We start from the raw sequence: 57,671 nt of genomic DNA, 5'->3' as shown, positions 1-57,671 counted from the left end.
ATCAGCGCCAGGCCCTCCTTGTAGCTGAGCTCCATCGGCTCGATGCCGACCCGTCGCAGCGCCTCGGCGCCCGGGAGGACCTCGCCGTCCAGCCTCGCCTTCCACTGGCCTATGCAGACCAGGGCGATCGCGGCCAGGGGTCCGAGGTCGCCGCTGGTGCCCAGCGACCCCTTCTCCGGCACGCACGGCACGACACCCGAGTTGCGGATCGCGATCAGCTTCTCCAGGTTGGTCAGGGAGATGGCCGAGTTGCCGCGGGACAGCGACACGATGCGGGAGGTCATGATCGCGCGGACCGTGGTGTCGTCGAGGCGGTCGCCCACGTTGGTCGCCACCGCGTTGAGCAGGTTCTGCTGGAGCTGCCGTGCCTTGGAGACCGGCACCAGCCAGTTGACGAACCCGCCCATGCTGGTGTTGACGCCGTAGATGACCCGCTCCTCGGCGACGAACTTCTCCAGCATCTGGCGGGATGCCGTAACGCGTCCGCGAACAGCGTCGTCGATGGCCACGGGGTCGGCGGAGACTGCGGTCGACTCGATCTCGGTCAGCCGAACGCGCTGGCCCAGGGACAGGGTGTACGTCACGTGTCTCTCCTAAGCGTTGGTGGCGTGCTGTGCATTCGGTGCGCGCCGCGGAGCGGCCAGTGATCGGGTGAGCACCGCGCGGTCGACCTTCCCGTTCTCGGTCAGGGGGAGCTCGGGCAAGGCGTGGATCGATCGGGGCACCATGTAGGCGGGCAACTCCCGCGCGCAGAAGTCGAGTGCCGCGCGCACGTCGAGTTCCGCTTCCGGGCGGTCGAGGACGACGGCCGCCATCAGGACGTGGTCTCCGGCGCGCGGCACCAAGGTGGCCGCGGCTGCCGTCACCGTGGGAAGGCGCGTCAGAGCGGCCTCGATCTCGCCCAACTCCACCCGGTTTCCACGGATCTGCACCTGGTAGTCGGACCGGCCCAGGAAGTAGAGCTCGCCCTCGTCGCCCAGGCGGGCCAGGTCGCCCGTGCGGAGCACCACCTGACCGTGTCGCGGCTCGGCCGGGTCGGGCACCAGCACCGCGGCCGTGGCCTCGGGGTCGTTCCAGTAGCCGGTGAAGAGCGACGGGCTGCGCAGATAGATCTCCCCCGTCAGGCCGGGCTCGCTGACCACCTCTCCCTGGCGGCCCACGAGGGTCATCTCGGCCCCGGAGTGGGCGTGTCCGATCGGCAGCCGGTCCTGATCGGCCGGCAGCGGATTCGGGACGTCGGTGAACGAGGCGGCCATCGACTCCGTCGCTCCGTAGCCGTTGACGAGTCGTACGCCGGGAAGCGTCTCCTGCAGCCGCCGGAGCTCGGGGATCGGGAACTCCTCCCCCGCGAAGACGACCGAGCGCAGCTGCCCGAGCTCTTTCAGGAGGTCCGGATCGACGCGCAGGACCGGACGCCAGAGTGACGGAACGCCGTGAACCTGGGTGACCTCGGCGTCCTGCAGAAATCCGACCATGCGCCGCGGCGAGTCGAGGTTCGCGCGCGGTACCGGGACGAGCGTGCCACCTGCGGCGAGGGCGACGCCGATCCCGAACAGCGCGAAGTCGAACTGGAGCGGTGAGGTGCCGGCCACCCGGTCGTCGGGTGCGACCAGCCCGTCCGACAGCATCGCGCGGAGGAACGTGACGATCGACCGGTGGCTCATCACCACGCCCTTGGGGGTGCCGGTCGACCCGGAGGTGAAGATGATGTACGCGGTGTCGGTGGCCAGCACGTTCCGCCGCCGGCGCACCCTGCGCGTCGGCGGGCGCTCGACCACCAGCCCGCCCGGGCCGAAGTGCGCGCTGCCGACCCCGGCTGTCGGCTCCCGGTGCTCCAGGCCCTCCGCCCGTGCGTGGAGCGCGGGTTCGACCGACCCCAGGATCGAGCGCAGGCGGGCGTCCGGCGACTGCGGGCTCACCGGCACGAACGGCAGACCCAGCTTCGCGCAGGCGAGCAGCAGGGCCACCGACACGGCCGAGGTGTCCGCCTCGACCACGACGCGGTCACCGACATCAAGGCCGAGGCCGTCCAGGACCGCTGCGTACTCCTGCACCTGACGGTCGAGACGGCGGTAGGAGATCTCCTGCAGAGCGCCGTTCTCGTCCGCCTCGACGATTGCCGGCTTCTCCGGAGTGGTCGCTCCAGGCCCCATGAGCAGCCGATAGAGGTTGTCCGCGGAAGGATGCGTGCGTTCCATGGCTTCTCCCGTCTCAGTCGAGTGGTTGTGGCCAGCAGAGCCGCTGGTCCTGCCGTGTCGCTTCGGGGCCTTGGGAGGAACTGTCGGGCACAGCGTGCGAGCCGGACTGGAGCCGGTCTGGAATGCCCGGTCTAGGCGAGTGCCTGAAGGCACTCCTCGAAGAAGGCGAGGGCGCGCAGGTGGTAACTGCGCGCCGCCCAGCCGAGACTGATGTTGTGGCCTGCACTGGACTGGCGCTCCACCCGGACGACCGGGGCCTTGCTGAGCCGGGAGGTCAGCTCGGCGAGGTCCGGCTCGTCGTGCAGCCACCAGGCCTCGTGCTCGGCGAAGGTCAGCCGCAACGGGACGTCGATCCGCGGCGCCAGTTCCTCGAACATCTCCGGCCACAGGTCCACCTCGGCGGACTCGCGGACGGGTATCGGGGCGACCAGGGCCTCGGCCGCGCGGAAGGTACCCGCGGGGTAGAGGCCCAACGGCCCCCAGTTGCGCTCCCATTCCAGGTGGCGGCGGAGCCGCTTCCGGTCGGCCGACGGAGCGCTGTAACGGTGACCGACACCGGAGGCGTCCACGGCGAGCAGGCCGGGGGTGCGCGCGGCGGTCACCAGGGCGAGCTTGCCGCCGTAGGAATGGGCCAGCAGCACGAACCCCCGTCCGACAGCGTGCCGTTCGGCGAACGCGTCGAGCGCCCCGGACAGCACGGCGGCCTGCTCGTCCAGGGTCAGGCCGTCCGGCACCTGCTCCGCGGACCGCCCGTACCCGGGCCGGTCCAGGGCCAGCACCGTGAAGCCGAGCTGGGCGCCCAGCGTGAGCAGGGACAGGTCCGGCTGGGCCTGCCCGTCGAAGTAGCCCGCGCGCATGCCGCCGCCGTGCACGGCGACGACGGTCGCCCGCGGCGGCCCGGCAGGCGGCTCGGCCAGCAAGCCGGAGAGAGTGAGGCCCGCGGTCCCGGTCCCGTTGTCGAAGGTGTCGAGAAGGATCGGCCGCACCCCGGCCGAGTGTGTCGGCAACGGCTTCTTCCGGTCCGTCCTGGACTGGCTCACGGCTGGTTCGGGGTGAGTCGTGGCGGCGCCGTCCAGGTGAGACCTGCCGACTCTGCGGCTGTCGCGGGGCCGGCCCAGGGATCCTCCTCGTGGATGTCGAGGACCTGCTCACGCAGCCACAGGTCGAAGGGGTGCTGCGACTCCGTCCAGCGCTTCCTGGTCCGCTCCGGGTCCGCGGTCTCGAACTGCACGATCACGTGGTCCCGATCGGGGCGCGGGTCGATGCGGAGCACCTCGTGGGTGATGCCCAACCTCCGCCGCGAGGCCTCGTACTCGCGTCGGCGCGGCCCCTGCAGCTCGGCGGTGAGCCGGTGCCAGTCCGTGGACCTGCCGCTGTTCAACGGCACGGTGCGCACCACGGACCGGACGCCCGGAGCGGTGTGACGGCCGCCCTTGCGGGGCGCCAGCATCCGCATGCCGAGCGCGGCGAACATGTTGGACGCCACGCCGTGCTCCCAGCGCTCGGCGATCCGGCCCTCCTCGTCGAACCGCCAGAGGACGATGCCGACGGAAAGGAACGAACGGCCCGTGGGAGCCATGCCGAGCAGTTCGCCCTGGTGGGTGCCGCGCCAGGTGTTGTGGATGACGACCATGTCGTCGTGTGCGCTGATGTCCTCGATGGTGACGTGGAAGTCGGGGAACGCCTCACGCAGGCCCGCGATGGTGTACTTCACGCCCTCCGTGCCCTCGGGCGCGCCGGGCAGGCCCGCGTGGTCGACGATGTCCGGCCGGTACACCTCGTCCACGAGGGAGAAGTCACCCTGGTTGACGAACTCGGCGAAGACGCGCCGGATCGTCGCCTTGTTGCGTTCCCCGGTGCTTTCCTCGGAGCTTTGCTTGGTGCTTTCCTCGGTGTTTTCCGACGCCGCCGGGTTCGTGGCCGCAGTGGTCACAACAGCAGTCCTCTCAGCGTGAGTTGAGTGCGAACGCGCTCACGTCGCGTCGGCGACCGGGCGCGGGGCCCACCGCGTGGCGTAGGCGACGTGCTCGTTTTCCGCCTGCTGGAAGGTCTTCTTCCAGCCGAGTTTCATCACCCGGTCGCGCAGCCAGATGGCGGCCGGGTTCTGCAGCGAGCCGACCACGCCGATGCGATGCGCCAACTCCTGCATCGGCGCGGTGCGTTGCTGCCGCTCGGCCTCGTAGGCGCGCAGCGCCTGGGTGACGGTGGCACCGGGTGCGGCGAGCTGGTCGGCCAGTTCGAGGGCGTCCTCGATGGCCAGGCAGGCGCCCTGCCCGATGTTGAAGCTCATGGCGTGGGCGGCGTCGCCGAGCAGGGTGACCCGGCCCCGGCCCCAGACCGCGTCGGGTTTGCGGTCCACGACATCGCCGCGAATGATGCTCTCCGGAACGGTCGCGTCGAGGATGCGCTCGACCGGGGCGGTCCAACCGGCGTGCCGGGCGCGCAGCATGTCCAGGGTCTGCTCGGGCGTGCCCTCGTCGCGCCCGCCGGCCGGGCCGTTGGCGACACTCATCCAGTGCACGACGCCGGGGGCGATGTCGTAGTACGTGAACCGGACCCCGGGGCCGAACAGGGCTCGGAAGCTACCGGGCTGGAACTCCTCGGCGGACATCTTCGCGTGGCCGCGCCAGGCGATGTAGCCGGTGTAGTCGGGCGGCTGGGGGCCGAGCAGTTGGGAACGGACGGCGGAGCGGACGCCGTCGGCTCCGATCAGCAGGTCGCCGTCCTCGGAGGTGCCGTCGGCGAAACGGACGGTCACCCCGTCGGCGTGCTCGGTGTACCCGGAGACCTCGGCGCCGGTGACGATGCGAGCGGTCACGGCCTCGCGCAGGATGCCGTGCAGGTCGGAGCGACTGATGGCGACAGTGGGCTGCCCGTAGCGCTCGACGAACTGGCCCACCGGGTACTCGCCGATGACGCGACCGGTCGAGGTCGCGAAGTGGCACACGTCCTGCGCGGGAGCGATCTTGGCGACCTGGTCCGCGACCCCGAGGTGGGCCAGCGCCAGCATGCCGTTGGTGAAGATGTGCAGACCGGCGCCGCCGTCGCGCAGTTGGGGCGCGCGTTCGAAGACGACGGAGTCGATGCCCTGTTGCTGGAGTGCCAGTGCGGTCGCGATGCCGCCGAGCCCACCACCGGCGATGAGAACCTTGCGTGACATGGGTCCCTCCTGGAGGTCAGTGCGTCTGGTTCGGGCGGATGGTTCGAGCGGATAGTTCGGGTTCTGCGTCGGACAACTGACGGATGATCAGCTCGGGAGCGGTGCGCGCCAGGTCACCGAAAGCCCGGTGTACACGTACCGGCTGGCCTCGATGCCGAGCAGCACGATCCGGTCGCCGGGCCGGATGCGCCCCGAGGTCCAGCCCGCGTCCAGCGACAGCGGCACCGCGGCCGAGCCGGTGGCCCCCACCTCGGCCAGGTTCTCCACGATCCGCCCGCTGAGTGCCCGGATGTCCTCGGCTGACAGTCCGGCGCTCTCGTACTCGACGGCGAAGTAGTCGGCGTTGCCTTCCGGCAGCACGATCGCGTCGAACTCGCCGAGCGTCCGGCCGTCCTTCCTGGCCATCTCCTGGATGGCACGGACGAACACGTGCGGGCTGAACGCGGTGGTCCCGGGTACGTCGAGCTTCATCTGGATCAGCTGGCGGCGGCGCAGCTGCTCCGCCTGCGGCACGTCCGTACCGCCGCCGATGATCTCCATGCCGGGCTTGCGCAGGCCACCCACGCAGGCATTGACGAAGGCGAACTCGTCGGCTGCGTCAGCCGGTTCAGCGACCGGTTCGGCCCGCAGGACCACGGCTCCCGCACCGTCACCGAACGTGTACAACGTGAGCCGGTCCCGCATCCGCACGCGCGCCGGGTCCTTGTCCAGGAAGAGCGGCGCCAGGATCGGCGAGCCGGCCTCGCTGCCCACCACGAGGGCGGTGCGCGCCGTCCCGTCGGCCAACTGCCGCCGCGCCAGGTCCAGCGCCTGGACCCAGCCGGCGCAGGCCCCGCGGATCTCGATCGCGGCAACGCTCTCCAGGCCCAGGTAGTGCTGCAGGGTGGTGGCGACGCCGGGCAGTGTGTACTCCGGCGTCGCCGTGCACACCACGATCAGGTCGAGCTCGTCGGGCTCGACCCCGGCCCGTTCCAGGGCCTGCCGGGAGGCACGCTCGGCCATCCGGCTGTTGTTGATCCGGTGCTCGCCCGTGGCCGGGTCGATCATCCAGTACCGGGTCTTGACCTGGATGCCTTCGAGGACGTCGTCCGGCAGCGGCCCGACGAGCTTCTCCAGCGCGGCGTTGTCGATCGGATCGCCGGGCACGTACCCGCCGGTGGAGAGAATCTTCACGTCGTACGCGGTGGTCATCGGGCAGACTCCGTTCCGGGCAGGTGAGCGGGGCAGACGGGGCAGACGGGCGACAGGACCAGCGAGGTGTGGGTGCCGCCGAGGGACGAGCTGTTGATCAGGACCGGCCCGTGGTCCCCGCCCTCGCGCCAGGCGCCGACGGCGAGGACCGCCGACAGGTGGGCTCCAGCGCCGACCGGCTCGCCGAGCACCCGCTTCGGGGCCTCGAACCGCACCTGGTCCACGCCGAACACCCGGTCCACAGCGGCCTGTTCGGCACGGTCGGCGGCGGCCAGTCCGGCCGCGTTCGCCCAGACCGCCGACACCTGGTCAGGCCCGACCCCGGCGCTGCGCAGTGCCCCGCGCATCGCCCGCTCCACACCGTCGCCGGACGGGTCCCAGCGGCCGATGCCGCAGGCGTCCGACGCGGTCGCGTGTCCCCGGACCACGGCGAGGATCGGGGCGCCGCGCCGCTCGGCACTCGCCCGGCGCTCCAGCACCAGCGCGATGCCGGCCTCGGCGAGCGTGTACCGCCGCCCGGCCGCCGAACCGAACAGCGGGATGCTGCGGTACGCGTCCAACGTGGCCGGCGAGAACGCCTCCACCGCCGGCACCAGCAGGCACTCGGCGCGTCCGGCGCGCAGCATGTCGTACGCCACGCCCAGCGCTGCGGCGCCCGCCGCGTGACCCGACGTCAGCGTCGACGTCGGCCCCTTGGTACCCAGGCCCATGGCGACATGGCCGGCAGCGCCGTTGAACACGGTGTTCGTGAAGACGGCCGGGTTCGCTTCCTGCGCGCCCTCGGCCAGCACCGGGACGGTGAACCGTTCGCCGCTCTCCATCGGCCCGATCCCGGTGCCGAGCACCACACCGGTCGCGGCGACGGCAGCCGCGTCGCCGTCCACCGCCGCGGCGCCCAGGGCTGCCCGGCTCGCGGCGACCGCCAGCTGGGAGACCTTGTCCATGCGCCGGCGCTCCCTGGCGGTGCCGGCGGCCGAGCGGTCGAACTCGACCCGGGCCACCCGCAGTCCGTCCTCGAAGGCACCCTGCCGACGCCCGGACGCGTAGGCCTCCCAGAGCGCCTCGCCCCCCTCACCGGCCGAGGTGATCACACCGAACCCGGTCACCACGACCTCGTCCGGACCGACGGCCGGAGCCGGCGCGGAGGGGCCGCCGGGGCGGGCGAAGGCGATGGTCGCGTTGGCGCCGGCGAACCCGAAGTTGTTGGACAGCGCGGTGTCCAGCACCATCGGGCGGCCCGTCCCCGGCACCGGGTCGAGACCGCACTGCGGATCCACTCCGCCGAAGTTCGCGGTGGGCGGCGCCACCTGGTCGCGCAGGGCCAGCACGGTGACGATGCCCTCCACCGCACCCGCCGCGCCCAGCAGATGGCCGATCATCGACTTGGTGCTGGACAGCGAGGTCTTCACGGCGGCGGCCTCGCCGAGCGCGGCACGCACCGCGTTGCTCTCCGCCGAGTCGTTCTTCTCCGTGCCGGTTCCGTGCCCGTTGACGTACCGGACGTCGTCAGGGGTCAGGCCCGAGGTCGCCAAGGCCGCGCGGATCGCCCGGGCCGCGCCCTCGCCCTCGGGGTGCGGCGCCGTCGGGTGGTGGCCGTCGGCGGTCAGGCCGTAGCCCAACACCTCGGCGACCACCGGGGCACCGGTGCGCTCGGCCGCCTGCCGCGACAGCAGAAGGAGCATCCCGCTGCCCTCGCCCAGGGTCAGGCCCGACCGGTCCTTGGAGTAGGGGGCTGCGGGCTGCGGGGAGAGCGACCACAGACTGCTGAACCCGGCGAACGCCGACTCGGTGAAGGCGTCACTGCCGCCGACGAGCATCGCGTCGGCCGCGCCGGCCCGGATCACCTCCAGGGCGTGGGCGATCGCGTGCGCGCTGGAGGCGCAGGCGGTGTTGACACTCAGTACCGGACCCTTGAGGCCGAAGGCGGCCGACAGCGCCTCGGCGGCGGCCTGAGGCGGTACGAAGGTGTAGCGGCGCCAGTCGGGCGTGCCGCCCAACTGCACCTCGCGCAGGGCGAGTTCCGCGCTGCGCCAGCCGGCGTGACAGGTCCCGTACGCGACACCCCAGCGCTCGGCCGGGATGTCCGCACCGACCCGCAGGCCCGAGGAGGCCATGGCCTCCTCGGCAGCGGTCAGCGCGTAGTCGACGGACAGATCACGGGAGTCGACGCCCGGGGCGTAGTCGTAACCGGGCGAAGAGGGTTCGGTGACCTCACCGCCCAGGGTGGTCTGATAGCCGTCCATCGGCAGGCGGCGCACCGGAGAGATCGCGACCTTCCCCGCGCGCACCCCGTCCCACAGGGCCTCGGCCGAACCGCCGTGCGGGGTGATCGCCCCCACGGCGACGATCACTACGCCGACGGCCCGGTCAGGAACGTCAGCGACAGGAACGTCAGCCACAGAAGCGTCAGTTGCAGGAACGTCAGTTTCAGGAACGTCAGTCATGCGTCTGCTTCCTTCTCCGACAGGGCTGCACGGCTGCACGGCTGCACGGCCGCTCACGCCAGCCTGGACAGGGTCAGCGCCACGGCCTGCCCCTCGATCCCCCGGGCCAGCGCCATCGCATGGGACGGCCTGGACTCCCGGGCGCTGCCACGGACGTGGTCCAGATCGCACGCCGGGTCGGGGTTGTCGAGGTTGAGCGTCGCGGGCAGGACTCCGTGGTGCAGGGCCAGTGCGGCCACGGCAGCGTTCAACGCACCGCCGCCGCCGACGAGGTGGCCGGTCTGCGGCTTGGGCGTGCTGACCGGCACCGACCCGGCGGCCTGGCCCAGCGCGGTGCGCAGCGCGATGGCCTCGCCCGTGTCACCGAGCCTGGTCGCGGCGCCGTCCGAGGCGATGTAGCCGAGGTCGTCGGCGGCCAGCCGGGCGTCCTCCAGCGAGCGCCGCACCGCCCGAGCCAGGCCGCGGCCCTCGGGGTCCGCCGCAGGAGGCGTACGGGCGTCGTGGCCGGCGCCGTAGCCGGTCAGCTCGGCGTAGATACGGGCGCCGCGCCGCAGCGCCGCCTGCTTCTCCTCCAGCACCAGCAGTGCGGCGCCTTCGCCGGGGAGCCCGCCGCTGCGGTCCCGGTCGTAGGGCCGGTATGCCTGCTGCCCCCGGTCGTTGCGGGTGGTCAGGATGCCGAGCCGGTCGAGCAGCGTCATCGACCACCAGCTGGTGGCGTCGTCGTAGCCGCCCGCGAGCGCCACGTCCGCATCCCCGCGGCGCACCGCACGCATGGCCCGCCCGATCGCGGTGGCACCCGCGTCCGCATAGCCCGCGAAGAAGGTGCTGGAGCCCCGGATGCCGTACGTCTGCGAGATGTTGAACACCGCACCGGCCGGCAGCCCTTCGACGAAGAACAGCGGTGGCATGATGACGTCGCCGTGCCGGCCGAGGTGTGCCATGTCGGCCGTGCCGTCCGGCCGGCGGATCACCTTCAGCTCGTCGATCAGCTGCTCCATGCGGCCGAGCGACTTGTTGCCGCCGAGGTACAGGCCGGCCCGGTGGCCGAGCTCGTCGCCGCCGGCCTGCTTGTGCGGCAACCCCGCATCGTCCAGGGCGAGCCGCGCGGCGGCCAGCGCGAGGCGGTCACCGCGGTTGACGGTGCGCAGCTGGCGCTTGGTGGCGAACCGGGTGGGGTCGAAATCGACGATCTCGCCGCCCAACCGGGTCTGCAGCGGCGACGGGTCGTAGGCCCGGATCGGGCCGATCCCGGATTCGCCGGCCACCAGCGCCTTCCAGTTGGCCTCGGGACCCTCGCCCAGCGCGGTCAGCAGGCCGATGCCGCTGATGACGACCTGGCGTCCGGTGCCGTTCATCGGCTTCATCAGCGTTCCTCCGTCGAGCTGTGGGGCCGTCCCGAGCTGTGGCGTCGTCATCTCTCCTCCTCGTAACGCCCCACGACCAGCCCGACGTTGGTGCCGCCGAAGGCGAACGCGTTGACGAGGGCGTGCCGCACGTCGCGCCGGCGGGCCGTGTTCGGGACGAAGTCGAGGCCGAGCCGGCGGTCGGGCGTCTCCTGGTTGATGGTCGGCGGCACCACCCCGTGGTTGATCGCCCCGATCGCGGTGAACAGGCTCAACGCCGCGGACGCCGCGGTGAGATGACCGGCCATCGACTTCGGCGAGCTGATCAGCAGCCGCTCGGCGTCGTCGCCGAACACCCTCTTGATCGCCGTGGTCTCCGACAGGTCGTTGCCCGAGGTGCTGGTGCCGTGCGCCACGACGTAGTCGATGTCGGCCGGTTCGAGACCGGCGTCCGCGATCGCCGCCTGGATGGACTCGATGGCCCCGCTGCCGTCCGGCGGCGAGTCGGTCATCCGCCAGGCGTTCAGGCTGGTGCCGTAACCGAGGATCTCGGCGAGGATCCGTGCCCCGCGGGCGCGGGCCGCTTCGAGTTCCTCCAGTACCAGGACGACGCTGCCCTCCCCGAGGACGAACCCGGACCGCTCGGCGTCGAAGGGGCGGCTGGCCCGCTGCGGATCGTCGTTGTACTCGTGGGTCAGAGCCCCGAGCAGGCCGAAGCACAACACGTCGAGCCAGGTCGTCAGCGAGTCGTAGCCGCCCGCGAGCATGAGCGTCGCATCGCCCTCCTGGAGGGAGCGGAAGGCCTCTCCGACGGCGTGCCCGGAGGCCGAGCAGGCGGTGGACACACCCAGCATCGGGCCGGTCGCGTCCAGCATCCGGGCCATCGCCGCGGAGGCGATGTTCTGGCTGTAGGCCAGCGCGTCCGAGGGCGCGTACGTGGTGAACGCGTCCTCCCTGCCGGTCCGGTCGCGCAGCGCCCCGACATCCACCAGCCACTGCAGGTCCGGCCGGTCCACGCACGCACCCATGGCCACGCCCATGTCCGCGCCGTCGTACGTCTCCTTGTCGACGCCGGCGTCGCGCAACGCCTCCCACGCCGCGCCCACACCGAAGGTGCCCGGACGCAGCAGATGGCGCAGGCCGACCGAATCGGGCACCGCGTCGGCGAGGCTGTAGTCCTTGACCTCACCGGCGATGGTGACCTGGAAGCCGGTGGTGTCGATCGTCGTCAACTGACCGACCCCGCTGCGTCCTTCGGTCAGCCCTTGCCATGTGCTCGGAGCGTCGTTGCCCAGCGGTGTGACGGCGCCCACGCCCGTGACGACCACCCTGCGGTTCGTCATCATCGCCCTTCCTCAAGCGTCATGTCGGTCGTCTCCTTCTGCCGTGTCCGTGGTGCGAGCTGGTGCTGGAGCCGGCTCCGGGTCAGGAGGGCCGGGCAGGCACACCATGACGGCGTGTGCCACGGCGACACCTCCGGTGTGGCTCAGGGAGATCTCGATGTGGTGCATCCCGAGGGACCGGGCGACGGACTCCACCTCGCCGTACAGCCGCACACTGGGGCGTCCGCCGCGGTCGTTGACGACCTCGATGTCCGTCCACTCCATGCCCCGGGCCATACCGGTCCCGAGGCACTTGAGTACGGCTTCCTTGGTGGCCCAGCGGCCCGCGAGGTGCTCGCCGGCCCGTCTGCGCCGAAGGCAGTAGGCCAGCTCGCGGTGCGTGAACACCCGTTCCTGCAACTCGGGTTGCGAGGCCATCAACTGCTCGACCCGGGCCACCTCGACCAGGTCTATGCCGGTCCGCACCCACAGCGGCGGGGCGGGGCGGTCCGGCGACCGCCCCGCATCCGGTTCAGCCAGCGGGCGTGGCGAGCGCCGCACGCTCGGTCACCAGATCCGTCAGGTTCTGCACGGTGAACAGGGTCAGCACCTCATCCGCCGTGAGCTTGCCGGCCAGCTCCTGCACGTCGATCTGCGGCAGCGACTTCTTGAGCTGGGCCAGCCCGACCTCGTTGATGACGTCGTCCTCGTCGGCGAACTCCTCGTCGGGTATCCCGCCCTGGAGCAGTTCGGCGATGTCCGAGACCTTGATCTTCACGTCCGACGCCTTCTCGACGCGGAACAGGATGTCGAGCAGGTCGATCGACTCGGCGCCCAGGTCGCCCAGCAGGGTGGCCTCGGGTACGGCCTCATCGACATCGATGCCCAGCGCGTCGGCGACGGCCTCTTGGACGATGGTGGCGAAGTCTTTCCCCTCGTACGACATATGTCCTATACCCCTTCGTGGAATCGCTGGTAGTGGACGGACCAGGCTGCTGCGGGCGATTGTTGACCAGCCGTCAAGTCCTTGGGACGTCAGGACGTCAGGACGTCAGGACGTCAGGACAGCGTCGGTTCCTGCGAGTTGTCCGATGTCAGTTCACCGAGCAGCTTCGTCAGGCGACGCTCGTCTCCGGTGGAGCGGGTACGGGCCTCATCGATCGTCCGGCGGGTGAGTCCGCTGAGCACCCGGCCGGGGCCGATCTCGGTGTACGCACCCACTGGGTGCCGTGCTGCGGTGCGCAGAACCTCAACCCAGCGGACCGGTTCGGTGAGCTGACGCCGCAGCAGCTCCCGAGCCTCCTCGCCGGAGCGGACGTAGGTGCCGGTGACCGAACTGATCACGGGAAGGTCGGGATCGGCGAACGGACGGGCCGCGAGCGCCGCGGTGAACTCCTCCTCCACCGCCGCCATCAACGAGCAGTGGAAGGGAGCCCCGACGTCCAGCCGCACGACCTTTTCGGCGCCGGCGTCCAGCGCGGCCTTGCCGGCCATGTCGACGGCATCGGCGTGCCCCGATATGACGGTCTGCAGCGGCTCGTTGTAGTTCGCGACCTGGACCAGACCGGCGCCCTCTGCGCTGGTGCAGGCCGTCAGCACCTGCTCCGCGGGCAGGCCCAGCACGGCTGCCATCGCGCCGGGCGCCTCGCGGGCCACCGCGCCCATCAGCCGGCCGCGCAACTGCACCAGCTCGAGGGCCGACTCCAGGGACAGCACCCCGGCTGCCACCAGGGCCGGGTACTCACCGAGGCTGTGACCCGCCGTCGCCGCGGGCCGGTAGCCGACGTCCCGCAGCAGCTCCCAGATGGCAAGGCTGGTCGTGACGATCGCGGGCTGGGTGATCTCGGTGCGGGCGAGTTCCGCCGCACTGCCGGTCACGCAGATCCGCGACAGCGGCTGGCCCAGGATCTCGTCGGCCTGGGCGAACAGCCGCCGGGCTGAGGGATGGGCGTCGAGCAGGTGCCCGGCCATTCCGGGCCGCTGCGAGCCCTGTCCGGGGAACATCGCCAGGCAGCCGGCTGTCGTGCCGTGGCCGCCTGGACCGGTCCTACCGGTCATCAGCTATTCCTTTCGTGGGTTGCTGCGGGGGTGCGATGCCAGTCACTTCCGGTGCGGCGGCGGGCCGACGAAAGGGTTCATCAGCTGCGCGGGGTATTCGGCGCCCAGTTCCCGGCGCAGCTTCTCCGGCTCTGCCGCCGCGCCGAGCCGCCGACGCACGATGACGCCGGCCGCATCGTCGGTACCCATCAGGGCTTGCCCGTGGAGAGGTGGCGGGCGTCGGTGTCCGGGGCGGTCCTAACTAGGAGGGATGCACGTCCTGGAGACGACGTCCGGAACAACCACTGAGGTCCCTCCCTGTCCCGCTCTGCCGCTTCGGCGCCGTCGGATCAACCTTCGGGCTCAGGGTTGGGCGCAGGCCTGGAACACTCCTTGACCGCAGCTATATCCCCAGGTCAGCGCCGCGAGACCGGAAGCGGGACCAGGGCCCGGCACAAGGCCCGCGGCCGACTCCGCCGGCGGACTCCAGGAAACCCAAAGGCCCAGGTCGCAGTGGACTGCGACCTGGGCCTCAAAGGAGCCGCCTTCGGGATTCGAACCCGAGACCTACGCATTACGAGTGCGTTGCTCTGGCCAACTGAGCTAAGGCGGCGAACGGGGATTAGTCTACACAGCCCCGAGGGGTGCTCCCGCACAGGTTTTGATCACAGCATGATCAACCACCCGATCAGCCCGCCGAGGCGGTGGCCAGCTTCGCGGCGAAGCCGATGAAGAGGGCGGCCACGCCCGTGGTGAGGCCGGCGGAGAGCCGGCGGCGGGAGCGGAAGATCGCGGCGAGCCGGTGACCCGCGAGGATCAGGGTGGTGAGGTAGAGGACGCTGAAGATCTGGATCGTGCCGCCGAGGATGGCGAAGGAGAGCGCCGGGCGCGCGTAGGACGGGTCGACGAACTGCACGAAGAAGGAGAGCAGGAAGAGGATCGCCTTCGGGTTGAGCAGGCTGATCACCAGCGCGCGCCGGAAGGGGGAGCGCTGTTCGGCCGCCGGGTCCTCCTCCACGGCCGTCATCGCCTCAGCCGTCGCCGCGTCGGTCTCCCCGGCCGCCGGGGCGTTGCGGTCCCGCCACAGGTCGCGGGCGGCGCGGAGCATGCCCCAGCCGATGACGAGCAGGTAGACCGCGCCGATCAGCTTGACCGCGTCGAAGATCAGTCCGTTGGTCCGCAGCAGCGAGGCCGCGCCGAGCGAGGTGAGCGTGATCAGCGTGGTGTCGCCGAGGAAGACGCCCGCTGCCGCCCGGTAGCCGGTGGCTATGCCGCTGCGGGCGGCGACGGACAGCACGTACAGCGAATTCGGCCCCGGCAACAGGACGATCAGCAGAGCGCCGGCGACGTACGTCGAGTAGTGGATGACTCCGAACATGGTCGGCGACCCTCGCCTTCTTCCGGTCTTCCGGCCTCGGTGGCCAGGACAGAACCGGTGCCCCGCACGAGGCACCTCGGGACAGGATCGTTGACGGGGGTTGGTCCTGACAACTCTCGGGACCAACCCCCGTCACGCCAGGAGATCGCGCTCAGCCGCCTCAGTGGCAGACGGTGCCCTTGGCCGGGACCGTGCCGCGCAGGAGGTAGTTGTTCACCGCCTCGTCGATGCAGCTGCTGCCGCGCGCGTAGGCGGTGTGGCCGTCGCCGTCGTAGGTGAGCAGCAAGCCCGTGCTCAGCTGGGCGGCGAGGCCCTGGGCCCAGGCGTACGGGGTGGCCGGGTCGCGGGTTGTGCCGACGACCAGGATCGGCGGCGCGCCCTGGGCCGCGACGGTGTGCGGCGAGCCACTCGCCGGGACCGGCCAGTAGGCGCAGCTGAGGCCGCCCCAGGCCAGGCTGGCACCGAACAGCGGGGAATCCTTGGTGTAGGTGGCCAGCTGCTGCTGGACCTGTGCCGGACTGGTCGCGGCGGCCGGCAGGTCGAGGCAGTTGACCGCGGAGTTGGCGTACATCAGATTGCTGTAGCTTCCGTCGGGACCGCGCTCGTAGTACTGGTCGGAGAGCGCGAGCAGCTCCTTGCCGTCGTTGTTGCCGATGGCGTCGGAGAGCGCCAGCCGCAGGTCGGGCCACTGCGTCTGGTCGTACATCGCGGAGATCACACCGGTCATCGCCAGCGCCGAGCCCAACGTCCGGCTCTGACCGGTCGGCAGTGGCTTGGCCTCGGCCGCGTTGAAGAAGGCCGTCAGCTTCTGGCCCGCCTGCTGCACCGTGCCGTTGCCGAGCGCACAGCCCGGCCGCTTGACGCAGTCCGCGGCGAAGGCGTTGAAGGCCACCTCGAAGCCGCCGGCCTGCTGACTGTTGAGCTGGAACGCGTCGAGCGACGGGTTCATCGCCCCGTCCAGCACCATCGTCCCGACCTTGGACGGGAAGAGACCGGCGTAGGTGGCACCCAGGAAGGTGCCGTACGACTTGCCGAGGTAGTGCAGCTTGGCGTCGCCGAGCAGGGCCCGGAAGACATCCATGTCGCGGGCCGAGTCGACCGTGCTCACATGCGCCAGCAGCTTGCCGGAGCGCTGCTGGCAGCCCTGTGCGAAGGACTTGTCCGCCGCCACCAGCTTGTCGACACCCGCCTGCGTCGTCGGCGTGGTGTCGACCTCGGTGTAGGCATCCATCTGACTGTTGCTCAGACACGTGACAGGGGAGCTGCGGGCGACGCCGCGCGGGTCCAGCCCGACGATGTCGTACGCCGCGCGGACCACCGGCGGGAAGGTCTCGGCCGCGTACTCGGCGTAGTCCACCGCCGAGCCGCCCGGACCGCCGGGGTTGACCAGCAGCGAGCCCTGCCGAGGGACGCCCTGCCCGGTCGCCTGCTGGCGCGCCGCCGAGAGCGTGATGTCCCCGGCCGACGGGTCGGCGTAGTCGAGCGGGACCTTGAAGGTGGTGCACTGGAAGCCGGCGTCGCACGACGTCCAGCTCAGCTTCTGGCTGTAGTAGCGCTGCAGGTCCGCCGGGACCGCCGTGGGCAGTGGCGCGAGCGGCGTGACGCTGTTCGACGCGGTGTCGCCGGAGGGAGCGCTGACCGCCGTCCCTCCGCCGGTGGCCCCGGTCGAGGACGGCGACGCCGAGCCGGAGGAACTGCAGCCGGCCACGCCCAGCATCGCGAGTCCGATGACGGTCATGGCTGCGACGGCCCTGGGGGCGCGCGTTCTCTTCATGCTCTTCCCAAACTGGCGAGTGGAGAGTGACAGGTGACAGGTGACGTGTGGACGAGGCGAGTGGCTGGTGGAGGGGCGGGACTGCTGGTGCGGCGGATGTGTCGGGTGGGGCCGATATGGCGAGTGTGACGCGTGCGGTCATTGGCGCGTGGTGAACATCTCTGTCAGATAGTTTGCCGCCAATCGCACCAGCCGGAATCGCTCCAGCTCCGGAGTCAGGTCCCGGACCGTGTCGGAGAGGCGGACGGAAAGGTCCGGACCGCCCTGGAGCCCGGCGCGCAGACGGTTCGCATCAGCCTGGGCGGCGGTGTCCCGGTGCGCCTGTGCCATCAGCAGTCGGATGCCCGAGGGCAGGGCGCCCGACGGCCGGGCGAACGGTCCGCCGCCGAGGACGGCAGCTCCCGCGTAGACGTCGGGATGGGCGAGCTCAGCCGTGACCGCGCAGGAGGAGCCCGCATCGACGCCCAGCTCCGCCCAGGAACGCGGCTTGGTGGCGATCCGGTACTGCGCGGCGACCGCCCGGCGCAGCGCGGAGTCGTCCGAAGCCAGCGTGCAGGGGTCGGCGGGGGCCACCGCCACGAACGCGTTGGCGTGCCCACCCGCGACCGCGCCGGCCAGGCCCTGCCACACCTCACCGAGCTCGCCCTCCGGTGCGCGCACCACCACCGCCTGCAGCCCGGACCCGGGCCCGGCGGACCCGTGGGCCTGGTACTGGGCGGGCAACCAGATCCGGACCTGTCCCGGCAGCCCGCTCAACGTGCCTTGGAAGAGCCGTCCGCCCGACGGCTGCCCGATCTGGGTCAGCGCCGTCGTCGCCCCACCGGACGTCCCCGGGGCCTTCGACGCCCCGGGAGTCCCCGAAGCCTGTGAAGCCTGTGGAGCCTCCGGAGCGCGGTCCGACGCCGGATGCGAGTCGGCCCGCGCGGTGGACGCCGGACTGACTACGGCGACGGGCACGGCGGAGTCGGGCAGCCCGACCAGCGCCTGCGCGACCCCGCCGACCAACGCCGAGCACAGCACAACCGCGGCGAGCACCGCCCGCACCACGGCCCCTCGGTAGCGCGGCGTCAACTCGTACACCCGGCCGGCGCGCTCCTCCCGCCACACTCCGAGCGCACTCCCCGCGAGCCAGACGCCGACCGTCGCCCCGGCAGCGATCAGCGCTGCGCTCCACCACAAGGTCATCCTGGCCGGATTCCCCCACCTGACAGCAGTGATCACTTACGGCGGAACTGCCACCCGAACGAGCGAGGTGACGACCCGTTCGATGACGCCCTGCCGTCCAGGGCCGTGGTGGGCCGTGGTGGGCCGTGCCGTGACGGGACCGGCCGTGGTGGCCGTACGGGACCGGGCGAGGTCCTCGCCGGTTCAGCCCGCGCGCAGGGCGACGGTCATCGCCTCGACCGCCAGCAACGGGGCGACATTGCGTTCGATCGCGTCGCGGCATGACAGGACGGCCTCGATGCGTCGGAGCGTCGCCTCCGGCGTGGACTGCTGGGCCAGGCGCTCCACACCCGTCCGCAGGTCCTCGTTGGCCAGGTCCGCGCCCGCGCCGAACTGGACCGCGAGGACGTCGCGGTAGAAGCCCGCGATGTCCACCAGCGCGAGGTCGAGACTGTCGCGCTGGATGCGGGTGGCACGCCGCTTCTGACGGTCCTCCAGCTCCTTCATCGCTCCGGCCGTGCCGCGCGGCATCCGTCCGCCCACACCCGCCGCCGCGCCCAGGGCGGCGCGGAGCTCCTCGGTCTCCTTGACGTCGACCTCCTCGGCGACCTGCTTGGCCTCCGCCGCTGCCACGTCCACCAGGGCCTGTGCTCCCGCGAGGCAGGCCCCGAGATCCCCGACCACCAGCGGCAGCCGCAGCACCTCCGCCCGACGGGCCCGTGCCGCCTCGTCCTGCGCCAGCCGACGGGCGCGCCCGATATGGCCGTGCGCCGCCCGCGCCGCGAACTGCGCCACCTGGACATCGATCCCGTCCCGCCGCATCAGCACGTCCGCCACCGCACCCACCGACGGCGTCCGCAGGACGAGCAGCCGACAGCGCGAGCGGATCGTCGGCAGCGCGTCCTCGACGCTCGGCGCGCACAGGAGCCACACCGTGCGCGGTGCAGGCTCCTCGATCGCCTTGAGCAGCACGTTGGCGGCGCCCTCGGTCAGCCGGTCCGCATCCTCCAGGATGATGACCTGCCAGCGCCGGCCCGCCGGTGACATGGAGGCGTTGCGGACCAGCTCCCGCGTCTCCTTGACGCCGATGCTGAGCCCGTCGGTGCGTACCGTCTGGACATCGGCGTGGCTGCCGATCAGCGCGGTGTGGCAACCGTCGCAGAACCCACAGCCCGGCACCCCGCCGAGGTCGGCATCCGGTGCGGTGCACTGCAGCGACGCCGCAAAAGCACGCGCGGCCGTGGACCGGCCGGATCCCGGCGGACCGGTGAACAGCCAGGCATGCGTCATGCCCGTCGCCCCCGTGACCGGGGTCTCCCCCGCCACCACGGCGCGAGCGGCGCGTGCGGCGGCGACCAACTGGTCCACCACCTGGCCCTGGCCGACCAGGTCGTCCCACACGCTCACGTCACGCCGTCCTGCACGTCGTCGTCTCTACGTCTCTTCGTCCGTCTCTGCGGAACACCCCACAGCATCGCGGGACGTCCCCCTCACCCTCATCCTGCCCGCAGCCTAGTCGCCCCCACTGACAATCCCGGCGACCGGCGGCTGCGGGCCGCACGTCTCAGCGACCCTGGTCGCTCCCCGAACCGCGCTCCTCGCCCGGGCGCTCTTCATGCCACTGGGCCCACTCCTCGCGGGTGCCGAGAAGCTGGTCGGTGAGCGTCGGCAGATCGTCGAGCGGGGTCTCCTCCGCCCAGTCGTAGCGACCGGCGCCCGTCGTGGCCTCGCCGTCCTCCGACGCCGTGTCACCCTTCGGACGTGCGGCGGACGGAGTGGAGAGCGCCGGGATCTCCCTCGTCGCGTCATCAGGACCGGCGTCACCGGGCTCCGGCCGGAAGAGCCAGTCCGGGACCTTGTCCTGGACGCTCTCCGAGCTGCGCGGCGTGGCCTCGCGCCAGGCACGCGGCAACGGCGTCTGCACGGTCGGCGCCGCCTGGGCGGACTGGGCGGACCGCTCCGTCGACCGCGCGTCCCCGACGACCGGGATGACCGCAGTCTCGTCGGCCGCGGAGGCAGGAACCGATGCTTCGGCGTCCTTGGAGCCCTTCGCGTTCTTCTCGGGCATGCCCGCCGTCGGCGCCTCGGCCGGGAACGCCGGAAGCACCATCGTCTCGTCGGCGGCAGCGGGCGTGGACGAGGGTGCGTCCTTGGCCGGTGCCTCGGCCGGTTCCTCGGCCTGGTCCTTCGTCTTCGCGCGTGCCGAGCGCGCCTTGCTGCGAGCGCGGCCCAGCACGGACGTCCGCTCGGGCTCGGGCTCGGCCGACGGAGCCTCATCGACGATCTCCACGGCCGGCATCACCGCCGTCGCGTCGAGATCCGCCGGCCTCTCGGCGGCAACGGCCGGCAGAACCGCCGTCCTCTCCTCATCCGACTCGTTCGACTCGTCCGAATCGCCTGCTGCATCGGCTATGTGACCGGGTGCCGCAGCCCCCGCCTCGGCCTTGTCACCGGACCCGGCAGCGTCTTCGGACCCGCCCTCCTCGGCGTGCTCGGCCTGCACGGCCTCGGCGGCACGAGCAGCCTTCGCGGCCTGCGCGGCCTGCGCGGCCTGCGCGGCCTCCTCGGCGGCACGACGGGACGCCTCGGAGCGCAGCAGCGCCTCCTCCACGCGGCGGCGCTCCTCCGCCTTCTTCGCCTCGCGCTGACGCTCGAGCTCCGCCAACCGCTCCGCCTCAGCAGCCGCCTCGCGACGGGCCTGCTCCTCGGCGCGGCGACGTTCCTCCTCCTCGGCGGCACGGCGCGCGGCCTCCGCCGCAGCGGCGGCGCGGGCGGCCTCCGCGGCAAGCCGGGCGACCTCGGCGGCCTTGCGGTCCTCCTCGGCCTGGCGGGCCTTCTCCGCCTCCTCGGCCTCCAGCCGGAGTCGCTCCAGCTGAGCCTGGCGCTCGCGCTCGGCGCGCTCCTCCTCGGCCTTGCGGCGTGCCTCCTCGGCGAGACGGCGGGCTTCGGCCTCACGAGCCAGCCGCTCCTGCTCCGCGAGCGCGGCCTTCTCCTGCTCGGAAAGGGGCAGCTCGCGGTCGAGCCGGTGGCGGATCGCGGTGGTGACCGCCTGCGGCGGCTGGCCGGCGTCGACGACCAGGTAGCGGGCCGGATCTGCGGCGGCCAACTCCAGGAACGCGGAGCGCACCCGCTGGTGGAAGACCTCCGGCTCGGACTCCATCCGGTCCGGGGCCTCGGTGAACCGCTCACGCGCGGCCGACGGCGCGACGTCGAGCAGCACCGTCAGATCCGGGACCAGGCCGCCGGTGGCCCAGCGGTTGAGCCGGGCGACGTCCGCACCGTCGAGGTCGCGGCCCGCGCCCTGGTAGGCGACGGACGAGTCGGCGTACCGGTCGGTGATCACCACGGCGCCGCGCTCCAGCGCGGGAAGGATCACCGAGTCGACGTGCTCGGCCCGGTCGGCAGCGAAGATCAGCGCCTCGGCCCGGTGCGATATCCCCGTGTTGGCGACGTCCAGCAGCATGGCCCGGAGCCGCTGGCCGACGGCGCTGCCACCCGGCTCGCGGGTCAGCACCACCTCGTGGCCCTTGCTGCGGATCCACTCCGCCAGCGCCTGGGACTGGGTGGACTTGCCCGCGCCGTCGCCGCCCTCCAGCGCGATGAAGAAGCCCGTGCCCGCCCGGTGCGCGGGCGGCTCGACGCCGCCACGCAGGGCGTCCCAGATGTCGCGGGGCAGCGGCGCGACACCCTTGCGGTCGTCCGTGCGCAGCAGCACGACGACCGCGAGCAGCAGGAGGAGCAGCCCGGCGGTGGCGGTCGCGAGCCCCGCGCCGCCGTGGTCGAAGGTCAGCGTGGTGCCGCCGAACTGCTCCGGCCCGTACACCGCGCCGAGCAGCGGCGTGACGACGAGCCCGAGCGCCACCGCGACCCGCAGCATCGCGTGCAGGTGCTCGTCGACACGGGGGCGTCGGGCCTCCTCGGTCTCCAGCGTCAGCAGCACCCGGGACGTACGGAAGGCGACGCCGCCCGCGACACCGGCCAGCGTGAACAGCACCAGGGCCAGCACGTAGTCGCGGACCAGCCCGCCGAGCAGCAGCGCCAGCCCGGACGTGCCCATGGCCAGCGGCAGCAGCCGCCGACGGCTGAGCGTCGGCAGGACGCCACCGCTGACGCGCAGTCCGAGCAGCAGCCCGGCGGTCAGGGTGAGCACCAGCAGGGCGTAGCCGATAGTCCCGGCCTGCAGGTCCACCGCGTGCTGGACGGCAGTGGACGCGGCGGCTGCGATCGCCGCCGCCGTGGACGTGGCCGCCAGGCTGAAGATGAGGGAGGCCCCGGTACGACCGCGGGCGACCAGCCCGGGCGTGACATCCGCCGGGGCACGCAGGTTGGTCAGCGGCGAGTGCGGCTCGAAGCGTCGCCGGCCGGTCGCCGCCTCGGGCAGCTCCTGCAGGTACTGAAGCGTTCCTGCGGTGAGGAAGAGCGCCGCCGCACCGAACGCGGCCAGCGCCAGGCCGTGCGTGCCGAGCCAGTCGACGGCCTGGCCGAGGCCCTGGTTCACCAGGGTCAGCACGATCAGCAGCACGGAGGCGAGCGGAACCGTGGCGTACCCGGTCCACAGGTCGATGTGGAGCAGCACCGGCCGCTGGTCCACCGGCGGATGGCCGGGGGTGGGCGCGGGCAGCAGCTGCTCGACGAAGGACTCGCGGGTGACCACGATCAGCCGCTCCAACGCGGCAGTCACGAAGACGGTGACGAGCAGCCAGACCCACGCCTTGGCCCCGGTCCAGACCACCCAGAACACGGAGCAGGCCAGCAAGGCCCCGCGCAGCGCCTCCGCGACGACGAGCAGCCACCGTCGGTCCAGACGCTGCGTCAACTGCGCGAGGGGCGCCAACAGTACGGCGCCGAACACCAGGGTGCCCACGATCCGGGCGCCGAAGACCGCGGCGACCGCGAACATCACCCCGGCGTAGCCGCCGCCCAGCGCCTGGGCGCCGACCACGGCGACCACCGTCAGCGCCAGCAGGGTCAGCAGCGCCAGGCGATCGCCCAGCACGCCGACGGCATGCGCGCGCCAGGCACGGTTGTATGCACGCACCCGCAACAGCGCGCGGGCGCGCGACGTCACGGTGACGCCGGTAGAAGGGATGCCGGGGCTTTCCGGGGCCTCGTTCGTGGGCGCCTGCGACTCGGGGCTCATACGGCCAGCCTAACCGGAGGCTCGGACAGCAGATGCCCCGTTCGCGTCGGTCATGACAGGGTTGTGACCAACCGGTAGGCGGAGCGACGACCAAGAGCCCCGTCGAACCGGCCGAGGGCAGGTTCGACGGGGCTCTCAGCCCACTACTCCGCCGTCGACTTCTTCGCGGCCGTCTTCTTGGCCGGAGCCTTCTTGGCCGCCGTCTTCTTCGCCGCGGTCTTCTTGGCCGGGGCCTTCTTGGCCGCCGTCTTCTTGACCGGTCCCTTGGCCCGCTTCTCGGCGAGCAGCTCGAAGCCACGCTCCGGCGTGATCTCCTCGACGGAGTCGTCCCGCCGCAGCGTCGCGTTGGTCTCGCCGTCCGTCACGTACGGGCCGAAGCGCCCGTCCTTGACCACGACCGGACGCTCGCTGACCGGGTCGACGCCGAGCTCCTTGAGCGGCGGCTTCGCGGCCGCGCGACCGCGCGCCTTCGGCTGGGCGTAGACGGCCAGGGCCTCCTCCAGGGTGACCGTGAACATCTGGTCCTCGGTCTCCAGGGAGCGCGAGTCCGTGCCCTTCTTCAGGTACGGCCCGTACCGGCCGTTCTGCACAGTGATCTCGACGCCCTCGGCGTCGGCGCCGACGACGCGGGGCAGGCCGAAGACCTTGAGTGCGTCCTCCAGCGTGACCGTGTCCAGGTCCCAGGACTTCAGCAGCGAGCCGGTGCGCGGCTTGACCGCGTTCTTGCCGGTCTTGGGCGTGCCCTCGGGCAGCACCTCGGTGAAGTACGGGCCGTAGCGTCCCGCCTTGGCAACGATCATGTTGCCGGAGTCCGGGTCCTTGCCCAGCTCACGCTCGCCGCTCGGCTTGGCGAGCAGCTCCTCGGCCAGCTCGACGGTCAGCTCGTCGGGGGCCAGCTCGTCCGGCACGTCGGCACGCTGCTCGCCGCGCTCCACGTAGGGGCCGTAGCGGCCGACGCGGAGGACCACGTCGGAGTCCGCGAGCGGGAACGAGCTGATCTCACGGGCGTCGATCGCGCCGAGGTCGGTCACCAGCTCCTTGAGCCCGCCGAGGTGGTCACCGTCGCCGTTGCCGGCGTCCGCGGCGGGCGAGCTGGGAAGATCGCCCTCGCCGAAGTAGAAGCGACGCAGCCACGGCACCGACTGGGCCTCGCCGCGCGCGATCGCGTCGAGGTCGTCCTCCATCCTGGCGGTGAAGTCGTAGTCGACCAACCGTCCGAAGTGCTCCTCAAGCAGCCGGACCACGGCCAGCGCCAGGAAGGACGGCACCAGCGCGGTGCCCTTCTTGAAGACGTACTTGCGGGCGATGATCGTGTCGATGATCGCGGCGTAGGTCGACGGGCGGCCGATCTCGCGGTCTTCCAGCTCCTTGACCAGCGAGGCCTCGGTGTAGCGCGCCGGAGGCTTGGTCGCGTGGCCGTCCGGGGTGATCTCCTCGGCGCGGACGCCGTCGCCCTCGGCGACCTGCGGCAGCCGACGCTCGCGGTCGTCCAGCTCGGCGTCCGGGTCGTCCCGGCCCTCGACGTAGGCCTTCAGGAAGCCGTGGAAGGTGATGATCTTGCCGGACGCGGAGAACTCGACGTCCCGGCCGTCGGTCGAGGCGCCGGCGACCTTGACGCTGACGGACTGGCCGACCGCGTCCTTCATCTGGGAGGCGACGGTGCGCATCCAGATCAGCTCGTAGAGCTTGAACTCGTCGCCGCTCAGGCGGGTCTCGGCGGGGGTGCGGAAGCGGTCGCCGGAGGGGCGGATCGCCTCGTGCGCCTCCTGCGCGTTCTTCACCTTCCCGGCGTAGACGCGGGGCGCGTCCGGCAGGTACTCGCGGCCGTAGAGCTGCTCGACCTGGGCCCGGGCCGCGTTGACCGCGGTCTCCGAGAGGGTGGTCGAGTCCGTACGCATGTAGGTGATGAAGCCGTTCTCGTACAGCCGCTGCGCCACGTCCATCGCGCGCTTGGCGCCGAAGCCGAGCTTGCGCCCGGCCTCCTGCTGCATCGTGGTGGTGCGGAACGGCGCGTACGGCGAGCGGCGGTACGGCTTGGACTCGACGCTGCGGACCCGGAAGTCGGTGTCGGCGAGCGCGGCGGCCAGCGCCCGGACGCTCTCCTCGTCCAGGTGCAGCACCTGGACGGCGGTCCCGGCGCCGCCCTTCAACTGCCCCACCGAGTCGAAGTCGCGGCCGGTGGCCACGCGGCGGCCGTCGACCGCGGTGAGCCGGGCACCGAAGGTGCCGGGGTCACCCGCGGCCCGCCCGGCATCGGCGGTGGCGAAGACGGCGGTCAGGTCCCAGTACGACGCGGAGCGGAACGCCATCCGCTCGCGCTCGCGCTCGACGACGAGCCGGGTCGCCACGGACTGGACGCGGCCCGCCGAGAGCTTCGGCATGACCTTCTTCCACAGCACGGGGGAGACCTCGTAGCCGTAGAGGCGGTCCAGGATCCGGCGCGTCTCCTGGGCGTCGACCAGGCGCTTGTTCAGCTCGCGCGGGTGGCGGACGGCCTCCTGGATGGCGTCCTTGGTGATCTCGTGGAAGACCATCCGGTGCACCGGCACCTTGGGACGCAGCACCTCCTGGAGGTGCCAGGCGATGGCCTCGCCCTCGCGGTCCTCATCGGTGGCGAGGAAGAGTTCGTCGGCGTCCTTCAGCAGCGACTTGAGCTTGGAGACCTGAGCCTTCTTGTCCGGATTGACGACATAGATCGGCTCGAAATCGTGCTCCACGTCGATGCCGAGCCGGCGCACCTCACCGGTGTAGCCCTCGGGAACCTCGGCGGCGGTGCCCGGCAGGTCACGGATATGCCCGACACTCGCCTCGACCACGTACCCAGGGCCCAGATAACCCTTGATCGTCTTCGCCTTGGCCGGCGACTCGACGATCACGAGTCGCCGTCCTTCGCGTGCGGTCTCGCTGGTCGGGGACACCTTCGCTCTTCTCTTCCGGTCGAGTAGGGGGTGGTCGTCGCGTTGCTCGCGGCAACACGGTCCTGAATGCGGAGTGTGACCGCACCCCGGTGCCCCTTGTCAAACGGACGGATCCCGGCATGTCATGGGCGGGAGTCGCCCGCTGCCTCTCGAACGGTAACCCGAATCCTCGGGTTCCCGCCGTTCGGGCCTGGGTCGTACGGTTGGACCGGCACCGGCAGGGACAGGCCGGACAAGCCGGATCATAGGACTGCCCGCCTGGCCTGCGGCGCAGAACCCGATCCTTTCGGCGTGTCTCTGCCCATCCGGACGCAAGGGCATGCACCCGTCTGCTAAAGGCAGCCAAAGGCAGGCATGCCGCCAACCCTGGCATGGACCCGATCGGTCTCAGGTCCAGCTGAAAGGCCCGGCCGGGCCCCGGTCACGAATCCAGTCACCTATCCGGCCACGTAGCCGACTATGGCCCGATCGACTCCCGGCAGGCCGGAGCGGAGCGTTCCGCTCAGGCCGAGGCTGCGAGCAGCATCACACCGCAGACGGCGAAGGCGAGCCCGAGACAGACCCAGAAGACGTCGTTCCGCCCCCGCGCCGGACCACCGTCGACAGCCACCAGCGTCGGCCGGTCCGGGTGGTAGGCCACCGGCACCAGCGCATCCACCGCCAAGGCGGGCGTCCTGCGGATGGACGTCCAGCCGCGCGGACGCGTGACGACCTCGCCGTGCCCCTCGACGGCGAAGCTGAGCAACGGCGCGGTGTCGGCGTGGTCCGCGTCCCCGTCGGGATCCACCACCACACGCGCCATGCCGCTGACCCCGACGCGGCGCAGGGTGCGCCGAGCCCGCACCTCTGCCGCGCACCACCAGAGCACGGCCCCGCCGAACAGGAGGAACCACGCCCCGGTGAACAGGCCCAGTGGAGTCCCCATGTTCGCCCGCACTCCCCGGTTCCGTCTCGCAGTTGGCCGACAAGCCACCCGATCAGGTGATCTCGTGATCATGCGATCGGCGCGGCGAGCGCCAGATTTGCAGCAGACGGACAACAAGCGACCTACGGAGTGGGACGCCCCGGGAAAGCTGTGATGAACGGGAGCCGGTCAGCGGCACCCGCGGCACCGGATCTCATGTCAGAATCAGGAAGCCCTGTTCGACCAGCACGCGGATCTGCCCGGGCACGCGGTCCCGCAGCACGACCGGATCCTCCTCGATCAACCGGGCGATCGCGTCGAGGATCTCACCGGCCGTCAGCGTGCCGTCGCAGACGCCGGCGAAGCCCGCCCCGATCGTGTCGACCTTGGTTGCCCGTCGCATGCCCCGATTCTGACGCAGGATCACATGCTCGGGGTCCTCCGCGCCGGGCGCACCCACCTGCTCCTGCACGACCTCGTCCGCCAGGCGGAAGCGCGCGGCCAGCAGGCCCGCGTCGTCGTGCGCACGCAGGAAGTCCTGCCGGGCGAACCAGGCGTCGATCGCCGGACCCAGCGGCTGTTCGACGGCGTGCGGCCACTCCTCGGCGACGACCACGGGAGTCGCGCCCCCGGGCGCGCGCCGTAGCGTGATCCAGCCGAAGCCCACGCCCTCGACCTTGGCCGCTTCGAAGGCGTCGAGCCAGTCGGCGTAACGGCGTTCGTACTCCTCGCGCGGTCCGCGGTGGTCACCGCCGTCGCGCAGCCAGAGCTCGGCGTAGGTGGTCGCGTCCTGGACATCACGCTGCACGATCCAGGCGTCGCAACCGGTTCCGGCCAGCCAGCCGGCGACCCGGTCCCGCCAGTCCTCGCCGCGCACGTGCTGCCAGTTCGCCAGCAGCTGGCAGTAGCCGCCCGGTTCGAGGTACTCCCCCGCCCGGGCGACGAGGCTGCGGCAGAGGTCGTCCCCGGCCATGCCGCCGTCGCGGTAGGTGAACCGGCCACCGGGAGAGATGACGAACGGCGGGTTGGAGACGATCAGGTCGAACCGCTCGTCCTCGCCGAGCGGCGCGAAGAGACTGCCCTCCCGGACCTCGACACGGTCGCCGAACCCCGACAACTCGGCGGTCAGACGGGTGAAGTGAAGCGCCCTCGGGTTGACGTCCGTCGCCACCACGTGACCCGCGTGCCGAGCCGCGTGCAGCGCCTGGACCCCCGACCCGGTGCCGAGGTCCAGCGCACGCCGGGCCGGTCGGCGGACGGTGATGTTGCCCAGCGTCGTCGAGGCCCCACCGACCCCGAGTACGAGCTCGCTGCGCGGCACGCCCTGGTCGGTGGCTGCCCCCGAGCCGATCCCCCCGGCCCCGCCGACCGCGCAGCCGAGGTCGGAGACGATCCACGCGTCCGCCGCCGGAGCGGAGGCCGCGGAAGCACCGCCGCCCGACGCGGAACCTGACGCGTCGGACGGTTCGTCGACCGCTCCGGCGATGTCGTTGGCGTACGGGCGGACGTCGACCGTCGCCCGGACCTCGCTCGAAGGGGTCCGGACCAGCCAGCCGTCGGCCAGCGCCTCGTCGACCGGCAGCGCCGCCGCAGCGGCCGGGTAGGGCACGCTGCGCTGCAGCAGGAACAGCCGGACCAGCGTCTGCAGCGAGCCCTGCCCCACGGTCGCCCGCAGCGCGGGCACGCTCTCGCTGCGTGCCAACGCCGCGTAGGCGGCCGCGCCGAGGAGTTCGAGGCAACCGTCGGCGGTGTAGTCCGCCGCGAGGAACGCCTCGCGCAGCCGCGCGATCCGCTCGGGGTCGAGGGTCGGCAACGAGCCGTGCGGAGCGCTGTCAGCAGCGCTGTCGGAGGCGCCCTGCGGAACCCTGCCGGAGGCGCTGTGCGGGACGGGGGATGCGGATGAACTGGTCGTCACGCGCCCATTCTCCCCGAGTTCCCGCCGAGGAGGGCCTCAGCCCGCGCTGCTCGACGCGTCGGGTGACGCGCTGCCGCTCGACGACCCCGACCCGCCGGCCGAGGACGAACCGCTGGGCGAAGACGAACCGCTGGACGAGGCCTTGTCGCTCGCCGAGCCGGAGGCCTTGGGCTGCGGGGAGCCTGAGGTCGTCGCGCTGGTGCTCGCCGCCGTGGGCGAGCCCGAGGGCGCGGCGCAGTCGGGCTGCTTGCCGAGCGCGGTGCCGAGCTGACCCGACTGCAGCTTCTGCAGCGCCGTCGTCGACTGCGTCGAAAGCTGCTGCACCTGGTCGGAAACGCCCTTGAGGGCCGCCGCGAACTTGGCCTGGTCGTCGACCGACAGCTCCTTCACCGTCGCCTGGACCTTGGTGTATCCGCCGGCCGCCTGGTTCAGCTCGCTGACGGCGTTGGCCTGGGTCTGCGCCCCGTCGCTGGTCTGCGGCGCTCCGGCGGCCTGCACCGCCTGGGCTATCTGCTGGTTCCCCGCGGCCAGCTTGCCGAGATCGTCGACCAGACGCGTCTGGAGGGCACTGGGCGACTCACCCGGGATGATCCTCCCGGTGTCCGCCTGCGCGGCCTGGACCTCCAGGATCGGCGCGGAGATACCGCCACAGACGCTCTTGGCCCAGGAGTCGAGCTGCGCGCTGTTGTCGCTGCTGGTGCACGCCGCCGCGCCCAGCGCGACCACCAGCGCGACCGAGGCCGCTCCCGCCGCACGACGGCCGCGACCACCCGTCCGACCGGACGTCCGACCGCAGCTCGGAGCACTCGTCCGACCGTTTCCCGGTCCGCTCGTCCGCATGTCCAACCGTTCGTTCTCGCTCACCGGGTCGCCTTCCAGTCTTCGAACCCAGCTTGGGAACCTACACGCTCGCCCCTTTCCGCCGCACAGTTCCCCGGATACCGTGCCGACGAGCGAGCAGGTCCGCGACCGTTTGGAGTGCCCATGGCCCGCGTGCGACTCGGCAACGACATCACCCTGGAGTACGAGGCCCTCGGCGCCCCGGATCGGCCGACGATGCTGCTGGTCACGGGGCTCGGCGCGCAGCTCACCTCCTGGGACGAGCGGCTCTGCCGACAGCTGGCCGACCACGGGTTCCGCGTCGTCCGCTACGACAACCGCGACTCCGGCCTCTCCACGTTCCTGGACGAGGGCCCCCAGCCGGACCTGGCCGCCGTGCTCGGCGGCGACCACTCCTCCGCCCGCTACCGGATCGCGGACATGGCGGACGACGCCGCGGGACTGCTGGACCGGCTCGGCGTCGAGCGCGCCCACGTCGTCGGTGCCTCGATGGGCGGGATGATCGCCCAGCAATTGGTCATCGACCACCCCGATCGGGTGCTGAGCCTCTGCTCGATCATGTCGCTCCCCGGGGACGGCACCTCCGGCCGGTCCACGCCGGAGGCCAGGGCCGCGCTGACGCGTCCCGCCGTGGCGGACCGGGAGGCGGCGATCGAGGCCTCGATGGCGGCGGCACGGGTCATCGGCTCGCCGGGCTATCCGCGCCCGGAGGAGGAGTTGCGCACCGTGACAGCGGCCAACCACGACCGCAGCAGCCGTAGGGACGGCTTCGGTCGCCAACTGGCCGCCATCACCGCCTCGCCCGACCGTACGGCCGCGCTCGGGAAAGTGACCGTGCCGACCCTGGTCGTGCACGGCGAGGCGGACCCTCTGGTCGACGTGAGCGGTGGGCACGCGACGGCCGCGGCCGTACCGGGCGCGTCGCTGCTGACACTGCCCGGCATGGGCCATGACCTCCCTCGTCCTCTCTGGCCCCGGATCGTCCCCGCGATTGCCGCCAACGCGCAGGCCGCACAGGAGGGTTGAATACCATCTGCACGGCGTGCGCGTTCAGTACATCGGCGGCTCGGTGCGTCGGTGGCTCAGCTGCGTCGGTGGCTCAGCTGCATCGGTGGCTCAGCTGCGTCGGCGGCTCAGTGCACAGCTGACGCCGCGTCCGGCGACTGGCCCGGTCCGGGGACCGACGGGGTGGCCGACTGCTCCGCGCCACTGTCCGACCCGACGGCGATGCCGCGCCGCTTGGACAGCCAGACCGCGACGACCACCACGGCCAGGCAGAGCAGCGCGATGCCCACCCGCAGCCCGGTGTTGGCGTGGACGCCGAAGTCGAGCTTGACCACGGCCGGTGCGATCAGCAACGAGACCAGGTTCATCACCTTGAGCAGCGGGTTGATGGCCGGTCCTGCGGTGTCCTTGAACGGGTCGCCGACGGTGTCGCCGATGACCGTGGCCGCATGCGCCTCGCTGCCCTTGCCACCGTGGTTGCCGTCCTCGACCAACTTCTTGGCGTTGTCCCAGGCGCCGCCCGAGTTGGCCAGGAAGACCGCCATCAGCGTGCCTGCGCCGATCGCCCCGGCCAGGTAGGAGCCGAGCGGCCCGACGCCGAGCAGGAACCCGACCGCGATCGGCGCCAGCACGGCCAGCAGCCCGGGAGTCGCCAGCTCGCGCAGCGCGTCGCGGGTGCAGATGTCGACGACGCGTCCGTAGTCGGGCTTCTCGCTGCCGTCCATGATCCCGGGCTTGGACCGGAACTGGTCGCGCACCTCGAAAACCACCGAACCGGCCGAGCGCGAGACCGCGCTGATGGCCAACCCGGAGAAGAGGAACACGACCGCGGCCCCGAGCAACAGGCCCACCAGGTTGTTGGGTTGCGCGATGTCGAGGCTCAGGCTCAGCCCGGACGCCGCCGGCCCGACCTGCTGCACCGCCGTACCGATGGCGTCGGTGAAGGAGCCGAACAGCGCCGTCGCCGCCAGTACGGCGGTGGCGATGGCGATGCCCTTGGTGATCGCCTTGGTGGTGTTGCCGACGGCGTCCAGCTCGGTCAGCACCTGCGCGCCCGCGCCGGTGACGTCCCCGGACATCTCGGCGATGCCCTGCGCGTTGTCCGAGACCGGCCCGAAGGTGTCCATCGCCACGATCACGCCGACCGTGGTCAGCAGCCCGGTCCCGGCCAGCGCCACGGCGAAGAGCGCCAGCGTCAGCGAACCGCCGCCCAGCAGGAAGACGCCGTAGACGGCCGCCCCGATCAGAACCGCCGAGTAGACCGCGGACTCCAGCCCGAGCGAGATCCCGGAGAGGATGACCGTCGCCGGACCGGTCAGCGAGGTCAGCCCGATGTCGCGCACCGGCCGCCGGCTGGTCTCGGTGAAATAGCCGGTCAACTGCTGGATCGCCGCGGCCAGCACGATCCCGATGGCCACGGCCACGAGGGCGAAGACCCGCGGGTTGCCGCCGTGGGCGGTGATGGCGCCGGAGACGCCCTTGAGCTGGGCGAAACTGCCCGGCAGGAAGGCGAAAGCAGCAGCCACGACCAGTGCCAGGGAGACCACCGCGGAGATGAAGAACCCGCGGTTGATCGCCGTCATGCCGGAACGGTCGCCACTGCGCGGCGAGACCGCGAAGATCCCGAGGACGGCGGTGACGACGCCGATGGCCGGCACCAGCAGCGGAAAGGCGAGTCCGACGTCGCCGAAGGCGCTCACGCCCAGGATCAGCGCGGCGACCAGGGTGACGGCGTAGGACTCGAACAGGTCGGCGGCCATCCCGGCGCAGTCGCCCACGTTGTCGCCGACGTTGTCCGCGATCGTGGCGGCGTTGCGCGGGTCGTCCTCGGGGATGCCCTGCTCGACCTTGCCGACCAGGTCGGCGCCGACATCGGCGGCCTTGGTGAAGATCCCGCCGCCCACGCGCATGAACATCGCGAGCAACGCGGCCCCGAAACCGAAGCCTTCCAGCACCTTGGGAGCGTTCTCCCGGTAGATCAGCACCACGATCGAGGCCCCGAGCAACCCGAGCCCGACGGTGAACATGCCGACAACTCCGCCGGTGCGGAAGGCGATCCGCATCGCCCGGTGCGAGACCGCACGGACGTCCGGGGCTTCGCCGGATTCCGCATCAGCTCCCTCGGCGGGCGTCGCCTCCCGGGCCGCCGCCGCGACGCGCACGTTGCTGCGCACCGCGAGCTGCATGCCCACATAGCCGGTCACCGCCGAGAAGGCAGCGCCGACCAGGAAGAAGACGGAGCGTCCGATCCGCTGCGACCAGGTGTCCGCGGGCAGGAGCAGGAGCAGGAGCGGCACGACCACGGCGAACCCGCCGAGGGTACGGAACTGGCGTGCCAGATAGGCGTTGGCGCCTTCCTGCACGGCGGCGGCGATCTGCTTCATGGTGTCGGTGCCCTGGTCCGCTGCCAGTACCTGACGGACCAGCAGCCACGCGACACCCAGCGCGGCTACGGCGATGACGGCGACGATGACGACCACGACCCGGTCGGAACCGGTGAGCACCGCGGTCACCCCTGACGGAGCGCCGGAGAGGTAGAGCCCGGCCATTCGTCCTCCTTGACGTCTGGCTCGTGCGCCGGGCGGGATCCCCAAGTCTTGGGACGAGGAGAGGCGCGGACCACTCGGCAGCGCGGGCAAGGTGGCAGGCGGCGATTGTAGGAATCAGGCGCATGATCAAAACAGGGTATGTGCGGCAATTGGTACAAGCTGCAATAGATGTGACGGATGATTCGACGACGAGAAGCAGCAGGGCGGCCCGAAGTCCTCGGGCCGCCCTGCTGGTTCTGCTCGGTTCCGCACACAGTGCGGTGCACGCGCGCACGGTTCTGGGCATGGTTCGGCGATGTGCGCACGGCGCAGAACAATGCGGAACGGTGCAGATCTGGTTGGCGTGAATCGACCCGCAGTTTGGCGGGATACAAGCGCCTGGCGCTGCGCCCAGCCCCGTCCTGGCCCGCTGGCTGGCTTGCTGGCTGGCTTGCTGGCTTGCTGGCTGGCCGACTACGGCAGGTCGTCGTCCGCCGGATCGGCGACCGGCCAGCTCATCCGGATCAGTCCGCCGTCCTCGTCGTGGCCGATCACCAGGTCGTCGACCAGGCCGCTGATGACAGCGAGGCCCATGGTGTCGTCGGTCGCCTGGTCGCCGTTGCCCCCGGTCCGCGCGCCGGACTTGGCGCTCGTGTTCGCCTCGGCGAACGACAGCGCCTCCTCGGCATTGCTGTCGGCGTGGGCGGTGGCGGGCGTCGGGACGCCGTCGCCGACCTCGATCAGGAAACGCTTCTCCTGCTGGACCAGCTTGACCCGGACCGGGCTCGAGACGCCGTTGCGCTGATGCAGGCCAACGGCCCGCGAGCACGCCTCACCCACGGCGAGGCGGACCTCGTCGAGAATGGACTCGTCGACCCCGGCCTGCCGTGCGACCGCCGCGGCGACCAGCCGCGCCGTACGCACATGCGCCGGGAGCGCGCTGAAACGCAGCTCGACGGTGGCCATATGTGTCCCCCTCGAAAGGTTCAGGTTGTCAGACCGGCCCCGGGAGCAGCCGCTTTCGCGGAAGCTCCCGGGCGCTCCACCACTCAGTCGTTGGCGGCGACGGCCTCGTCCACGGAGCCGTGGATGGGGAACACCTTGGTGAGTCCGGTGATCCGGAAAATCTTGAGGATGCGCTCCTGGTTGCAGACCAGGCGAAGCGAACCCTCGTGGGCACGCACCCGCTTGAGCCCGCCGACGAGCACACCCAGCCCGGTCGAGTCCAGGAAGTCCACACCTTCCATGTCCACGATCAGGTGGTAGTGACCCTCATTGACGAGCTCGACGAGCTGCTCGCGCAGCTTCGGGGCGGTGTACACATCGATCTCGCCCCCAACCTCGACGACCGTGCGGTCGCCGACGGAACGGGTCGACAGGGACAGGTCCACGGAACCTCCAGCACCTTGCCTTGCTTCCATGCCGATCGCGGGGTCGGAAGGTCCCAAGCCCCGTTGCACGGCCGCGATGGCATTCAACCACTTATCGCGAGGCCAACACGACGCCTTGGTGCGAATCTCCATCACCGTGATGACAGACTTGAGGCCAATGACGCCGCGCCCCGAACCGCCCGAGGCCGCTCTCGGCCGCCTTGTGGGCACCCGAGGGCGGCAAGATCGGCTCACCCATACGGAGCACATTCCCGCCCGGGCGGCCCAGTATGCGGACTGGCCCGCAGGCCTCCGCCCGGAGGTGCTCGACGCGATCGCGGCGACGGGCATCGAGCGGCCATGGACACACCAAGCCGAAGCGGCAAATCTGGCGATAAGCGGACAAAATGTGGTTATTGCCACAGGAACCGCCTCGGGCAAGTCGCTGGCCTATCTCGCGCCGGTCCTCAGCGCCCTACTGGAGGGCACCGAGGCCAAGAACGGCCGCGGTGCGACCGGCCTGTACCTCGCACCCACCAAGGCACTCGCCGCCGACCAGCTGCGCCGGCTCGGGGAGCTGCGGTCCGCAGGTGGTGGCGCCGGAGACAGCCGGGGTGATGGCGGAGGCGGCGACGTCAGCCGAGGCGGTGACGTCAGCGGGGACGGCGGAGGCGCTGACGGCGGCGGCACCGGTCCGACGAGGGGCACGCCGCTCTCCCGCGTCCGTGCGGCTGTCTACGACGGCGATACTCCGTTCGAGGAACGCGAGTGGGTACGCCAGTACGCCTCGTATGTGCTCACCAACCCCGACATGCTGCACCGCGGCATCCTTCCCGGGCATGCCCGCTGGGCCTCCTTCCTGCGCGCGCTGCGCTTCGTGGTCATCGACGAGTGCCACGGCTACCGCGGCGTCTTCGGCTCGCACGTCGCCCAGGTGCTGCGGCGGCTGCGGCGGCTCTGCGCCCGCTACGGCGCTGACCCCGTCTTCCTGCTGGCCTCGGCCACGGTGGCCGAGCCTGGACGCAGCGCTGAGCGGCTCACCGGGCTGCCGATGGCGGAGGTGACCGAGGACGGCTCGCCGCGCGGTGAGACCGTCTTCGCCCTGTGGGAGCCGCCGCTGACCGAGCTGTCCGGCGAGCACGGCGCCCCGGTCCGCCGCTCGGCCACCGCCGAGGCCGCCGACCTGCTCACCGACCTCGTGCTCGACGAGACCCGCACGGTGGTCTTCGTCCGCTCCCGGCGCGGAGCGGAGTTGGTGTCCGTCATCGCCCAGGAGCGGCTCACCGAAGCGGTCGGCCACGGTGCCGCCCGGCGGGTGGCGGCCTATCGCGGCGGCTACCTGCCGGAGGAACGCCGGGCGCTGGAGCGCGCCCTGCACTCGGGCGCACTGCTCGGGCTGGCCTCCACCAGTGCCCTCGAGCTGGGCATCGACGTAGCCGGCCTGGACGCGGTCCTGCTCGCCGGGTACCCAGGGACCCGGGCGTCCCTGTGGCAGCAGGCAGGCCGTGCCGGACGCGAGGGCCAGGGCGCACTGGCCGTGCTGATCGCCCGCGACGACCCGCTGGACACCTACCTGGTGCACCACCCCGACTCCCTGTTCCGCCGCCCGGTCGAGTCGACCGTGCTCGATCCGGACAACCCGCACGTCCTCGCCCCGCACCTGTGCGCGGCAGCGGCGGAGCTGCCCCTCACCGAGCCCGCGGACCTGGAACTCTTCGGCCCTTCCGCGCCGATACTCGTGGCACAGCTGGAACGCCGGGGCATGCTGCGACGTCGCGGTGCCGGCTCGTGGTTCTGGACCCGGCGCGAGCGCGCCGCCGACCTGGTCGACATCCGTGGCGAGGGCGGTGCCCCGGTCCGTGTCGTCGAGGCCGACACCGGCCGCCTACTCGGCACCGTCGACGCCGGCTCCGCCCACACCGCAGTCCACACCGGCGCGGTCCACCTGCATCAGGGCCGCACCTACCTGGTCCGCGAACTCGACCTCGAGGACTCGGTGGCCCTCGTCGCCGAAGCCGACCCGCCGTACAGCACCGTGGCGAGGGACACCACGTCCATCACCGTCCTGGAGACGGACCGTCAGGTCGCCTGGGGCGAAGCAGAACTGAGCTTCGGCTCGGTCGAAGTGACCAACCAGGTCGTCTCATTCCTCAAGCGCCGGCTCCTGACGGGCGAGATCCTCGGCGAGACCAAGCTCGACCTGCCGCCGCGCACCCTCCGGACCCGGGCCGTGTGGTGGTCGGTGACGGAGGATCAGCTGGAGGATGCGGCCCTCCTCCCGGAGGAGCTTCCGGGTGCCGCCCATGCGGCCGAACACGCGTCCATCGGCCTGCTCCCCCTTTTCGCCACCTGCGACCGCTGGGACATCGGTGGCGTCTCGGTCCCGCTCCACCCGGACACGGGCCTGCCAACCGTCTTCGTCTACGACGGCCATCCCGGCGGCGCGGGCTTCGCCGAACGCGGCTTCGAGCGCGCCCAGGAGTGGCTGGAGGCCACTCTCCAGGCCATCACCGCCTGCGAGTGCGAACGCGGCTGCCCGTCCTGCATCCAGAGTCCCAAATGCGGCAACGGCAACGACCCGCTCGACAAGGCCGGTGCGATCCGCCTTCTGACGCTGCTGCTTGCCGGCGCTCCGGGGCGGATGCCGGAGGAGGGAGCGGAAGGGACAGCGGAGGCAGCGGTGACGGAGGAGGGTACAACGAAGGCCACGCCGCGGAGCTGAGGTTGCCTCGCGCTCCAGACCGTCCCGACCGGATCACGCCGACCGTCTCTCGTGCCCGGATCACATGGGCACCATGACCGGACCTGCCCGGGCGCGACCGACGGCCGGAGGCAGTCCCGGCACGAAGTCCACCGGTGCGGGCACCGAGACCTCGACCTCCACACTGTCCTCGCTCGCGTCCGCCCGGATCACGCAGGAACGGAGCCTCGCCCCCTGGGCCGAGGCAATAGAGCCAGCATGCGCGCAGGCGCCTCCCGGATCGAGCAGCAGCCGCCCGGCCGCGGCGAGTGCGGCCAGGTCGGCGGCCGCCTCGGCACGATGGCGCGCAGCCACCGCACCGGCGATGCCGAGCGCAGCGGTGGCGGCCAGGGTGAGCAGCAGCGTCAGCCCGAGGAGCCAGACAGTCGCCGACCCACGGTCCCGCACCCTCACCCCCGTCCGGCGTGCTCGCATCACCGGCTGCCTCCCCTCGCACCCGTCAGCGCCGGCTCGCCGGGCTCCCGCTCGGCGACGGCCGTGGCCGAGACCCGGAACGAGAGCAACCCGCCCGGGCCACTGCTGACGGCGGAGACCTCCGCACGCACCATGTCGCCCGCCTCGCTGACAGCCACCGATGCTCCCGGCGGTGCCGCCGCCTGACCCAGCGCGACGGCCTGGGGGTCTCCGCGGGCAGCCGCGCGAGCCGCCTCGCGGGCCGCGTCGACACACCGGACCTGCGCGGAGCCGACCAGCACCGCCCAGAGCAGCAGTGCCGCGATCAGCACCAGGCCGGGTAGGGCCACCGCTGTCTCGGCAGTGGCGTATCCGGCCTCCACTGCCTGCGATCGGCCGCACGCCCACGCTTCAGACGGCACCGAGAGCTCGCCGGATCAGGCCCTGCAGGGCCGAGGAGACCGCCCCGCTCGTGACGATCTTGTAGAGCAAGGCGGCGAAACCGCAGGCAGCCACCGTTCCGACCGCGTACTCAGCGGTCGTCATGCCCGCGTCCGGAGCGCGGCGGCGCAGCCGACAGCGGATCAGGTGCAGGGTGTGCAGCGCCCAGACCTGGGCCACGCAGAGCGCGAACCAGAGCAAGGCCCGGCAGCGCCTCGCGAACAGCCGAACCATCGGCGCCGGCCGTGGCGTCGTTGGCCGAGCGAAGGGCCTGCCCGTGGCGCGGACTTCGGGTGAGGTGGTCATGGTCCCCTCCGGGTGTGTTGCGGGTGTGCGGTGTGTTGCGGGTGCCCGATGAGTTGTGTGCGGTGAGTTGTGGGCGGGCCAGTGGTGCGTTGCATGCAGGTGATGCGTCGGGTGGATCGGACGACCGCTGCGTGAGCCGTGGTCGCGCGCGAGTGGGCCGCCGATCAAATGCGGCTCAGGAAGCTCCCGGCGAGGCCCGTGACCACGGGCACGACGCCCACCAGGACGAAGGCGGGAAGGAAGCAGAGCCCGAGCGGTGCCGTCGCCAGCACCCCTGCCCTGCGGACACGTGCCTGGGCCTCGCGCGCGGCCGCAGCTCGCGCCGCATCCGCCAGTCGGGCCAGGCCGGCGGCAGGCGGCGCGCCGCTGGCTGCAGCACGGGCGAGGCAGCGGCCCAGCGGCGCCAGCGCCGGCTCGACCGTGCCCAGCCGTTCCCAGCAGGCCTCCGGGTCCGCGCCCATGGACAGTTCCGTGGCCGCCGCGGCCAATCGGCCGGCCATGGGCTGGGGTATTGCCTTCGCCACGGCTGCGGTGGCCGCGTCCGGCGGGCACCACGACGAGAGGCACCCCGCCAGCAGGTCTGCGGCAAGGGGAACTTGTTCACGCAGCGCGATCGCCTCCCGGCGCTGTCGCTGTTGCGTGCGGTTCGGCGGCGTGGGCAGCCAGCGCAGGCCGGCCGACGCAAGGACGACTCCGAGCATCCACCCGGCCATCCCACCGACCAGCAGCGCCGCCCCCAGGCCGACCACGCCGGAAGCCAGCATGGGCACCGGCCGCTCCCGGTGACGCACCGTCACTACCCGTGCAGACTCAGGGTCCCTGAGGTTGTCGCCTGCTGTGACCTGCCCGACCCCGGTCACGCTGGGAGAGAGTCCAACAGAGCGGACTCGCCGTCGGACCCGTCGTTGCCGCCGGCGTAGGCCGACCGCGACCAGCGTGGCCGTCAACCCGCTGAACAGGGCAGCGAGTGTCACCACCCCGCTCATACAGTGAACTCCGCGCTGTGCGCGATTCTGGCCGTCCAGACGAGGCCCGCAGCTTCGAGGGCCGCGCCCAGCGTCAGGCAGAACAGACCAGGCCCCGTGTGCAGGAGCACGCGTACCGGGTCCGCACCGAGGGCCGCTCCCAGCACGATCCCGAAGAGCGGTAGCAGGGCCAGCAGGACCGCCGTCGAACGCGGACCGGCGAGTTCGGCCCGAACGCTCTCCCGCAGCGCGCGTTCGGCGCGCAGGCCCTCCGCGACCCGGTCCAGCCCGTCGGCAAGCCCGGCGCCGCTGGCCGAGGACACCTGCCAACACGCGGCCGCCCCTGCGGCACCCTCCGCACCGGGCAGTTCGGCCAGATGAATCAGCGCGGCCTCGACCGAGCCGCCGAAGCGAACAGCCGCCAGCAACCCGGTGAAGTCCAACACGTCGCCGTGCGGCACACCCTCGAACGCCATCTCCACCGCCTGGTGGGCTGTTGCCCCGGTGCGCAACTCCCCGGCGAGTGCGGCGCAGAGTTCCACCACGGCCGCTCTCCGGCGCTCGCAGAGGAGTTGTTCGCGCCTCCTGCGGCGCAACCGAAGCACCGGCCAGACCGCGGCGGCACCGATGAACACCGGGACGGGCGATGCCGTCACCCAGGCCACCGCGCCGCTCAAGGGCACCAGCAGCATCTCGACCGGAAGTCTCCGCCTCGCCCACCGGAACGCTCGCCGGAAGCGGCCCGCAGGAACGACCGCCGCATGCGGATAGAGCCGGCACTGTCGTTGCCTGGCCTCGTCGCGTCGAGCCAGCCACCAGGCGCAGCCGCCCAGCAGACACATCACCAGGACCGATGCCGCCGTGTGGAGTGCCGACCAGCTCGACCAGGGCTCGCTGTTCACCGCGTGCCGCCCTTGCCGCCGTCGGACCAGGGTGCACGCAGCCCACCACAGCGCTCCGAGAGCTGATCCCAACCCGGTCCCGGCTGCGCGGGGCCGGCATGCGGGAAGCTGACAGCGGGGACGGAGGTCACCCATCCCTCCGGGCTTCGGCTCGGCACGCAGACCTCGGCCACGCGTCGCTGGCCGCCGGGCCCACGCACCAGGTGGATCACTGCATCAAGCGCCGACCCGAGCTGGCTGTGGACGGCGTCCCGGCCGAGTCCCGCCGTCGCCGCGAGCGCTTCGAGCCGCGCCGGCACGTCCTCGGCGGCATTGGCGTGGACCGTGCCGCACCCGCCCTCGTGCCCTGTGTTGAGCGCGGCAAGCAGGTCCAGCACCTCCGCACCGCGCACCTCGCCGACGACCAGTCGGTCGGGGCGCATGCGCAGGGCCTGGCGGACCAGGTCACGCAGTCCGACGCCACCGGCGCCCTCCTGGTTCGGCGGACGGCCCTCGAGCCGGACCACATGCGGGTGGTCGGGAAGCAGTTCGGCGGAGTCCTCCACCACTACCAACCGCTCCTGCGCCGGAACCAGGCCGAGCAGCGCCGCGAGCAACGTCGTCTTTCCGGTACCCGTCCCGCCCGAGATCACGAAAGCCAGGCGGTTGTGCACCAGCGCCCGGAGCAGACCGGCTCCCCAGGCCGTGAGCGATCCCGCTGTCGCAAGCTCCTCCAGGGTGAACGGACGGGCCCGGCTGACGCGGAGCGAGATCAGGGTGCATCCGACCGCGACGGGCGGGAGCACCGCGTGCAACCGGACCCCCTGCGGCAACCGGGCGTCCGTCCACGGGCGCGCGTCGTCAAGGCGGCGGCCCGCCGTGTGGGCGAGGCGCTGGGCCAGTCGCCGGACGGCCGCCTCGTCCGGGAAGCGCACCTCACGGGCCCGCTGGAGACCGTAACCACGGTCGACCCAGACCTCACGCGGCCCGTTGACCAGGACGTCGGTGACCTGAGGGTCGGTCAGCAGTGCTTCCAGCGGGCCCGCTCCGACCATCTCGGCGCGCAGTTCCCTGACGATCTCCAGGACTTCGGTGTCGCCGTACGGGCGTCCTTGGGCCCGCAGCGCGGCCGCGACTCCCGCCGTGGTCGGAGCGACACCGGCCTCCGCGAGACGGAGCCGAACGGCGTCGAGCAATGTGGCGGAGGCGACGGTCCTGCTGGCCGTCGTGGCAGTGCGGGACCCGGTCGTGTGCCTGCTCATGCCGCCACTCCCTCGTCGTCGATGCCGCCTCGCCGACCACCGTCGCCGTGGGTCGTGCCCTTGCCACCGGTCGCCTTGCCGCCGCCGGACCTTGTGGCCCTGTGCGCGCCGCGAGCGGAGTCCGCCCGGCCGGAGCCCAGGCCTGCGCCCGCCAGAGCCTCCGTCAGAAACGCCGTACAGAACCGGCCGAGCGGACCCTTGGGCCGAGCCCCCGGGGGCCGTCCGCACTCCAGGTCCGCGGTCAGGCCCGGCTCCGGTCCGAGCTCGCCCGCCAGCGGAAGCCGCAGCCCACGGGCCACCTCCTCACCCGTCATCCCGCTCGGGGAGGGACCACGGACGACCGCGCGCAGATCCGAGAGGCGCATGCCCACCGAAGCAGCGACGCGGCTGGACGCCGCCATCGCGCGCAGCTCACCGGGAACCACCAGCAGCCCAAGATCGGCCTGCTCCAGGGCCTCGGCCGCCGCCGCGTCGATCCGCCGCGGCAGGTCCAGGACGACCACGCCCCCGCGCCTTCGCGCCGCCCCGAGGACCGTGCGCACGGCCTCGACCGGGATCGTGAGCCTGTCGCCACGGTCCCAACTGAGCGCGGCCAACCGGTGCACCCGCGGCAGGGACTGTTCCAACTCGACCGCATTGACCCGCCCACGTGACGCGGCCAGGTCCGGCCATCGCAAGCCGACGGCCTCCTCGCCGCCGAGCAACACGTCCAGCCCGCCACCCAACGGATCGACGTCGACGAGCACGGTGCGTCGGCCCTCACGCGCGGCGGTGACCGCAAGGGCGCAGGCCAGGGTCGACGCGCCCGCGCCACCGCGCCCGCCGAGGACCGCCACCGTCAGGGCCGGAGCACCAGCCCCCTCGGCCGCGTCGGCCACCCGGTCGAGCAACCAGGGCTCGCAGTCCGGGAGGAAGACGACCTGCTCGGCGCCGAGCGAGACGGCCTTCTGCCAGACCCCGCCGTCGTCCAGATCGGAACCGACCAGCACCACGCCAGGGCGGCGGGACACGGCCGACATCCGCTCGGCGACATCCACACCGACGAGGACGAGAGGCGCCGACTCCCATACCTGGCGCGGCGGCGGGGCACCGCAGACCACCTGCGGCTCGGCCCCTGCGGCAGCACAGAGCTTGAGCAGAGCCTCGATCAACTCGTCGTCCTCCGTGACGATCAGCGGCCCGCGAGAACCTGCACCGACAGCGTCGTAAGGCTCCGCGACGTGCGAGGCAGCGGGCTCGGCGGCCACCGCGGGCTCCGACCGGTCCAAGGGCCCCGAAGAGGCTCCGGAGGTCAGCCCGGAAGGCGGTTCTGCAGGTGGCTCGGCGGACGGCCCTACGGGCGGCAGTGCGTCCATGACGACTCCCTCGTGCGACGTGCTGGGAACGCCGGTTGCGGCGTGGATTCAGCGTGCTGGGAATTCGCAGGAGGCGCGTGGTCCGGTTGGCAATCTGTGGACAACCAAGGGGGTGTGGAAAACTCGGCCACTCTGGAGGCTGAGTTATATGTCAGGAAGTTGACTAGGAAGTGCCTGACGCCCTGCGCGACCACAACACCACCACTGTGGTAAAGCACCGTGACGAAGTCGCTGGGACTTCTTACAAATGCGAGGATGGATCGCGTTCCGTTCAGACCGGAACGGGTAAGCCCGGTATGGGCATCGACGCGGTTCCCGGTAGGCCGTCAGGAGCCCGATCCCGCCGAACCGCGGCAGCACGGGCATCAACGCAGGTGACAGCAGCTCTGCGGCGGGAAAATCCCCCAGGAACACCGGCCGACGAAATGGGCCGGGACGTGCGACGACCCCCGCCGGGGGGGAGAGCGGGGGTCGTCCTCCACAGCCCGACTCGGGGGGGGAGGAGTCGAGCTGGGTTAGCACGGTCGCGAACGATCCGTGACTTCCATGGTGTACCCGAAGGCCTTCTCAAGCAAACCCACGCGCCATGCCTTGACCCGAATGGTTGCCACATATCCTCGACGTCGTGGAAAACCACTCGCAGCCGCGCCGTCCGACCCGTCAAGCCGCCTTCTTCGACCTGGACAAGACCGTGATCGCCAAGTCCAGCGCCCTCGCCTTCAGCGGACCGCTGTACCGCGGCGGACTGATCAACCGCAGGGCGGTGCTCAAGAGCGCCTACGCTCAGTTCGTCTTCCTGGCCGGCGGCGCCGACCACGACCAGATGGAGAAGATGCGCCAGTACCTCTCGTCGCTGGCTCGCGGCTGGAACGTGGCCCAGGTACGGGAGATCGTTGCCGAGACACTGCACGATCTGATCGACCCGTTGATCTACGACGAGGCTGCCTCGCTGATCGAGGAGCACCACGCGGCCGGGCGGGACGTGGTGATCGTCAGCAGTTCCGGCTCCGAACTGGTAGAGCCCATCGGCGAGATGCTCGGCGCGGACCATGTGATCGCCACCCGGATGGCCGAGGAGGACGGCTGCTACACGGGAGAGATCGACTTCTACGCCTACGCCGCGAACAAGGCCGTGGCGATCCGCGCACTGGCCGAGACCGAGGGCTACGACCTGGAGCGCAGCTACGCCTACAGCGACTCCGCCACCGACCTTCCCCTGTTGGAAGCGGTTGGCAATCCCTTCGCGGTCAACCCGGACCGCGCACTTCGGCGAGAGGCGAACGCTCGCGGCTGGCCGGTCCTCGTGTTCAACCGCCCGGTCCAGCTGCGGGAGCGCAGCGCCTCCCTCGCGGTGACCAGCAGGCCGGTCCTCGCCGCGGCGGCGTTCGGGGCAGCGGTCACGGCGGCGGGTCTGGTCTGGTACGCCGCACGGCGCTCCGGCCGCACGGACGGTTCGTGACCGCGCCCGTTTCCCCGCCGCTCACAAGCCGAAGGTAAAGAACTGGGCCCCCGGGTTCCGCTTCGGTGTGATCCGCGCTACAAATGAGGTACGGCCCGCGAGACCAGATGGCTAACCTCAGACGGCGACGTTGAAAGGACCCATCGAGCGTCAGGCCACACGGACCGCGCACAGCCTCCGGGCACCCACGTGCAGCCGACCCACGATCTGGGCCGCCGCACCCGGCGAACGGGCACAGCTCCCCGCCGGATGGGCAAAGACAAGGCGCACGCATGGTCACTTGGACCCTGTGCCAGCGGCGGCATCCGAGGATGCCGCCGCAACCCTGTGCGGGCCCGGTGGTTGTCGAGGCCCGTTACGCCATCCCCCGCTGCATGGCCTCGCAGACCGCCGTGCTCTCGCGCACGCCGAGTCGCAACGCCTGGGCGCAGTGGATGATCCAGGCGGCCATGCCCTCGCCGGTGCCCGAGGCGTAGCCGGCCAGCGCGGCGCGGTAGGCGTCGGTGCCGAGTTCGGCCAGGCCGACCTCCATCGGGCAGATCGCCTTCGGGTCCAGACCCTCCGCGATCAGCACGATCCGCTGTGCGGCACGCGCCACCAGCCCGTTCACGCTCACAAAGGGCCGCAGGGTCATCAGTTCACCCTGGACCACGGCGGCCACGACGAGAGCCGGAGCCGTTCGCTCGTTCGGGTGTTTCGTGCCACCGCGGCTGGCCAAGAGTTGCGCCAAGGTGTCCAATCGTGCCGAGACCTCGGCGACTGGGGGCGCCGGAGGCAGCGAGAAGTCGGACAGCGGCGGCACGTCGGGCCGCGTCTCGGGCTTCTCGGTCGCGACCACCTGGTGTCGGAACAGCTCCTCGGAGGGCTCTCCGTTCTGCCGTGGTCGACCCACGGCGGTGCCGGTCGCGTCGCCGACCGCCAACAGGTGCAGGCGGGCCAACACCTGGAGCGGCGAGTGCCGCCAGGTGCCGAGCAGTTGTCCCGCCTCGACGCCCAGCCGAAGCGCGCCACCGACAAGGCGCGCCTCAGGGTCCTGACCGTAGTCGGTGCGCCGACGCACCTCCTCCAGCGGCCAGTCCGCGCCCTCCAGCGCGGCCGACGCACGGGCGCCGCGCAACGCGGCCTCGGAGGTGACCTCGTCGGCCCGGCGACGCATCACTCGGTGGCCGTAGAGACGGTCGACGGCCCGACGCGCCTCGGCGACGGCCTCGGCGACGCCCGGCAGCTCGCCCAGGGGCGCCAGCGGGTCTGCGGACCCGGAAGGTGAAGGGGTGCTCGTGCTCACCGAACTGACATTACGGAACGAGCGGGACTACTGAGCCCGCTTGGGGACGTGGGGTGCATCACCCGAAAGAGTCAAGGATCTGTGAAACCGGATCTCCGGGCATGAGCACGTCGCTACGATAGCCGCTATCGGTGACGATAACGGTTCCCAATAAGTCGGATGGCCTGGGCCGGTCGTCAGCCGCCTCCATCTGTGCTCACCGCACCTCGCACGCGCCTCCGACCGGAGCTCCCATGAAGATCGCTTTCGTCGGCAAGGGTGGCAGTGGCAAGACCACGCTGTCCTCGCTGTTCATCCGCCACCTGGCCACCGCCGGGAGCCCGGTGATCGCGGTGGATGCCGACGTCAACCAACATCTGGGCGCGGCCCTGGGGCTCAGCCAGGAGGAGTGCGCAGCGCTGCCCTCGCTGGGTGCCCAGATCCCGGCCATCAAGGAGTACCTGCGCGGACAGAACCCGCGCATTGCCGACGCGGCGTCAATGATCAAGACCACGCCGCCCGGTCGGGGGTCGCGGCTCCTGCGCATCGTCGAGGAGAACCCGATCTACCAGCTCTGTGCCCGCCCCGTCTCGGTGGACGGCGCCTCCCTCCGGCTGATGGCCACCGGCGCCTTCGAGGAGGAGGACCTCGGGGTCTCCTGCTACCACTCGAAGGTCGGCGCGGTGGAGCTCTGCCTCAACCACCTCGTCGACGGCCCCGGCGAGTACTGGGTGACCGACATGACCGCCGGCGCCGACTCGTTCGCCTCCGGCCTGTTCACCCGCTTCGACCAGACCTTCCTGGTCTGCGAGCCCACCCTGAAGGGCGTCTCGGTCTACCGCCAGTACCGGGACTACGCGGCCGACTACAGCGTCCGGCTGCACGTGATCGGCAACAAGGTCGAGCACGATGACGATCTGGCCTTCCTCCGCGAGGAGTTGGGCGACGCACTGGTCGCCGCTTTCCATCGCTCCACCTGGGTCCGGCGGACGGAACAGGGCCGCGCGCCGGCCTTCTCCGAGCTGGAGCCCGTCAATGCCGCCGTGCTGCGCACGCTGCAGGAGACCGCGGACGCCGCCCACGCCGAGCGCGACTGGGCCCGCTGGACCGCCCAGTCCGTCTCCTTCCACGTTCGCAATGCCGAGAGTTGGGGCAACGAAAAGACCGGCGCAGACCTGGCCGCGCAGGTGGACCCGGACTTCGTCCTCAGCGAGGAACTGCTCCCACTGCCGGAGCCGCTCGGGGTCTGAGCTGACGCTGCGCCCGCGAGCACCACAGGCGCTCGCACCTGCTCACACGGGTGAACTTGAGGCGCCGGAGCTGCAAGAAGGTAAAGGTTTCATTACTCTTCATTTACCGATTCTTGGCTCACTCGTGGCACACCCCGCCGCGCCGTCCTCACCCACAGGAGACGCGACCCATGCAGAGAACGCAGAACGCCGAGCCCCTCACACCTTGCCCGCTGTCCCCGCCGCCGGCATCGGTGCAGTCCCCACCGATGCCGGCGGAGACCGACTCCCTGACGGGGGTCCGAGACTTCCAGCAGCACACAGCTCCGCTGCTGCGCCCCGAGCTGGCCCGGCTCGCACAGGAGGGGCAGACGCCGTCACAGCTCTTCATCACCTGCGCGGACTCCCGCATGGTGCCGAACGTGATCACCAACAGCGGCCCCGGAGACCTGTTCACCGTCCGCAACATCGGCAACCTGGTCCCACCGACCACGGACGACAGCGTCTTCGCCGCAGTGGAGTACGCCGTTGACGTCCTGTCAGTCCGAGACATCGTGGTCTGCGGCCACTCGGGCTGCGGAGCGATGCAGTCGCTGCTCCACGGCGCGCACCGCAGGGACGGCCGCGCCGTCACTCCGCTGACCCGCTGGCTGCGCCATGGTCAGGACTCGCTGCACCGGGTGCGTCACCAGCCCGCCCGCTTCCACGGTCGGCCGCCGTCGACCGACCCGCTGGAGCGGCTGTGCCTCACCAATGTGGTCCAGCAGTTGGACAACCTGCGCGCCCATCCGAGCGTCACCCGCAAGACTGATTCGGGCGAACTCCGCCTGACCGGCCTCTACTTCGAACTGACCACGGCGCAGACCTATGTGTGGTCGCGGCGCAACCATGGATTCCGACCGGTCACACCACGTCTGGGCAGCGCCGCCTGACCGGACGACGGACGGAGGCGCGCTCCTCGTCAGCCCCGGATCCGGGCTGCGGTGGCCCCTGGTCCCTGGCTGCTCCGGGGCCACCCCAGGAAAGGTCTACACCAATTTTAGCCGGGGCCTTGTCAGCACCCCCATCGACCTGGTGAGCTGTCCCACGAAATCAGGACGAAACCCGATGAGGAGTGTTGCGTTGAGCAGCAATGAGAGCCTGGCGAACCTGCTCAAGGAGGAGCGGCGGTTCGCCCCTCCCGCAGCGCTCGCAGCAGCCGCCAACGTCACCGCCGACGCCTATGCCGAGGCCAAGGCCGACCGGCTGGGCTTCTGGGCCGAGCAGGCCCGACGGCTGAGCTGGGCCAAGCAGCCCACCGAGACCCTGGACTGGTCCAACCCTCCCTTCGCCAAGTGGTTCGCTGACGGCGAGCTCAACGTCGCCTACAACTGCGTGGACCGCCACGTCGAGGCCGGCCTGGGCGACCGGGTCGCGATCCACTTCGAGGGCGAGCCCGGCGACTCCCGCGCCATCACCTACGCCCAGCTCAAGGACGAGGTCTCCAAGGCGGCCAACGCACTGCTGGAGCTCGGCCTCGCCAAGGGCGACCGGGTGGCGATCTACATGCCGATGATCCCGGAGGCCGTCGTCGCAATGCTGGCCTGCGCCCGGATCGGCGCGCCGCACTCGGTGGTCTTCGGAGGCTTCTCCGCCGACGCCGTGGCGTCCCGGGTCCAGGACGCGGACGCCAAGCTCGTGATCACGGCCGACGGCGGCTACCGCCGCGGCAAGCCGGCCGCTCTCAAGCCGGCCATCGACGAGGCGCTGACGCAGTGCCCGCAGGTCGAGCACGTGCTGGTGGTGCGCCGCACCGGTCAGGAGACCTCGTGGACCGAGGGCCGGGACGTCTGGTGGCACGAGATCACGGAGCGTCAGTCCGCGGAGCACGCGCCCGAGGCGCACGCGGCCGAGCACCCGCTCTTCATCCTGTACACCTCGGGCACCACGGGTAAGCCCAAGGGCATCCTGCACACCACCGGTGGCTACCTGACCCAGGCCAGCTACACCCACAACGCCGTCTTCGACCTCAAGCCGGAGACCGACGTCTTCTGGTGCACCGCCGACATCGGCTGGGTCACCGGCCACTCGTACATCGTCTATGGGCCGCTCTCCAACGGCACCACCCAGGTCATGTACGAGGGCACCCCCGATACCCCGCACCAGGGCCGCTTCTGGGAGATCGTCCAGAAGTACGGGGTCACCATCCTCTACACCGCCCCCACCGCGATCCGCACCTTCATGAAGTGGGGCGACGACATTCCCACCAAGTTCGACCTGTCCTCGCTGCGGTTGCTGGGCAGCGTCGGCGAGCCGATCAACCCCGAGGCGTGGGTCTGGTACCGCGAGCACATCGGCGCCGGCCGCACCCCGATCGTGGACACCTGGTGGCAGACCGAGACCGGCGCCATGATGATCAGCCCGCTGCCGGGCGTGACCGAGACCAAGCCCGGTTCGGCCCAGGTGCCGCTGCCCGGCATCTCCGCCACCGTGGTCGACGACGACGCCAACGAGGTGCCGAACGGCTCCGGCGGCTACCTGGTACTGACGGAGCCCTGGCCGTCGATGCTCCGCACCATCTGGGGCGACGACCAGCGCTACCTCGACACCTACTGGTCCCGGTTCGAGGGCCGCTACTTCGCCGGTGACGGCGCCAAGAAGGACGAGGACGGCGACATCTGGCTGCTCGGCCGGGTCGACGACGTCATGCTGGTCTCCGGCCACAACATCTCGACCACCGAGGTTGAGTCGGCGCTGGTCTCGCACCCGCAGGTCGCCGAGGCAGCGGTCGTCGGTGCGGCCGACGCCACCACCGGCCAGGCCATCGTCGCCTTCGTCATCCTGCGCGGCACTGCGCAGGACTCCGAGGAGCTCGTCGCCGAGCTGCGCGACCACGTGGGCCGGGTGCTCGGCCCGATCGCCAAGCCGAAGCGCGTTCTGACGGTCAGCGAACTGCCGAAGACCCGCTCCGGCAAGATCATGCGCCGCCTGCTCCGCGACGTGGCCGAGAACCGTGCCGTGGGTGACGTCACGACCCTGGCGGACTCCACCGTCATGGATCTGATCCAGAGCAAGCTCCCCTCCGCACCGAGCGAGGACTGAGCCCCAGCTGGCCCCGGCACCGTCAGGTGCGCCCGGGCGCTGCGACCGTGACGAGCAGTCGCGGCCGTGGCGCCCGACGCCGCCCGTTGCTCCCGCCCGTTCGGCGAGTGACGGCCGCGCTTCTGTCGCATTTCCGTAGCATGTGACAACACAGCATGTGACAAAACGGATGAATGCGACAGAAGTGAGGTGCCCCGAGTGACGAGCGCCCCGCCACGGTCGCCGCGCCCGCAGTTCCTGGCCCGGCTGCCCCTGCCCGAGCGCGCGTTCCTCGCGGACGCCCTCCGGGCCGAGACGGTGGGCGGTGTCCTCCTGCTGATCGCCGCCGTGGCGGCACTCGTCTGGGCCAACGCCTGGCCTCACGCCTACGAGACGGTCCTCGAGTACACCGTCGGGCCCAGCAAACCGCTCCATCTGCACCTCCCGCTGGAGACCTGGGCCAACGACGGGTTGCTCTCCGTCTTCTTCTTCGTCGCCGGCATCGAGCTCAAGCGTGAGCTGGTCGTCGGGGAGCTCAGGGATCCTCGGGCTGCCGTGCTGCCGGTCGTCGCGGCCGTCTGCGGGGTGGCTCTGCCCGCGATCATCTACGCCCTCGCCAACTCCGGCTCGGGTGGCCACCCGGGCGGTTGGGCCATCCCCACCGCCACCGACATCGCCTTCGCCCTGGGCGTGCTGGCCGTCGTCGGGTCGCACCTACCGTCGGCCCTGCGGGCGTTCCTACTGACCCTGGCGGTGGTGGACGACCTGATCGCGATCCTGATCATCGCGATCTTCTACAGCTCGGGCATCAAGCTCTGGGCACTCGGCCTCTCGCTGCTGGGCCTGATCGCCTTCTACTTCCTCCACCGGGCCCGGGTGCACGGCTGGTACCTCTACGTACCGCTGGCGGTCGTGATCTGGGCGCTGATGCACGAGAGCGGCGTGCACGCCACCGTGGCCGGCGTCGCCATGGGTCTGATGCTGCGGGTCACCAAGGACCCGGGCGAGGAGCACTCCCCCGGCGAGCACGTCGAACATCTGGTCCGCCCCTACTCGGCCGGGTTCTGCGTGCCGGTGTTCGCGCTCCTCGCCGCGGGCGTCTCGGTCAGCGCGCACTCGCTGGTCCAGGTCTTCACCACCGCAGCCCCGCTGGGCGTGATGGCGGGCCTGATCCTGGGCAAGAGCCTCGGTGTCTTCGGCGGGACCTGGCTGGCCGCGCGGTTCACCCGGGCAGAGCTCAACCCGGAGCTGGAATGGGCGGACCTCTTCTCGATCTCGGTGCTGTCCGGGATCGGTTTCACCGTCTCACTGCTCATCTCGGAGCTGGCCTTCTCCGACAACGCCGACCTGGTGGAGCGGTCCAAGGCGGCAGTTCTGGTCGGTTCGCTGATCTGCGCCGTGGCAGCAGCCGTGTTGCTACGGGGGCGCAACCGCAAGTACCAGCGTCTCTGTGACGAAGAGGACGCCGAGACGGCGTAGTGTCCGGTGGTGACGTACCGTCGGGTAGCGGCATGATCTGATAGAGCAACAGCCAGCATCCGACGGCGACACGTCACAGGATCAGCATGAGGAGAAGCGACATGGCCGCTCCCGAGACCGGGACCGAGCGCACGGTGGGACAGCTGTTCGCTTCCGCGAGCGCCGATCTTTCGGCGTTGGTCCACGACGAGATCGCGCTCGCCAAGCAGGAGATCAAGAAGGACGTCATCCGGGGCGCGGCCGGCGGCACGGCGGGCGTGGTCGCGGCAGTGATCCTGCTGGCCTCGATCCCGATGTTCAGCTTCGCGGCGGCCTACGGGATCCACTCGAGCGGCCTCGGGCTGGTCTGGTGCTTCCTGATCACGGGCGGCGCCTTCGTCGTGATCGCGCTCATCGCGGCCTTCTTCGCGTACCGCGCGTTCCGGAAGCTCTCCCCGCCGGAGCGCACCATCGCGGGCGCCAAGGCCACCGTCGACGTGCTGAAGAGCGCCAAGCCGCACGCGGCTCCGGTGCCCCTTGGGGACGGCCACAAGGCGATCACGCGCTGACGTCGCTCGAACGGCCACGCAGACCGTGTCTTCTCCGCGGGTCTGACTTCTCCGCGGTTCCGGCCTCTCCGCGGTTCTGGCCTCTCCGGGAGGCTGACTTCTCCGGGGCTGACTCGTCCGGGCGGTTGACTCGTCCGAGCGGCAACGTGTGACACGCTCTACTCATGGCCTTCGACCCAGCCGTCTCCAGCTCCGATACCTTCGACCCGCGCATCGAGGGTCCGTGGACGCACCGTGACGTCGCCGCCAACGGCGCCCGGTTCCACATCGCCGAGGCGGGCGAGGGACCGCTGGTCCTGCTGGTCCACGGCTGGCCGCAGTTCTGGTGGGCCTGGCGGCATCAACTGACCGCGCTGGCCGACGCCGGGTACCGGGCGGTCGCGGTGGACCTGCGGGGCGTCGGCGGCAGCGACCGCACCCCGCGCGGCTACGACCCGTCCAACATGGCGCTGGACCTCACCGGGGTGATCCGGTCGCTCGGCGCGCACGACGCGACCCTGGTCGGACACGACTGGGGCGGCTTCCTGGCCTGGACGGCGGCGGCGATGCGCCCGGCACTCGTCCGACGGCTCGTGGCGGTCTCCAGCGCCCACCCACGCCGCCTCCGGCGCGCACTGCTGACCGACCGACGCCAGATCATGGCCGCGGAGCACCTGCTCGGCTTCCAGCGGCCGTGGGTGCCCGAGCGACAGCTGGCCGCCGACGACGCGGCCCTGGTCGGACAGTACCTGACCGAGTGGAGCGCTCCGGGCCACGAGCCCGACAAGGAGGAGCTGATCGCCTACCGGCAGGCGATCATGCTGTCGAACTCGCGGCACTGCTCGATCGAGCCCTACCGCTGGCTGATGCGTTCCATGGGCCGACCGGACGGCCTGCAGTTCTCCCGGCGCATGAACCGGACGCTGCACGTGCCCACCCTGCACGTGCACGGCGCGGACGACCCGGTGCTGCTGGCCGGCACGGCTGCGGGCTCGGCCGCGTACGTCGACGCGCCGTACACCTGGCAGGTGCTCGACGGGGTCGGCCACTACCCGCACGAGGAGGCCCCGGAGGTCTTCAACGAGCTGTTGTTGGGCTGGCTCAAGGAGTCGGTGTAGTCGGACCGACCTCGACCGACCGACCTCGACCGAACCGACCTCGACCGGCCAACTGTGACAGATCGACCGCGATTGGTCGCGCCCGGTGCGACAGTCCGTCAGTATGTGAATACGCCTCGCGCATAGGCCGATTGGAACCTTTGCTCGGGGTTACCGACCAAGCGGTGCGGGCATCGTGGCTTTATGAGCTGGATGCACGACCGCGCCCTCGCGCCCCGAAACCGTCGCCGCTCGCAGCAACGCTCCGCGGTGACCGGCCCAGCCGGAATCGCCGACGGGGCCGCCGCCGCTCATGTTCCGGACACAGCAACGGAAGTGACGCTGCTGGAGCCTGCCGGCCACGTCGGGATCCCACGTATCCTCGGCCGCCGCGCCCGCTGGGTGACCTCCCGCCTGCGGCAACGCTGACTGCGGAGGTCGCCCCAGGCTGGACAAGCCAGGAAAGCCGGGCAAGCCGAGATGGCCAGGCTGGCCGCGCGCCGACGGTGCGTCAGAGTGAGTGCGGCGACAGGGCGGTGAACCAGAGCAGCGCGATGGTGCCGACTCCCATCAGCGGCACCAGGATCTCGGTTTCCAGCTTGTTGCCGCTGCTCTTGATGATCTCGATCTCGTAGCGCGTCTTCAGCGGCCAGAGCCAGGGGGCGCCCATCTTCGTGATGGAGTCTCCGAGCAGGTGGGCGACGCAGCCCAGGCCGACCGCGTAGGGGAGCCAACCCGGCGCCGAGGGAATGAACTTGTCGATCACGCCGGTGCCGATCGCGGCCATGGCCACGATCGTGCCCCAGGCGTTGAAGCCGTGGCCGGGCGGGCAGAGGTTGAGCGCGCGGATGGCCATCGCCAACAGGAAGAACGTCATGCCCAGCGTGAAGTCGCGGCCGAGGTAGGTCACACCGGCCCACGTCCCGGCGGTCATCAGCGCCACGAAGAAGATCGAGTGGGTGGCGTGCCGGTGGCCGCCCGAGATCCAGGCGACGAAGCGGCAGAGCGTCTTGCTGATCGGGCCAAGGAAGTTGGCAATGGTGCCGTCGTGGTGGTCCAGGTCGGGCAGGAGCGCGGCGCCCGCGCAGAGCACCGTGCCCATCAGGATCTCCTGCGGCTGCAGATGAGCGTGCATCACCAGGGGCGGCAGGTAGGGGGCGGTGGCCGCGAAGAGCAGTGCCCCGCTCACCGCGTGCGAGTGGCCCATCATGACTGTTCGTCCTCCCCAAGCCGCGCAGTCTTCGCTGCGCGTCGCCGCCCTCGGCTGACGCCTTCTCACGCCCGCCCGCGCCCGACCGTACCAGGAAGATCGGACAGGGCCGAGGGTCCACCTGATCAGGGCTCAGCGGACATGCGGCGCCCCGCCTCGAGGGGCCACGACCTCATCAGAGCGCGCAGGACTCCGTGTTGACCGACGAGGTCAGGTCCTCGCCCTGGAGCGCGTCGGACTGGACCTCGTCGGCGGTGAGCGCGTAGCCGGTCTGCGCGTCGTCCAGGGACTTGGCGAAGACCACGCCGTAGACCTCGCCGTCCGGAGTGAGCAGCGGCCCACCGGAGTTGCCCTGACGGACCGTCGAACGGATCGAGTAGACGTCGCGGCTCACCGTGCCACGGTGGTAGATGTCCGGGCCGTTGGCCTGGATCCGGCCACGGATGCGGGCGGCCTGGACGTTGAACGGACCGTTCTCCGGGAAGCCGGCGACGATGGCGTCCACGCCGGAGTCGGCGCTGCCGGCGAAGGTGAGCGAGGGCGCGTTGAGCCCGGGGACGTCCAGGATGGCGATGTCACGCTGCCAGTCGTAGAGAACGACGTGCGCGTCGTAGGTGCGGTTGCCCAGGCGGACCGTGGAGGTGGTCACGCCGCCGACGACATGGGCGTTGGTCATGACCCGCTCCGGGGCGTAGACAAAGCCGGTGCCCTCGATCTCCTTGCCGCAGGAAGGGGCGGTACCAAGGACCTTGACGATGCTCTGGCGCGCGGTTCGGACGCCCGTGCTGTTGACCAGGCGCGGGTCCGGAGCCGGGACGTCGGTGATCGGCTCGGTCTGGAACGGGTCGAAGACCTGCGGGAACCCGTTGCGGGCCAGCGTCGCGGTGAAGTTGGAGAACCAGGAGGGCGCGTCGGCAGGCAGTACGTCCTGGACCGTGGCGAGCACCTTGGACGTCCGCACCTGGTGGGCGACGGTGGGCAGGGAGGTGCCCGCCAGCGCCGACCCTATGAGCCAGGCGACCAGCAGCATGGCGACCACGTTGACCATCGAGCCACCGACGGCGTCGGGAACGCGGGCCCGGCTGCGGCCGATCCTGCCACGCAGCTTCCAGCCCCAGTGCGTGGTGAAGGCCTGGCCGCAGGCGGCGAAGACGATCACCACCACGACCGCGACGACCGAGGAGACGACGCCGGGCGAGAGGTGGGTGAGCAACTGCGGCAGCAACTGCACGGCGAGCACGCCGCCGCCGAGGAAGCCCAGGACGGAGAGGACGCCCACGACGAAGCCCTGGCGGTAGCCGCTCACAGCGAATCCGACGGCGGCCAGGAGCAGCAGGACATCAAGGACGTTCACCCGGCTACCTTGCCATGCGTGACGAATGGAGCGCAGGCCCCTCCCCAGCCTGTGGACAACTCGTGACCCCCATGAGATCTGTGCCGGGCTGGGGCCGCCGCCGCCCCCGAGCCGGCCCCCGCGCCCGACGACGGGTCAGTGACCTCCGAGGGGCGTCCCCTGCTCCAGGGCGCGAGCACGCGCCTGCTCCTCCGGTGAGGCGAAGAGCGAGGCGTCGCCGAGCTCGACCTCCTGGCCGTTGTCCCACGGACGTTCCCAGCCCGCGTGGTGGAGCAGGCGGTCGATGACGCCTGCGGTGAAGCCCCAGATCACATGACCGTCGATCCGGAACGCCGGGCCGCGGAAGCCGCTGGGATGCCGGAGCCGGGCCCGGTTGGCCGGGTCGACCAGCCGTGCGACCGGGACCCGGAACACCTCGGCGACCTCGCCCTCGTCCACCGGCGCGACCGGGACGGGGGTGTGCCACCAGCCGAGCACCGGCGTGACGACGAAGTCGCTCACCGGGATGTAGAGGTCCGGCAGCACCCCGAAGACCTGCACGCCCGACGGATCGAGGCCGGTCTCCTCCCAAGCCTCGCGCAGCGCGGCGCGGATCCGGCCCTCCCCGGCCGGGTCACCGTCCTCGGGGTCGAGTGCGCCTCCGGGGAACGAGGGCTGTCCCGCATGCGAACGGAGCCGCCTGGCGCGCTCGATCAGCAACAGGTCCGGGCCGCTGCCCGGTTGCGGTTGCTCACCGAAGAGCACCAGGACCGCCGAGCGACGGCCACCCTGCTCCGGCGGCAGGAACCGGCTCAGCTGCGTCGGCTCGATCCGCTCCGCGACGTCGCGGACGGGGACCAGCCACTCCGGGATGCCCTCCCGCTCGACCTTTGCGGATGCCCCGGGGCCGGTCCAGGTGCCGCTCACGCAACCACCTCGGCGGCGCTGTCGGCGGCGGGACCGCCATGGGCCGCCGCACGGGCAGCCGCCTCGCCGGGGTAGTCGGACGGCGGCCTGAGCCGCTGGCCGGGCTGGCCGCCCTTCTCGTACTTGAGCAGCTTCTCGGCCTTCACCGGGTCGGTCTCGCCCGTGCCATAGGAGGGGCAGAGCTGGGCGATCGGGCATGCCCCGCAGGCGGGCTTCCGGGCGTGGCAGATCCGGCGGCCGTGGAAGACCACGCGGTGCGACAGCATGGTCCACTCGCTCTTCTCGACGAGCTCACCGACCTCCTGCTCGACCTTGACCGGGTCCTCGGAGGTGGTCCAGCCGAACCGCAGGGCCAGCCGCCCGAAGTGGGTGTCGACGGTGATGCCGGGGACGCCGAAGGCGTTGCCCAGAACGACGTTCGCCGTCTTGCGCCCGACGCCCGGCAGCGTCACCAGGTCCTCCAGACGACCGGGCACCTCGCCGCCGAAGTTGTCGCGCAGCGCGGCGGAGAGGCCGAGCAACGACTTGGCCTTGTTACGGAAGAAGCCGGTCGGGCGGATCAGCTCCTCCATCTCCTCGGGATTCGCGCCCGCCATCGCCTCCGGCGTCGGGTACTTGGCGAAGAGCGCGGGCGTGGTCTGGTTCACCCGCAGGTCCGTCGTCTGCGCGGAGAGGACGGTCGCCACCAGGAGTTGGAAGGGGCTGTCGAAGTCCAGTTCGGGGTGCGCGTACGGATACACGTCCGCCAACGCCCGGTTGATCCTCCTCGCTGCCCGCACTTTCGCCAGATGCGTTGTCGGGAACGGTGCCTTCTTGAACCCCGGCCCACCGGCAGCACCAGCGGTCACGGACACGCCACTCTTCGCCATACCCGCCAGAGTACGACCCCGCACCGACGCCCATGGGCAAGGTCGGACAGCATCACCTTGAGGCCCTCACCACGATCCGGTGGTCCACGCTGCCCCGCGCCTGGGCTGAGGCTGCGGCAGTGTCAAATGACGGTCCAGGTGTCGTGGCCGGTGAGGAGGGCTTCGAGGTCGCCGGGGCCCTGGGTGGCGACGGCCTGGTCGAGTTGCTGGTTGAGTTGCCGG

At 71.3% G+C, this 57,671-nt stretch carries 46 protein-coding genes and 1 tRNA gene (1 of these 47 running past the window's edge); 9 read left to right on the top strand and 38 right to left on the bottom strand.

The features are described 5' to 3' along the window. The 23 genes from ABH928_RS17315 to ABH928_RS17205 all read right to left on the bottom strand — a co-directional run. A protein-coding gene (locus ABH928_RS17315) for a phenylalanine aminomutase (D-beta-phenylalanine forming) (RefSeq protein ID WP_370067233.1) crosses the window boundary here: on the bottom strand, window positions 1-584 show its beginning. Its footprint begins 970 nt before the window's first position; only the first 584 of its 1,554 coding nucleotides appear in the window; its start codon is at window positions 582-584; its stop codon lies off the left edge, out of view. A 9-nt stretch (window positions 585-593) separates the two neighbouring features. Then, on the bottom strand, window positions 594-2,198 hold the full coding sequence (locus ABH928_RS17310; protein WP_370067231.1) for an AMP-binding protein: 1,605 nt from the start codon (window positions 2,196-2,198) through the stop codon (window positions 594-596). A gap of 131 nt (window positions 2,199-2,329) precedes the next feature. Further along, window positions 2,330-3,184 carry an alpha/beta hydrolase gene (locus tag ABH928_RS17305; protein ID WP_370067229.1) on the bottom strand — a complete coding sequence of 285 codons (855 nt, stop codon included), beginning with the start codon at window positions 3,182-3,184 and terminating at the stop codon, window positions 2,330-2,332. Window positions 3,185-3,234: 50 nt separating this feature from the next. Then, window positions 3,235-4,131, bottom strand: coding sequence for an ester cyclase (locus tag ABH928_RS17300; RefSeq protein WP_370067227.1), 897 nt, complete (start codon window positions 4,129-4,131; stop codon window positions 3,235-3,237). Between the two features lie 39 nt (window positions 4,132-4,170). Beyond that, window positions 4,171-5,358 carry an FAD-dependent oxidoreductase gene (locus tag ABH928_RS17295; RefSeq protein ID WP_370067225.1) on the bottom strand — a complete coding sequence of 396 codons (1,188 nt, stop codon included), beginning with the start codon at window positions 5,356-5,358 and terminating at the stop codon, window positions 4,171-4,173. An 87-nt stretch (window positions 5,359-5,445) separates the two neighbouring features. Further along, window positions 5,446-6,549, bottom strand: a complete 1,104-nt coding sequence (locus ABH928_RS17290; RefSeq protein WP_370067223.1) for a 3-oxoacyl-ACP synthase III family protein — start codon at window positions 6,547-6,549, stop codon at window positions 5,446-5,448. After that, window positions 6,546-8,948, bottom strand: a complete 2,403-nt coding sequence (locus ABH928_RS17285; protein WP_370067221.1) for a beta-ketoacyl synthase N-terminal-like domain-containing protein — start codon at window positions 8,946-8,948, stop codon at window positions 6,546-6,548. The genes ABH928_RS17290 and ABH928_RS17285 overlap by 4 nt, the downstream gene beginning before the upstream one ends. A gap of 98 nt (window positions 8,949-9,046) precedes the next feature. After that, the gene (locus ABH928_RS17280) at window positions 9,047-10,408 is read right to left on the bottom strand and encodes a beta-ketoacyl synthase (protein WP_370067216.1); all 1,362 of its coding nucleotides are present in this window, start codon (window positions 10,406-10,408) and stop codon (window positions 9,047-9,049) included. Beyond that, on the bottom strand, window positions 10,405-11,679 hold the full coding sequence (locus ABH928_RS17275) for a beta-ketoacyl synthase (protein ID WP_370067214.1): 1,275 nt from the start codon (window positions 11,677-11,679) through the stop codon (window positions 10,405-10,407). Before ABH928_RS17275 ends, ABH928_RS17280 begins: the two co-directional genes overlap by 4 nt. 12 nt (window positions 11,680-11,691) lie before the next feature. After that, a complete protein-coding gene (gene acpS, locus ABH928_RS17270; RefSeq protein WP_370067212.1) occupies window positions 11,692-12,144 on the bottom strand; it encodes a holo-ACP synthase in 453 nt (150 codons plus the stop codon). Window positions 12,145-12,190: 46 nt separating this feature from the next. Next, window positions 12,191-12,604, bottom strand: coding sequence for an acyl carrier protein (locus ABH928_RS17265; protein WP_370067210.1), 414 nt, complete (start codon window positions 12,602-12,604; stop codon window positions 12,191-12,193). Window positions 12,605-12,717: 113 nt separating this feature from the next. After that, the gene (gene fabD, locus ABH928_RS17260; RefSeq protein WP_370067208.1) at window positions 12,718-13,716 is read right to left on the bottom strand and encodes an ACP S-malonyltransferase; all 999 of its coding nucleotides are present in this window, start codon (window positions 13,714-13,716) and stop codon (window positions 12,718-12,720) included. Window positions 13,717-13,758: 42 nt separating this feature from the next. Then, window positions 13,759-13,905, bottom strand: coding sequence for a hypothetical protein (locus ABH928_RS17255; RefSeq protein ID WP_370067206.1), 147 nt, complete (start codon window positions 13,903-13,905; stop codon window positions 13,759-13,761). Between the two features lie 329 nt (window positions 13,906-14,234). Next, window positions 14,235-14,308, bottom strand: a tRNA-Thr gene (locus tag ABH928_RS17250). A gap of 75 nt (window positions 14,309-14,383) precedes the next feature. Then, the gene (gene leuE, locus ABH928_RS17245) at window positions 14,384-15,073 is read right to left on the bottom strand and encodes a leucine efflux protein LeuE (protein ID WP_370067204.1); all 690 of its coding nucleotides are present in this window, start codon (window positions 15,071-15,073) and stop codon (window positions 14,384-14,386) included. A 160-nt stretch (window positions 15,074-15,233) separates the two neighbouring features. After that, window positions 15,234-16,811, bottom strand: coding sequence for an alpha/beta hydrolase (locus ABH928_RS17240; RefSeq protein ID WP_370067202.1), 1,578 nt, complete (start codon window positions 16,809-16,811; stop codon window positions 15,234-15,236). 174 nt (window positions 16,812-16,985) lie between these two features. Next, complete coding sequence (locus tag ABH928_RS17235; protein WP_370067200.1) at window positions 16,986-18,032, bottom strand: hypothetical protein; 1,047 nt, start codon at window positions 18,030-18,032, stop codon at window positions 16,986-16,988. A gap of 183 nt (window positions 18,033-18,215) precedes the next feature. Next, on the bottom strand, window positions 18,216-19,418 hold the full coding sequence (locus tag ABH928_RS17230) for a DNA polymerase III subunit delta' (RefSeq protein ID WP_370067198.1): 1,203 nt from the start codon (window positions 19,416-19,418) through the stop codon (window positions 18,216-18,218). 157 nt (window positions 19,419-19,575) lie between these two features. Beyond that, window positions 19,576-23,151, bottom strand: a complete 3,576-nt coding sequence (gene tmk / locus ABH928_RS17225; protein WP_370067195.1) for a dTMP kinase — start codon at window positions 23,149-23,151, stop codon at window positions 19,576-19,578. A gap of 143 nt (window positions 23,152-23,294) precedes the next feature. Then, window positions 23,295-26,069, bottom strand: a complete 2,775-nt coding sequence (gene topA / locus ABH928_RS17220) for a type I DNA topoisomerase (RefSeq protein WP_370067193.1) — start codon at window positions 26,067-26,069, stop codon at window positions 23,295-23,297. Between the two features lie 502 nt (window positions 26,070-26,571). Continuing rightward, window positions 26,572-26,994: a DUF3592 domain-containing protein gene (locus ABH928_RS17215; RefSeq protein ID WP_370067191.1), complete on the bottom strand. Its 423-nt coding sequence runs from the start codon at window positions 26,992-26,994 to the stop codon at window positions 26,572-26,574. Between the two features lie 193 nt (window positions 26,995-27,187). Then, entirely contained in the window at window positions 27,188-28,786 is a 1,599-nt protein-coding gene (locus ABH928_RS17210; protein WP_370067574.1) for a methyltransferase, read from the bottom strand. Between the two features lie 138 nt (window positions 28,787-28,924). Next, a complete protein-coding gene (locus tag ABH928_RS17205) occupies window positions 28,925-29,752 on the bottom strand; it encodes a hypothetical protein (RefSeq protein ID WP_370067189.1) in 828 nt (275 codons plus the stop codon). A 120-nt stretch (window positions 29,753-29,872) separates the two neighbouring features. Between ABH928_RS17205 and ABH928_RS17200 the strand changes: the two genes are divergently transcribed. Further along, the gene (locus tag ABH928_RS17200) at window positions 29,873-30,754 is read left to right on the top strand and encodes an alpha/beta fold hydrolase (protein ID WP_370067187.1); all 882 of its coding nucleotides are present in this window, start codon (window positions 29,873-29,875) and stop codon (window positions 30,752-30,754) included. 107 nt (window positions 30,755-30,861) lie between these two features. On the opposite strand, the gene ABH928_RS17195 is transcribed toward ABH928_RS17200, so the two are convergent. From ABH928_RS17195 to ABH928_RS17185, 3 genes are all read right to left on the bottom strand, one after another. Continuing rightward, window positions 30,862-33,282: a sodium-translocating pyrophosphatase gene (locus tag ABH928_RS17195; protein WP_370067185.1), complete on the bottom strand. Its 2,421-nt coding sequence runs from the start codon at window positions 33,280-33,282 to the stop codon at window positions 30,862-30,864. A gap of 453 nt (window positions 33,283-33,735) precedes the next feature. Beyond that, on the bottom strand, window positions 33,736-34,227 hold the full coding sequence (locus ABH928_RS17190) for an ATP-binding protein (protein WP_370067183.1): 492 nt from the start codon (window positions 34,225-34,227) through the stop codon (window positions 33,736-33,738). Window positions 34,228-34,310: 83 nt separating this feature from the next. After that, the gene (locus ABH928_RS17185) at window positions 34,311-34,652 is read right to left on the bottom strand and encodes an STAS domain-containing protein (protein ID WP_042373473.1); all 342 of its coding nucleotides are present in this window, start codon (window positions 34,650-34,652) and stop codon (window positions 34,311-34,313) included. 157 nt (window positions 34,653-34,809) lie between these two features. Here ABH928_RS17185 and ABH928_RS17180 point away from each other — a divergent pair, with 157 nt between their 5' ends. After that, window positions 34,810-37,353, top strand: coding sequence for a DEAD/DEAH box helicase (locus ABH928_RS17180; protein WP_370067181.1), 2,544 nt, complete (start codon window positions 34,810-34,812; stop codon window positions 37,351-37,353). A gap of 60 nt (window positions 37,354-37,413) precedes the next feature. On the opposite strand, the gene ABH928_RS17175 is transcribed toward ABH928_RS17180, so the two are convergent. The 7 genes from ABH928_RS17175 to ssd all read right to left on the bottom strand — a co-directional run bounded on the left by ABH928_RS17175 (window position 37,414) and on the right by ssd (window position 42,887). Further along, entirely contained in the window at window positions 37,414-37,779 is a 366-nt protein-coding gene (locus ABH928_RS17175) for an Rv3654c family TadE-like protein (RefSeq protein ID WP_370067179.1), read from the bottom strand. 26 nt (window positions 37,780-37,805) lie between these two features. Continuing rightward, the gene (locus ABH928_RS17170; RefSeq protein WP_370067176.1) at window positions 37,806-38,168 is read right to left on the bottom strand and encodes a TadE family type IV pilus minor pilin; all 363 of its coding nucleotides are present in this window, start codon (window positions 38,166-38,168) and stop codon (window positions 37,806-37,808) included. 28 nt (window positions 38,169-38,196) lie between these two features. Continuing rightward, the gene (locus tag ABH928_RS17165) at window positions 38,197-38,460 is read right to left on the bottom strand and encodes a DUF4244 domain-containing protein (protein ID WP_370067174.1); all 264 of its coding nucleotides are present in this window, start codon (window positions 38,458-38,460) and stop codon (window positions 38,197-38,199) included. 236 nt (window positions 38,461-38,696) lie between these two features. Further along, on the bottom strand, window positions 38,697-39,296 hold the full coding sequence (locus tag ABH928_RS17160) for a type II secretion system F family protein (RefSeq protein WP_370067572.1): 600 nt from the start codon (window positions 39,294-39,296) through the stop codon (window positions 38,697-38,699). A 218-nt stretch (window positions 39,297-39,514) separates the two neighbouring features. After that, window positions 39,515-40,189 carry a type II secretion system F family protein gene (locus ABH928_RS17155; protein ID WP_370067172.1) on the bottom strand — a complete coding sequence of 225 codons (675 nt, stop codon included), beginning with the start codon at window positions 40,187-40,189 and terminating at the stop codon, window positions 39,515-39,517. Between the two features lie 206 nt (window positions 40,190-40,395). Continuing rightward, window positions 40,396-41,640, bottom strand: a complete 1,245-nt coding sequence (locus tag ABH928_RS17150) for a TadA family conjugal transfer-associated ATPase (RefSeq protein WP_370067170.1) — start codon at window positions 41,638-41,640, stop codon at window positions 40,396-40,398. Next, entirely contained in the window at window positions 41,637-42,887 is a 1,251-nt protein-coding gene (ssd, locus tag ABH928_RS17145) for a septum site-determining protein Ssd (protein ID WP_370067168.1), read from the bottom strand. The genes ABH928_RS17150 and ssd overlap by 4 nt, the downstream gene beginning before the upstream one ends. A 721-nt stretch (window positions 42,888-43,608) precedes the next feature. On the opposite strand from ssd, the gene ABH928_RS17140 reads away from it, so the two are divergent. Next, on the top strand, window positions 43,609-44,454 hold the full coding sequence (locus ABH928_RS17140) for an HAD family hydrolase (RefSeq protein WP_370067570.1): 846 nt from the start codon (window positions 43,609-43,611) through the stop codon (window positions 44,452-44,454). A gap of 355 nt (window positions 44,455-44,809) precedes the next feature. Here ABH928_RS17140 and ABH928_RS17135 read toward each other — a convergent pair whose 3' ends face one another. Further along, complete coding sequence (locus ABH928_RS17135) at window positions 44,810-45,739, bottom strand: oxidoreductase (RefSeq protein ID WP_370067166.1); 930 nt, start codon at window positions 45,737-45,739, stop codon at window positions 44,810-44,812. A gap of 233 nt (window positions 45,740-45,972) precedes the next feature. On the opposite strand from ABH928_RS17135, the gene ABH928_RS17130 reads away from it, so the two are divergent. The 6 genes from ABH928_RS17130 (at window position 45,973) to ABH928_RS17105 (ending at window position 53,131) form a co-directional block, all read left to right on the top strand. Continuing rightward, on the top strand, window positions 45,973-46,968 hold the full coding sequence (locus tag ABH928_RS17130; protein WP_370067164.1) for an ATP-binding protein: 996 nt from the start codon (window positions 45,973-45,975) through the stop codon (window positions 46,966-46,968). A 248-nt stretch (window positions 46,969-47,216) separates the two neighbouring features. Beyond that, entirely contained in the window at window positions 47,217-47,879 is a 663-nt protein-coding gene (locus ABH928_RS17125; protein ID WP_370067161.1) for a carbonic anhydrase, read from the top strand. Between the two features lie 190 nt (window positions 47,880-48,069). Beyond that, window positions 48,070-50,028 carry an acetate--CoA ligase gene (gene acs / locus ABH928_RS17120; RefSeq protein ID WP_370067159.1) on the top strand — a complete coding sequence of 653 codons (1,959 nt, stop codon included), beginning with the start codon at window positions 48,070-48,072 and terminating at the stop codon, window positions 50,026-50,028. Between the two features lie 198 nt (window positions 50,029-50,226). Further along, window positions 50,227-51,486 (top strand): Na+/H+ antiporter NhaA, encoded by a 1,260-nt coding sequence (gene nhaA, locus ABH928_RS17115; protein ID WP_370067157.1) that lies wholly within the window; start codon window positions 50,227-50,229, stop codon window positions 51,484-51,486. A gap of 101 nt (window positions 51,487-51,587) precedes the next feature. Next, on the top strand, window positions 51,588-52,034 hold the full coding sequence (locus tag ABH928_RS17110; protein ID WP_370067155.1) for a phage holin family protein: 447 nt from the start codon (window positions 51,588-51,590) through the stop codon (window positions 52,032-52,034). A gap of 164 nt (window positions 52,035-52,198) precedes the next feature. Further along, a complete protein-coding gene (locus ABH928_RS17105) occupies window positions 52,199-53,131 on the top strand; it encodes an alpha/beta fold hydrolase (protein WP_370067153.1) in 933 nt (310 codons plus the stop codon). A gap of 490 nt (window positions 53,132-53,621) precedes the next feature. Here ABH928_RS17105 and ABH928_RS17100 read toward each other — a convergent pair whose 3' ends face one another. From ABH928_RS17100 to nth, 4 genes are all read right to left on the bottom strand, one after another. Further along, window positions 53,622-54,320 carry a metal-dependent hydrolase gene (locus ABH928_RS17100; RefSeq protein WP_370067151.1) on the bottom strand — a complete coding sequence of 233 codons (699 nt, stop codon included), beginning with the start codon at window positions 54,318-54,320 and terminating at the stop codon, window positions 53,622-53,624. A gap of 175 nt (window positions 54,321-54,495) precedes the next feature. Beyond that, window positions 54,496-55,674: a MarP family serine protease gene (locus tag ABH928_RS17095; RefSeq protein WP_370067149.1), complete on the bottom strand. Its 1,179-nt coding sequence runs from the start codon at window positions 55,672-55,674 to the stop codon at window positions 54,496-54,498. 135 nt (window positions 55,675-55,809) lie between these two features. Next, the gene (locus ABH928_RS17090; protein ID WP_370067147.1) at window positions 55,810-56,580 is read right to left on the bottom strand and encodes a CoA pyrophosphatase; all 771 of its coding nucleotides are present in this window, start codon (window positions 56,578-56,580) and stop codon (window positions 55,810-55,812) included. Then, on the bottom strand, window positions 56,577-57,449 hold the full coding sequence (gene nth / locus ABH928_RS17085) for an endonuclease III (protein WP_370067145.1): 873 nt from the start codon (window positions 57,447-57,449) through the stop codon (window positions 56,577-56,579). Before nth ends, ABH928_RS17090 begins: the two co-directional genes overlap by 4 nt. Window positions 57,450-57,671 lie beyond the last annotated feature (222 nt).

Origin of the sequence: Streptacidiphilus sp. MAP5-3 (assembly GCF_041262505.1) — a bacterium.
GTDB lineage: Bacteria > Actinomycetota > Actinomycetes > Streptomycetales > Streptomycetaceae > Streptacidiphilus.
Note: the sequence above shows the minus strand (reverse complement) of the source record. Positions and strands in the feature narration are given on the sequence as shown.

Bases quoted from the DNA above. Each gene is read 5' to 3' on its own strand.
- ABH928_RS17310 (WP_370067231.1), bottom strand. From the start codon at position 2,198: ATGGAACGCACGCATCCTTCCGCGGACAACCTCTATCGGCTGCTCATG.
- ABH928_RS17295 (WP_370067225.1), bottom strand. From the start codon at position 5,358: ATGTCACGCAAGGTTCTCATCGCCGGTGGTGGGCTCGGCGGCATCGCG.
- ABH928_RS17290 (WP_370067223.1), bottom strand. From the start codon at position 6,549: ATGACCACCGCGTACGACGTGAAGATTCTCTCCACCGGCGGGTACGTG.
- ABH928_RS17280 (WP_370067216.1), bottom strand. From the start codon at position 10,408: ATGACGACGCCACAGCTCGGGACGGCCCCACAGCTCGACGGAGGAACG.
- ABH928_RS17275 (WP_370067214.1), bottom strand. From the start codon at position 11,679: ATGACGAACCGCAGGGTGGTCGTCACGGGCGTGGGCGCCGTCACACCG.
- ABH928_RS17265 (WP_370067210.1), bottom strand. From the start codon at position 12,604: ATGTCGTACGAGGGGAAAGACTTCGCCACCATCGTCCAAGAGGCCGTC.
- fabD (WP_370067208.1), bottom strand. From the start codon at position 13,716: ATGACCGGTAGGACCGGTCCAGGCGGCCACGGCACGACAGCCGGCTGC.
- ABH928_RS17255 (WP_370067206.1), bottom strand. From the start codon at position 13,905: ATGGGTACCGACGATGCGGCCGGCGTCATCGTGCGTCGGCGGCTCGGC.
- leuE (WP_370067204.1), bottom strand. From the start codon at position 15,073: ATGTTCGGAGTCATCCACTACTCGACGTACGTCGCCGGCGCTCTGCTG.
- ABH928_RS17240 (WP_370067202.1), bottom strand. From the start codon at position 16,811: ATGACCGTCATCGGACTCGCGATGCTGGGCGTGGCCGGCTGCAGTTCC.
- ABH928_RS17235 (WP_370067200.1), bottom strand. From the start codon at position 18,032: ATGACCTTGTGGTGGAGCGCAGCGCTGATCGCTGCCGGGGCGACGGTC.
- tmk (WP_370067195.1), bottom strand. From the start codon at position 23,151: ATGAGCCCCGAGTCGCAGGCGCCCACGAACGAGGCCCCGGAAAGCCCC.
- ABH928_RS17215 (WP_370067191.1), bottom strand. From the start codon at position 26,994: ATGGGGACTCCACTGGGCCTGTTCACCGGGGCGTGGTTCCTCCTGTTC.
- ABH928_RS17200 (WP_370067187.1), top strand. From the start codon at position 29,873: ATGGCCCGCGTGCGACTCGGCAACGACATCACCCTGGAGTACGAGGCC.
- ABH928_RS17195 (WP_370067185.1), bottom strand. From the start codon at position 33,282: ATGGCCGGGCTCTACCTCTCCGGCGCTCCGTCAGGGGTGACCGCGGTG.
- ABH928_RS17190 (WP_370067183.1), bottom strand. From the start codon at position 34,227: ATGGCCACCGTCGAGCTGCGTTTCAGCGCGCTCCCGGCGCATGTGCGT.
- ABH928_RS17180 (WP_370067181.1), top strand. From the start codon at position 34,810: ATGACGCCGCGCCCCGAACCGCCCGAGGCCGCTCTCGGCCGCCTTGTG.
- ABH928_RS17165 (WP_370067174.1), bottom strand. From the start codon at position 38,460: ATGGTTCGGCTGTTCGCGAGGCGCTGCCGGGCCTTGCTCTGGTTCGCG.
- ABH928_RS17160 (WP_370067572.1), bottom strand. From the start codon at position 39,296: ATGCTGGCTTCCGGCGTGGTCGGCCTGGGGGCGGCGCTGCTGGTCGGT.
- ABH928_RS17155 (WP_370067172.1), bottom strand. From the start codon at position 40,189: ATGCTGCTGGTGCCCTTGAGCGGCGCGGTGGCCTGGGTGACGGCATCG.
- ABH928_RS17150 (WP_370067170.1), bottom strand. From the start codon at position 41,640: ATGAGCAGGCACACGACCGGGTCCCGCACTGCCACGACGGCCAGCAGG.
- ABH928_RS17130 (WP_370067164.1), top strand. From the start codon at position 45,973: ATGAAGATCGCTTTCGTCGGCAAGGGTGGCAGTGGCAAGACCACGCTG.
- ABH928_RS17125 (WP_370067161.1), top strand. From the start codon at position 47,217: ATGCCGGCGGAGACCGACTCCCTGACGGGGGTCCGAGACTTCCAGCAG.
- ABH928_RS17110 (WP_370067155.1), top strand. From the start codon at position 51,588: ATGGCCGCTCCCGAGACCGGGACCGAGCGCACGGTGGGACAGCTGTTC.
- ABH928_RS17105 (WP_370067153.1), top strand. From the start codon at position 52,199: ATGGCCTTCGACCCAGCCGTCTCCAGCTCCGATACCTTCGACCCGCGC.
- ABH928_RS17100 (WP_370067151.1), bottom strand. From the start codon at position 54,320: ATGATGGGCCACTCGCACGCGGTGAGCGGGGCACTGCTCTTCGCGGCC.
- nth (WP_370067145.1), bottom strand. From the start codon at position 57,449: ATGGCGAAGAGTGGCGTGTCCGTGACCGCTGGTGCTGCCGGTGGGCCG.